45 protein-coding genes and 2 pseudogenes (1 of these 47 only partly in view) are annotated in these 56643 nt (G+C 69.7%); 17 read left to right on the forward strand and 30 right to left on the reverse strand.

Features of this window, described 5'->3' with window-relative positions; translation table 11 throughout:
- Positions 1–146: 146 nt before the first annotated feature.
- The 7 genes from G3A44_RS14690 to G3A44_RS14720 all read right to left on the reverse strand — a co-directional run bounded on the left by G3A44_RS14690 (position 147) and on the right by G3A44_RS14720 (position 8125).
- Positions 147–455 (reverse strand): hypothetical protein, encoded by a 309-nt coding sequence (locus G3A44_RS14690; protein WP_163458319.1) that lies wholly within the window; start codon positions 453–455, stop codon positions 147–149.
- Positions 456–564: 109 nt separating this feature from the next.
- On the reverse strand, positions 565–1602 hold the full coding sequence (locus tag G3A44_RS14695) for a Bug family tripartite tricarboxylate transporter substrate binding protein (protein ID WP_163458321.1): 1038 nt from the start codon (positions 1600–1602) through the stop codon (positions 565–567).
- Positions 1603–1624: 22 nt separating this feature from the next.
- Positions 1625–2794 (reverse strand): CobW family GTP-binding protein, encoded by a 1170-nt coding sequence (locus G3A44_RS14700; protein WP_163458323.1) that lies wholly within the window; start codon positions 2792–2794, stop codon positions 1625–1627.
- The gene (locus G3A44_RS14705) at positions 2787–3221 is read right to left on the reverse strand and encodes a hypothetical protein (RefSeq protein WP_163458325.1); all 435 of its coding nucleotides are present in this window, start codon (positions 3219–3221) and stop codon (positions 2787–2789) included. Before G3A44_RS14705 ends, G3A44_RS14700 begins: the two co-directional genes overlap by 8 nt.
- Before the next feature lie 13 nt (positions 3222–3234).
- Positions 3235–4998, reverse strand: a complete 1764-nt coding sequence (locus G3A44_RS14710) for a hydantoinase B/oxoprolinase family protein (RefSeq protein ID WP_310734387.1) — start codon at positions 4996–4998, stop codon at positions 3235–3237.
- Between the two features lie 53 nt (positions 4999–5051).
- Positions 5052–7145 (reverse strand): hydantoinase/oxoprolinase family protein, encoded by a 2094-nt coding sequence (locus G3A44_RS14715; RefSeq protein ID WP_163458327.1) that lies wholly within the window; start codon positions 7143–7145, stop codon positions 5052–5054.
- A 107-nt stretch (positions 7146–7252) separates the two neighbouring features.
- Positions 7253–8125: a fumarylacetoacetate hydrolase family protein gene (locus G3A44_RS14720; protein WP_163458328.1), complete on the reverse strand. Its 873-nt coding sequence runs from the start codon at positions 8123–8125 to the stop codon at positions 7253–7255.
- A gap of 136 nt (positions 8126–8261) precedes the next feature.
- Between G3A44_RS14720 and G3A44_RS14725 the strand changes: the two genes are divergently transcribed.
- Positions 8262–9173: a LysR family transcriptional regulator gene (locus G3A44_RS14725; RefSeq protein ID WP_163458329.1), complete on the forward strand. Its 912-nt coding sequence runs from the start codon at positions 8262–8264 to the stop codon at positions 9171–9173.
- A 61-nt stretch (positions 9174–9234) separates the two neighbouring features.
- On the opposite strand, the gene G3A44_RS14730 is transcribed toward G3A44_RS14725, so the two are convergent.
- From G3A44_RS14730 to G3A44_RS14745, 4 genes are all read right to left on the reverse strand, one after another.
- Complete coding sequence (locus tag G3A44_RS14730) at positions 9235–9741, reverse strand: metal-dependent hydrolase (RefSeq protein WP_163458331.1); 507 nt, start codon at positions 9739–9741, stop codon at positions 9235–9237.
- Between the two features lie 212 nt (positions 9742–9953).
- Complete coding sequence (locus G3A44_RS14735; RefSeq protein ID WP_163458333.1) at positions 9954–10598, reverse strand: competence protein CoiA; 645 nt, start codon at positions 10596–10598, stop codon at positions 9954–9956.
- 96 nt (positions 10599–10694) lie between these two features.
- Positions 10695–11201 carry a hypothetical protein gene (locus tag G3A44_RS14740; protein WP_163458334.1) on the reverse strand — a complete coding sequence of 169 codons (507 nt, stop codon included), beginning with the start codon at positions 11199–11201 and terminating at the stop codon, positions 10695–10697.
- 399 nt (positions 11202–11600) lie between these two features.
- The gene (locus G3A44_RS14745) at positions 11601–12278 is read right to left on the reverse strand and encodes an HD domain-containing protein (protein ID WP_310734385.1); all 678 of its coding nucleotides are present in this window, start codon (positions 12276–12278) and stop codon (positions 11601–11603) included.
- 142 nt (positions 12279–12420) lie between these two features.
- On the opposite strand from G3A44_RS14745, the gene G3A44_RS14750 reads away from it, so the two are divergent.
- Positions 12421–15333 (forward strand): ImpA family metalloprotease, encoded by a 2913-nt coding sequence (locus G3A44_RS14750; protein WP_163458336.1) that lies wholly within the window; start codon positions 12421–12423, stop codon positions 15331–15333.
- A gap of 276 nt (positions 15334–15609) precedes the next feature.
- Here G3A44_RS14750 and G3A44_RS14755 read toward each other — a convergent pair whose 3' ends face one another.
- The 5 genes and pseudogenes from G3A44_RS14755 to G3A44_RS14775 all read right to left on the reverse strand — a co-directional run.
- Positions 15610–16047, reverse strand: a complete 438-nt coding sequence (locus G3A44_RS14755) for a YfeK family protein (protein ID WP_163458338.1) — start codon at positions 16045–16047, stop codon at positions 15610–15612.
- Positions 16048–16220: 173 nt separating this feature from the next.
- A complete protein-coding gene (locus G3A44_RS14760; protein ID WP_163458340.1) occupies positions 16221–16655 on the reverse strand; it encodes a hypothetical protein in 435 nt (144 codons plus the stop codon).
- 180 nt (positions 16656–16835) lie between these two features.
- Positions 16836–17807 carry a LysR family transcriptional regulator gene (locus tag G3A44_RS14765; protein ID WP_163458342.1) on the reverse strand — a complete coding sequence of 324 codons (972 nt, stop codon included), beginning with the start codon at positions 17805–17807 and terminating at the stop codon, positions 16836–16838.
- 130 nt (positions 17808–17937) lie between these two features.
- Positions 17938–18057 (reverse strand): annotated as a pseudogene (locus G3A44_RS23600) (CoA transferase); the annotation flags it as partial.
- 135 nt (positions 18058–18192) lie between these two features.
- A pseudogene (locus tag G3A44_RS14775) lies at positions 18193–18673 on the reverse strand (IS5 family transposase); the annotation flags it as partial.
- A gap of 29 nt (positions 18674–18702) precedes the next feature.
- Between G3A44_RS14775 and G3A44_RS14780 the strand changes: the two are divergent.
- Positions 18703–18849, forward strand: coding sequence for a hypothetical protein (locus tag G3A44_RS14780; RefSeq protein WP_163458344.1), 147 nt, complete (start codon positions 18703–18705; stop codon positions 18847–18849).
- A gap of 134 nt (positions 18850–18983) precedes the next feature.
- Here the strand turns inward: G3A44_RS14780 and G3A44_RS14785 are convergent, their stop codons facing one another.
- On the reverse strand, positions 18984–19634 hold the full coding sequence (locus tag G3A44_RS14785) for a TetR/AcrR family transcriptional regulator (RefSeq protein ID WP_163458346.1): 651 nt from the start codon (positions 19632–19634) through the stop codon (positions 18984–18986).
- Positions 19635–19870: 236 nt separating this feature from the next.
- Between G3A44_RS14785 and G3A44_RS14790 the strand changes: the two genes are divergently transcribed.
- From G3A44_RS14790 to G3A44_RS14820, 7 genes are read left to right on the forward strand one after another with little or no spacing between them, the layout of a single operon-like run.
- Complete coding sequence (locus G3A44_RS14790) at positions 19871–20680, forward strand: oxidoreductase (RefSeq protein ID WP_163458348.1); 810 nt, start codon at positions 19871–19873, stop codon at positions 20678–20680.
- A 20-nt stretch (positions 20681–20700) separates the two neighbouring features.
- Complete coding sequence (locus G3A44_RS14795) at positions 20701–22194, forward strand: efflux transporter outer membrane subunit (protein ID WP_163458350.1); 1494 nt, start codon at positions 20701–20703, stop codon at positions 22192–22194.
- A complete protein-coding gene (locus tag G3A44_RS14800) occupies positions 22191–23327 on the forward strand; it encodes an efflux RND transporter periplasmic adaptor subunit (protein ID WP_163458352.1) in 1137 nt (378 codons plus the stop codon). Before G3A44_RS14795 ends, G3A44_RS14800 begins: the two co-directional genes overlap by 4 nt.
- Positions 23327–26413, forward strand: a complete 3087-nt coding sequence (locus G3A44_RS14805; protein WP_163458354.1) for an efflux RND transporter permease subunit — start codon at positions 23327–23329, stop codon at positions 26411–26413. Before G3A44_RS14800 ends, G3A44_RS14805 begins: the two co-directional genes overlap by 1 nt.
- Positions 26403–27089, forward strand: a complete 687-nt coding sequence (locus G3A44_RS14810; protein ID WP_163458356.1) for a Rossmann-fold NAD(P)-binding domain-containing protein — start codon at positions 26403–26405, stop codon at positions 27087–27089. The genes G3A44_RS14805 and G3A44_RS14810 overlap by 11 nt, the downstream gene beginning before the upstream one ends.
- On the forward strand, positions 27073–28479 hold the full coding sequence (locus G3A44_RS14815; protein ID WP_203561428.1) for an MFS transporter: 1407 nt from the start codon (positions 27073–27075) through the stop codon (positions 28477–28479). The genes G3A44_RS14810 and G3A44_RS14815 overlap by 17 nt, the downstream gene beginning before the upstream one ends.
- A 51-nt stretch (positions 28480–28530) precedes the next feature.
- The gene (locus G3A44_RS14820; protein ID WP_163458358.1) at positions 28531–29073 is read left to right on the forward strand and encodes a PaaI family thioesterase; all 543 of its coding nucleotides are present in this window, start codon (positions 28531–28533) and stop codon (positions 29071–29073) included.
- Positions 29074–29080: 7 nt separating this feature from the next.
- Here the strand turns inward: G3A44_RS14820 and G3A44_RS14825 are convergent, their stop codons facing one another.
- The 7 genes from G3A44_RS14825 to G3A44_RS14855 form a co-directional block, all read right to left on the reverse strand.
- The gene (locus G3A44_RS14825; protein ID WP_163458360.1) at positions 29081–30739 is read right to left on the reverse strand and encodes a diguanylate cyclase; all 1659 of its coding nucleotides are present in this window, start codon (positions 30737–30739) and stop codon (positions 29081–29083) included.
- Positions 30740–31113: 374 nt separating this feature from the next.
- On the reverse strand, positions 31114–32115 hold the full coding sequence (locus G3A44_RS14830; protein ID WP_163458362.1) for a Bug family tripartite tricarboxylate transporter substrate binding protein: 1002 nt from the start codon (positions 32113–32115) through the stop codon (positions 31114–31116).
- A gap of 106 nt (positions 32116–32221) precedes the next feature.
- The gene (locus G3A44_RS14835; protein WP_163458364.1) at positions 32222–33529 is read right to left on the reverse strand and encodes a CaiB/BaiF CoA transferase family protein; all 1308 of its coding nucleotides are present in this window, start codon (positions 33527–33529) and stop codon (positions 32222–32224) included.
- Between the two features lie 3 nt (positions 33530–33532).
- Positions 33533–34708 (reverse strand): acyl-CoA dehydrogenase family protein, encoded by a 1176-nt coding sequence (locus G3A44_RS14840; protein ID WP_163458366.1) that lies wholly within the window; start codon positions 34706–34708, stop codon positions 33533–33535.
- Between the two features lie 15 nt (positions 34709–34723).
- Positions 34724–35932, reverse strand: a complete 1209-nt coding sequence (locus G3A44_RS14845) for an acyl-CoA dehydrogenase family protein (protein ID WP_163458369.1) — start codon at positions 35930–35932, stop codon at positions 34724–34726.
- A 22-nt stretch (positions 35933–35954) separates the two neighbouring features.
- The gene (locus G3A44_RS14850; protein ID WP_163458370.1) at positions 35955–37151 is read right to left on the reverse strand and encodes an acetyl-CoA C-acyltransferase; all 1197 of its coding nucleotides are present in this window, start codon (positions 37149–37151) and stop codon (positions 35955–35957) included.
- Between the two features lie 103 nt (positions 37152–37254).
- Positions 37255–39387, reverse strand: coding sequence for a 3-hydroxyacyl-CoA dehydrogenase NAD-binding domain-containing protein (locus G3A44_RS14855; RefSeq protein ID WP_163458372.1), 2133 nt, complete (start codon positions 39385–39387; stop codon positions 37255–37257).
- A 130-nt stretch (positions 39388–39517) separates the two neighbouring features.
- On the opposite strand from G3A44_RS14855, the gene G3A44_RS14860 reads away from it, so the two are divergent.
- The 6 genes from G3A44_RS14860 to G3A44_RS14885 all read left to right on the forward strand — a co-directional run bounded on the left by G3A44_RS14860 (position 39518) and on the right by G3A44_RS14885 (position 46855).
- A complete protein-coding gene (locus G3A44_RS14860; RefSeq protein ID WP_163458374.1) occupies positions 39518–40408 on the forward strand; it encodes a LysR family transcriptional regulator in 891 nt (296 codons plus the stop codon).
- A gap of 243 nt (positions 40409–40651) precedes the next feature.
- Positions 40652–41710 carry a hypothetical protein gene (locus tag G3A44_RS14865; RefSeq protein WP_163458376.1) on the forward strand — a complete coding sequence of 353 codons (1059 nt, stop codon included), beginning with the start codon at positions 40652–40654 and terminating at the stop codon, positions 41708–41710.
- A 450-nt stretch (positions 41711–42160) separates the two neighbouring features.
- Complete coding sequence (locus G3A44_RS14870) at positions 42161–43150, forward strand: Bug family tripartite tricarboxylate transporter substrate binding protein (protein ID WP_163458377.1); 990 nt, start codon at positions 42161–42163, stop codon at positions 43148–43150.
- A gap of 11 nt (positions 43151–43161) precedes the next feature.
- Positions 43162–44214: a zinc-dependent alcohol dehydrogenase gene (locus tag G3A44_RS14875; RefSeq protein WP_163458379.1), complete on the forward strand. Its 1053-nt coding sequence runs from the start codon at positions 43162–43164 to the stop codon at positions 44212–44214.
- On the forward strand, positions 44207–44911 hold the full coding sequence (locus G3A44_RS14880; protein WP_163458381.1) for a hypothetical protein: 705 nt from the start codon (positions 44207–44209) through the stop codon (positions 44909–44911). Before G3A44_RS14875 ends, G3A44_RS14880 begins: the two co-directional genes overlap by 8 nt.
- A 273-nt stretch (positions 44912–45184) precedes the next feature.
- The gene (locus G3A44_RS14885) at positions 45185–46855 is read left to right on the forward strand and encodes a tannase/feruloyl esterase family alpha/beta hydrolase (protein WP_163458383.1); all 1671 of its coding nucleotides are present in this window, start codon (positions 45185–45187) and stop codon (positions 46853–46855) included.
- Between the two features lie 17 nt (positions 46856–46872).
- On the opposite strand, the gene G3A44_RS23605 is transcribed toward G3A44_RS14885, so the two are convergent.
- On the reverse strand, positions 46873–48543 hold the full coding sequence (locus tag G3A44_RS23605) for a subtype B tannase (RefSeq protein ID WP_239061894.1): 1671 nt from the start codon (positions 48541–48543) through the stop codon (positions 46873–46875).
- Positions 48544–48667: 124 nt separating this feature from the next.
- Entirely contained in the window at positions 48668–49594 is a 927-nt protein-coding gene (locus G3A44_RS14895; RefSeq protein WP_163458385.1) for a LysR family transcriptional regulator, read from the reverse strand.
- 107 nt (positions 49595–49701) lie between these two features.
- Here G3A44_RS14895 and G3A44_RS14900 point away from each other — a divergent pair, with 107 nt between their 5' ends.
- Complete coding sequence (locus tag G3A44_RS14900; protein WP_163458387.1) at positions 49702–50610, forward strand: MBL fold metallo-hydrolase; 909 nt, start codon at positions 49702–49704, stop codon at positions 50608–50610.
- Positions 50611–51006: 396 nt separating this feature from the next.
- Here G3A44_RS14900 and G3A44_RS14905 read toward each other — a convergent pair whose 3' ends face one another.
- The 4 genes from G3A44_RS14905 to G3A44_RS14920 form a co-directional block, all read right to left on the reverse strand.
- Positions 51007–52746 (reverse strand): tannase/feruloyl esterase family alpha/beta hydrolase, encoded by a 1740-nt coding sequence (locus G3A44_RS14905; protein ID WP_163458388.1) that lies wholly within the window; start codon positions 52744–52746, stop codon positions 51007–51009.
- Positions 52747–52979: 233 nt separating this feature from the next.
- A complete protein-coding gene (locus tag G3A44_RS14910) occupies positions 52980–54803 on the reverse strand; it encodes a tannase/feruloyl esterase family alpha/beta hydrolase (RefSeq protein ID WP_163458390.1) in 1824 nt (607 codons plus the stop codon).
- 108 nt (positions 54804–54911) lie between these two features.
- Positions 54912–55730: a 4-hydroxy-2-oxoheptanedioate aldolase gene (gene hpaI / locus G3A44_RS14915; RefSeq protein ID WP_310734386.1), complete on the reverse strand. Its 819-nt coding sequence runs from the start codon at positions 55728–55730 to the stop codon at positions 54912–54914.
- On the reverse strand, positions 55727–56643 hold the 3' portion of the coding sequence (locus G3A44_RS14920; RefSeq protein WP_203561434.1) for a 2-dehydropantoate 2-reductase. 85 nt of this gene lie beyond the right edge of the window; the window shows 917 of its 1002 coding nt (coding positions 86–1002); its start codon lies off the right edge, out of view; the stop codon is at positions 55727–55729. The genes hpaI and G3A44_RS14920 overlap by 4 nt, the downstream gene beginning before the upstream one ends.

The raw sequence follows: 56643 nt of genomic DNA on the forward strand, positions 1-56643 counted from the left end.
ACCTTCGGCCTGTTCGACATCAAGGGCGCCAGCATGACCCCCTCCTTCGGCACCCAGTCCACCGACGACGGCACCGCCAAGGTCACCAACTCCAAGTTCGCCCTGCGTGTGAACTACACCTTCTAAGGGGCCCGGGCCGCCCCGGCTTATCGCCGGGGCGGCGCATGGGGGTGGGCATGGGGGTGGGCATGGGGGTGGGCATGGGGGTGGGCATGGGGGTGGGCATGGGGCGGAGGCGCCGGCTCCAGCGGCGCCGAGCAGGACCCCACCAGACACCCGGACCACAACACCATCACCGTGGCGCCGGTATCCAGGCTGCGGCGCGCTGTGCGCCGCAGGTCGGCCAGGCCCGGCCACACCGCCATGAAGCCCAGCGCGCCGAGCAGCACGGCCAGGCCCAGGTGGCGGCGCCATCGGTAGGGTCGGTCGCCGGTCGAAGGCTTGGCATCCCTCACTTCACAGTCCTTGACGGGTGTTCACAGGCCGTGATGGTAGTGCGAACCGTTACATATGTGCAAGTGGCACATTTACAAGGAAGTCACACGGGCCGGCGGGGCCGGCGTCTCATTCCGGCTGGAAACCCGCTGCCTTGAGCAGGGCAGCGCCCTGCCCCACCTCGGCGGCGATGAAGCGGCGGAAGGCCTCGGGCGAGTCGATCACCGGGCTGATGCCCAGTTGGCTGAACTGGCCGCTGCGGGCCAGGTCGGCCACGCTGGCGTTGATGGCGTCGTTGAGCGCCTTGACCACCGGCGCTGGCGTGGCCTGCGGCGCCCACACGCCGTACCAACTCACGTACTCAAAGCCGGGCAGGCCGGCCTCGGCCACGGTGGGGATGTCGGGCGCCAGGCCGCTGCGCGCCTTGCTGGAGATGGCCACGGCCTTGACCTTGCCGGCCTTGGCCAGGGGCAGCAGCGAGATCATCGAGTCCATCAGCAGGTGCACATGGCCGCCGGCCACGTCCGTCAGCGCGGGCTGGGTGCCCTTGTAGGGCACGTAGCTGAGCTTGAGCCGGGCCTTTTGCTCCAGCAGCAGGGTGGCCAGGTGGCTGGGGGCGCCGGCGGCGGGGATGGCCGCCGTCCAGCGATCGGGCTCCTGGCGGATGCGGGGCAGCAGCTCGGTCAGTGTGGGGCGTTCGGTGTTGGGCGCCACCACCAGCAGCAGCGGCGCCTCGCCCACCCGGGCCACGGGCTGGAAGGCGGTTTGCGGGTCGTACGGCGGGTGCTTGAGCACGTTCTGCGCGTGCACATGGGTGGCAGCCGAGAACAGCAGGGTGTAGCCGTCGGCCGGCGCGGTTTGCACAAACTTGCCGCCCAGGGTGCCGCTGGCGCCGGCGCGGTTGTCCACCAGCACGTTCAGGCCCAGGCGCTTGCGCAGCTGGTCGGCCAGCAGGCGGGCGGCGTTGTCCACCCCGCCGCCGGCGGCAAAGGGCACGATGATCTGCAGGGTGCGGGCCTTGTCTGGAAAGGCCTGTGGCGCCGCGTGGGCGGCGGGAGCCAGCACGGTGGCACCGGCGGCCGCAGCGGTGGCGGCCACCGTGGCGGCCAGGGCCTGGCGCCGGTTCAGGCCACGGGTGCCCAGCGGATCAAGGCGGCGGGAGGTCATGGGGTGTCTCCTTCTTTGGGGGTCATGATGCCTGCGGCCCGGTGGGCCCAGGCTCGGAAGAATCGGAAATGGCAAGTCGTTCCGCCGGCGCGGCGGAACGGGCACGGTGGCGGGTGAGCAGGCGCAGCGTGAATTCCACGTCTTCACGCGCCACGCCGCGGGTGATGAAGACCAGCCGGGTACGGTGGTCGGCCCCCGGCCAGGCGGGCAGCGTGTGGGGCGGGTGGATGAGGTGCTGCACGCCGTGCACCACCACCGGGCCGGGTTGACCCTGCACCGCCACCAGGCCCTTGAAGCGCAGCAGGTCGGGCCCGCGCAGGCGCTGCAGCAAGTCCAGCCAGGACTGAAAACGGTCCCACGGCAGGGGCTCGTCCAGGGTCAGCGAGAAGGACTGGATGCCGCTGTCGTGGACGGCGTGGTCATGGTCGTGTGCGGCGTCATCCTCGCCGGGGCCATGGGTGCAGACGGCGTGGGCGCCCCCCCTGCCCGGCTCGCCTTGCGCCTCAAGGGCATCACCAGCGGCGCAGGCCGCACAGGGGGTGTTCAAACGCGGCTGCCAGGGCCCGTCGCCCAGCAGCAGCTCGGCCGCCAGCGCCCCATGGCGGGCCACGCGCAGCGGCGCGCGGGGGTTGAGCTGGCGCAGCGTGGCACGCAGCGCGGCCTGGGTGGGCGCGTCGGCCAGGTCGGTTTTGGTCAGCACCAGGCGGTCGGCCAGGGCCACCTGCTCCAGGGCCACCGGGTGCGCGGCCAGGGTGGCGGCGCCGTTGACCGCGTCCACCGTGGTGATGAGGCGCTCCAGGTGGAAGTGGGCGCGCAAGCCCTCGTCGGCCATCAGCGTGTGCAGGATGGGTGCGGGGTTGGCCAGGCCGGTGGTTTCAATCAGCACGCGGTCCACGCCCCAGGCGGGGTCTTGGGCACGGCGCGCCTGCAGGCGCTGCAAGGTGGCCTGCAGGTCACCCCGCACGGTGCAGCACACGCAGCCGTTGGACAGCAGCACCAGCTCGTCCTGGCTGTGGTCCAGCAGTTCGTGGTCCAGGCCCACGGCGCCAAACTCGTTGATGACCACCGCCGTGCGCGCCAGCGCGGGTTGGCGCAGCAACTGCGCCAGCAGCGTGGTCTTGCCACTGCCCAAAAAGCCGGTGAGCACGGTGACAGGGCAGGTGTCAGCCGGCGGGGAGGTGAACTCAGCCATGCAGCCTCGCGAACGAGCGCAGGGTCTGGCCCAGGCGGGCCAGGGTGAAGGGCAGCAGGTCGGCGGGGGCGCCCTCACCGGCCAGCGCCCGGCCCTGCTGCAGCACGCGATCCAGGGCCTCCAGCAACGCACTCACCCGCCACGCGCCGTCCTCGCGGGCGCCCTCGCGGCCGTGGCGCTGCAGCCAGGCGGCCAGGTCATCACGCCGCGCCTGCTCGGCCTGGCCGATGGCGTAGTCGATGATGTCCTGCTCAAAGTCGGCCAGCTGCAAGGTGACGCCGCCCACGCTGCAGGCGCAGGCGCTGCCCAGCGAGACATGCTGGCCGGCCAGGCGGCTCCACAGCTCTGCCAGCTCGTTCAGGTCAGCCTGCCAGGCCTCGGCCTGGGCAGCGGTCGTCACCACGGGGGCGGGGGCGTGCGGCGCCATGCTGCGGTGCCCCTCAGGCGGCGACGTGCCGCAGGGTGGCGGTGCGGTCGGCGTCCACCTGGCCGCCGGCGGTGAGCGCCACGCGGTAGACCTGCTCGGCCTGCTCGGCGCTCACATAGCCCTCGCGCACATCGGCGGCCACGCGGGCGGGGTCGCGCTCCTCAGGCCGGCCAAAACCGCCGCCGCCGCCGCTGAGCATCTTGTAGGCGTCGCCGCGCTCCAGGCGCACGTTGAACACCTTGGCGTTGGGCAGGCTCTCGTCCCACACGCCGCGCTTGCGGATGGCCATGCCGTTGCCGGCGGCGTCGTGCCCGCCGTGGATGCCCCAGGGCTTGCAGTGCACCCGGTCAATGCGGGTGGTGACCGAGAAGGGCGAGAGCGCCTGCACCACCATCTCGGCGCCCAGGCCGCCGCGCTGGCGGCCGGCGCCGCCGCTGTCGGTGCGCAGGCGGTAGCTTTCCACCAGGATGGGGTACTTGGCCTCCAGCTGCTCTGACGGGCTGTTGTGGGTGTCGCCGTCGTTGATGCAGACGGTGGCCGACACGCCATCCTCGTTGTGCTTGGCACCCCAGCCGCCGCCCAGCGGGCCAATGCCCACGATGAACAGCTTGCCGTCGGCCGGCGAAATGCCGTGGATGTTGGGGAACACCAGGTCGGCATGGTGGCCGGCAATGGCGCGCTGCGGGATGGCCGGCGCCAGCGCCTTGAAGATGGTGTCGATCACCGTCATCGGGAAGGTCATCCACACCCGCATCGGGAAGGGCCGCTCGGCGCTCACCACCGTGCCCATGGGCATGATGACCTTGAGCGGGCGGAAGCTCCCGTCATTGACCGGGTAGTCGGTGGGCGTGGTCAGGCACTTGTAGGCCACCTGGGCGCAGGCAATGCCGGTGGTGAAGCCCGAGTTGTAAAAGCCCCGCACCTGGCGGCTGACGTCAGAGAGGTCAATCTCCATCTCGTCGCCCGTGACCGTGACCTTCACGCGGATGGGCACGCGCTTGCCCACCTCCAGGCCGTCGTCGTCCATGAAGGATTCGGCCTCGTACACGCCGTCGGGAATGGTGACGGTATTGGCCCGGGCCAGCGCCTCGGAGTGGTCCATGATCTGGGCGATGGCGCCTTGCACCGCCGGCCAGCCATAGCGCTGCACCAGCTCCAGGTAGCGGCGCTCACCGGTGGTGATGGCGGTGATCTGGGCGCGCAGGTCGCCCAGCGCCCGCTCAGGCAGGCGCACGTTCATGGCAATGATGTCCACCAGGTCCTGGTTCACCACCTCCCCGCGCCGGTACTTGACGATGGGGATCTGGATGCCCTCGGAGTAGATGTCGGTGGTGATCTGGCCCAGCGTGCCGCCCACGTCCAGCCAGTGCGCCATGCAGCAGGTGAAGCCGATCAGCTGCCCCTCATGGAACACCGGCTGGGTGAAGGTGAAGTGGTTGAGGTGGCTGCCGGTGGTGTAGGCGTCGTTGGTGACCAGGATGTCGCCGGGGTGGATGTTGTCCAGCCCGAAGTGGCGAATCTTGGCCTTGACCGTCTCGCTCATGCCGCGGATGAACATGGGCAGGCCCAGGCCGATGGAGATGGTGTCGCCCTCGGCGGTGAACAGGCCCACGGTGAAGTCCAGCGCCTCATAGATGATGAGGTTGTAGGCCGTGCGCATGAGGTTGGTCTTCATCTCCTCGGTGACGGCGATCAGGCCGTTGCGCACGATCTCCACGGTCACGGCGTCCACGCCGTAGGCATGGGCCGGCGCGGGGGCGGTGACGGTGCGGTACACCGCGGTTGAAGCCGAGGTGGCGGAAGTGGCGGAAGGGGGGTTGGTGGCGTGGCTCACAGCTCGCTCCCGATGTCGATTTGCAGGTTGCCGCAGGCGTCCACGGTGGCCGTGTCGCCGGGTTGGATGACGGTGGTGGAGGCGTGCTCCTCCACCAGCGCGGGGCCGCTGATGACGTTGCCGGCCTGCAGCAGGGCGCGGCGCCACACCGGGGTGGGCACGTAATCGCCCGCGCTGCGGAAGTACACCGGCTTGGTGGCGCGCAGGGCATCGGCCGGCGGGGTGGCGCCGCCGGCGGGCACGCTGTGGCGCGGGGGCTTGCGCATCAGGCCGCGCACGGTCACGCGCAGGCTCACCAAGTCAGCCGGTTCACCCGGGGCTGCCGTGCCGTAGCGCACCTGGTGCACCGCGTCAAAACGCTGCTTGATGCCGGCGCGGTCTTGCCGCTCAAAGAAGCCGGCGCCCAGCGACACACCTACGGCATGCTCCTGGCCCACATAGCGCATGTCGGCGCCCCGCTCAATGACCACCGACTCGGGCACGATGGCCGACTGGGCCAGCGCGGCGCGGCCTTCAGCCTCCATCGCCGCGTAAAGGGCCTCGATCTCGTCAAAAGACAGCTCATCGAGCTTGCGGAACACCGAGCGCACATAGTCGTAGCGCAGGTCGCCAAACAGCATGCCGTAGGCCGAGAAGTAACCCGGCGCATACGGAATGAGCACCTTGCGGATGCCCAGCTCGCGGGCAATGGCCGAGGCGTGCAGCGGCCCGGCGCCGCCGTACACCACCATGGTGAAGGCGCCGGCGTCCAGGCCGCGTTCGGTGGTCACGGCCTTGACGGCGTGCGACATGCTGGTGACGGCGATGCGCAAGATGCCGTCGGCCGCCTGCACCGGGCTCAGGCCCAGCGGCGCGGCAATGCGCTCATTCATGGCGGCCTGGGTGCCGGCCAGGTCCAGCGCCATCTCACCACCCAAAAAGTGCTCGGCATCCAGCCGGCCCAGCAGCAGGTTGGCGTCGGTCACGGTGGGTTCGGTGCCGCCACGGCCGTAGGCCACCGGGCCGGGCATCGATCCCGCGCTCTGCGGGCCCACCCGCAGCGCGTTGCCCACGGCCAAGCGGGCAATGGAGCCGCCGCCGGTGCCCACCTCGAAGATGTCGATCATCGGGATCTGGATGGGCAGGGCCTTCTCGTAGCCACCAATCAGCGCGCTGCTGCTGGTGATGGGCTGGCCCTCGCTGATGAGGCCGGCCTTGGCGGTGGTGCCGCCCATGTCAAAGGCGATGGCATCGCCCAGGCCCAGCTGGGCGCAAATGGCCTGCGCGCCAATCACGCCCGAGGCCGGGCCGCTCTCCAGCATGCGCACACATTCCCGCCGGGCATGGGCCACCGGGAAGAGGCCGCCGGTGCTTTGCACAGCGTAGAAGTCGCCCTTGAAACCCTTGTCGCCCAGGTGGGTGACCAGCTCGCCCAGGTACTCCGACACCCGGGGACCCACATAGGCATTGGCCGCGGCGGTGGAGACCCGTTCAAACTCGCGGTACTCCTGCGACAGCTCATGCGAGGCGGTGACGAACACGCCGGGCATCTCCTCCCGCACGATGTCACGCACCCGCACCTCGTGCGCGGCGTTGCGGTAGGCGTGCAGCAGCAGAATCGCCACCGCCTCCACGCCCTGGGCCTTCAGGCTGCGGGCCAGCTCGCGCACCCGGGCTTCATCCAGCTCGCGGTGCACGCTGCCGTCGGCGCGCAGGCGCTCGGGCACTTCAAAGCGCAGCGAGCGCGGGATCAGCGGCTCATGCTTGGAGAAGAACAGGTTATAGGCGTCAGGCCGGTTGACGCGGCCAATCTCGTAAATGTCGCGAAAGCCCTCGGTGATCAGCAGCGCGGTCTTGGCGCCGTTGCGCTCCAGCAGGGTGTTGATGGCGATGGTGGAGCCGTGCAGGAAGAGGTAGCCCTCATCCACCGGGGCGCCAGCGCCGTCCAGCGTGGCCTGGATGCCATCGACCAAATGGCCGTGGGTGGACAAGGCCTTGCCAAAGCTCAGCTCGCCGCTGCGCTCGTCAAAGATGGCCAGGTCGGTGAAGGTGCCGCCAATGTCCACGGCAATGCGCAGATGCCCGGCGGAGGGTTGTGATGGGTGTGACACGGAGGAGGTCCTGGGTCAGGGAAAGACAAAAGGGGCGTTGCGCCGGCCGTTCAGCCGGCCGTTCAGCCGGCCGTTCAACCGGTGAGCAGCCGGTGCGCCGCTGGGGTTCAGGCGCGTGGGCCCACCACGTTGTGCAGCGTGCCCACGCGGGTGATGGACACCTCCACCACGTCACCGGGCTGCATGTAGAGCGGGGGTTCCCGCTTGTCGCCCACACCGCCCGGCGTGCCGGTGGCGATCACGTCGCCCGGCGAGAGCGGCGTGAACTGCGACAGGTAGGCCACGATGAAGGGCAGCGGGAAGATCAGGTCGGCCAGGCTGGCCTGCTGCATCACCGCGCCATTGAGGCGGGTGGTCAGCGTCAGGCTGTTCACGTCGCCCACCTCGTCGGCCGTCACCAGCGCGGGCCCAAAGGCGCCGGTGCCGGGGAAGTTCTTGCCCGGCGTCCACTGGTGGGTGTGGCGCTGGTAGTCACGCGCCGTGCCGTCGTTGAAGCAGGCGTAGCCGGCGATGTGGTCCCAGGCATCGGCCTCGGCAATGTCGCGCCCGCCCCGGCCGATCACCACCGCCAGCTCGCCCTCAAAGTCAAAACGCTCCGAGCGGCCCGGGTAGGCCAGCGGCGCGCCGTGGGCACCCAGCGAATCGGCAAAGCGCGCAAAGATGGCCGGGCGGTCGGCATCGGGGCGCTTCATCTCGGCCACATGGCTCTTGTAGTTCAGGCCCACGCAGAAGATCTTGCCCGGCCGGGGCAGCACCGGCAGCAGGCTCAAACCCGCCAGGGGCAAGCTGCCGGCGCGGCCGGCCACATCCGCCGCCAGGGCCGGCAGCGCCTGGCCGGCCAGCACCGCGCCCAGGTCAGGAAAGCGCGCCGCAAAGCCCGGGCTGGGCAGGGTGAGGCAGGCGCCGGCATCGGCCACCTCGCCGTTCAGCAGCACGCCGTAGCCGGCTTGGCCCTGATGCACAAACGACAGCAGTTTCATGGTTCTCGGTCTCCAAGGGGGTTCTCTGATCTGGCCGGTGGCCCAGCGATGAACCGCATTCTGGAAATCGCAGCCCCATGCGAGAAGAGCCATATCCAACATTTCAGGCATGCCTGAATGCACATACCATGGCGCCATGGACACCGCCGCCTGGAAACTCTTTCTGGACGCTGCCGACCTGGGCAGCCTGAGCAAAACCGCCACCGCCTACCGCACCACCCAGCCCCACATCAGCCGGCAAATTGGCGCCCTGGAGGCCGCCTGCGGTGGCCGCCTGTTCCAGCGCACCGGCCGGGGCGTGGCGCTGACCGAGCTGGGCCAGCGCGTGGCCCCGCAGGTGCGCGCCTGGCTGGCCAGCACCGAGCAGCTGATGGCCGACATCCGCCAAGCCTCGGGCGAGCCCATTGGCACCGTGCGCCTGGGCATGCTGCCCTCCACCGCCCATCTGGTGGCACAACTGGTGCAGGCCCTGCGCCAGCAGCATCCGCAGGTGCGCTTGGCGGTGCGTGAAGGCCAGGGCGCCCAGCTGGAAACCTGGCTGGAAGAAGGCAGCGTGGACCTGGCCCTGCTCTACCGTCAGCGCGCCAGCCAGGCCGAAGACGACGTGGTGCTGGTGGACACCGCCACCTGCCTGGTGGGCCCGGCGGGCGACCCACTCACCGCCGGCCCCACCGTGCCCTTTGACGCGCTGCGCGGCCTGCCCCTGGTGCACTTTTGCCGCCCCAACCGCTGGCGCGACCACCTGGACGACCTGGCCCGCGCCCACGGCTTTGCCCTGAACGTGGTGCTGGAGGCCGACTCCCTGGCGCTGCAAACCCGGCTGGTGGCCGCCGGCGGTCTGTGGGCCCTGCTCGGCCCCTACGCCGTGGCCACCGCCCGCGAGCCCGACCTGCAGGCCGCCCGCCTGGTGCAGCCCGAAGTGCCCCGCCCCATCGTGCTGGCCCTCTCACGCCACGGCGCCCACACCCTGGCCAGCAAGGCGGTGATGCGGCTGTTGCAGCAAACGGCGCGGGCGGGGGTGGGGGCAGCAGTACCACCAGGGCCTTGATGCCGCCCTGCCCGGCCTGAAACGCCCAGCGAGGGCGTCACGGCCCGTGTCAGCGGCGTTGTCAGCGTCGGCAAGCCCGTTGCTGTTGCCAGTGCCGCAGCCGCCGCCAGCCCACCACGGCAGCGCCTGCTACGCCCGCCACCACGCAGCCCAGGTGCAAAGCCCCCACCGGCACCGCCCCCAGCCACGGATTGGCGGTGCTGAACGGCGCCCAAGGCTGCATGTCGGCATGCATCACCGCGTCCAGTGCCACATGGCTCAGCACCCCAGCCAGCGCGCCCGCCACCACCGGCCCCAGCGTCAAAACCTTCCATCCCGCCACATCAGGCAAGCATCGGCGCCCGCGCCGCATCAAAGCCCACAGCGCCACCACCGCCGCCCCCGCCAACAACGCCCCCGGCACGGTGTGCCAGAAGCGGTGCAGCGGAAACTGCCCCGTCAGCAGGTAGTAGCCCGGCTCCACATCCACCAGCACATTGCCGGCGCAAAACGCCAAGAAGCTGAAGCGCTGTGGAGCCAGGGCATGGAGGGCGGCGCCTGGGCCGAAGTGGAAGGGGGTGAAGGGCATAGAAGCGCAGTCTGCGCCATCTGGGGGCCGACGGAAAGGCCGCTCGAAGTCAGGTCATGGATATTGAATCTGGGGGTCGTGAAACCGCCACCTTGCCAGCGGGGGTTGTGCTGTGGGGAGTCCCTTTAGTAATGTTAGGCCACGGATATTTGTTTTTGGTGTTGCACTTCATGTGTGAAGTCGTGACACGGCAGGAGGAAATGATGCTCAACTTATCCCGCACTGGCTACTCCTCCAAAGAATTGGATGAATTTACTCTTTTTGTAAGTTCTCAAGAATCCAATTTTGGTTGATGGATTGTACTCAATGAGATGCCAGAGAACATCATCTCCAAAATCGATGTACACCTTTTTCTTGCAATAAGCCCAGCGCTCGAACAGCTTGCTTCGTCCAAACCAGCTAATTTTATATAGAGATGGGTCGCTTGTTTGTGGTTTGTGTAGGCTCATGCCAAAGTATATTCGGTCGGATTCATTTTTATTACCATGAACAACCCAAACTAATTTCTTGTAGAATTTTTCCCTAGACAAAAGCTCGTCGGGCTTTAGCTGGTAGCTCTGGAACTCAATCGCTACGTCTTTTGACTCCGAATAGATGTCAGCGATGTGTTTCTCCTGCGTTTCCGGGTCTTTGAATAACCGCTCTTGCCAACTTTCAGGGAAGGCGGATTTCCATTTTCTATGCCACTCGGATTCATTCTCCCACCAGGGGTCGCATGCACTTTTTTCCTTGTGAGCCCAGTGGTGCACCTTAAACCGGCCGCACTTTGGAATTACTTCACTTCCGCAGCATTGACAAATGCCTCGGATATTTTTTTTCGGCTCAGTGCGGATGCCGTTTACCAGCGCGAATCTCATGAGATGTCTACCTTTTGAGATTAGGGGTGTCGACCGAAGGTGGCGTACCCAAAAGCGCAGCTTTTTGGCGCCTCCTGAATTGAATTGTTATTGCGATCAAGCGTCACGAATTTCACCGATTTTAAATATAGTATTTTTGAGAAATACGGATATATTCATAAGGTCAGAAATCCAGCCGCCTTTGAAACCTCCCTTTTCGTAAGGGTAGCGAGCCTCAACAAATGAATTTGAAAATTTATTTAAAGCATCCTCGAAGGCTGGAAACTTTTGTTTCAGAAGGCTGCCTCGAAACTCAGATTCAATCTTGCTTTTGATGTGGGCTGGAATTTTTGCATACAGTTTGTCGAACCTGTGATCATGCGCTATACATTTTGTAAATCTCTGGTATGTCGTGCTGCCGTCCTCATGAACCAAGAACGGAATCAAATCTTCTTCAGCAAGATAGGACTTCAAGTAAAGCTCAATGGAAAGTGCAACATTGACAACAAATGGATAGAGCCAATCAGTTCCTTCTGGGCGTTCTTCAAGTAAAAGCTCACCTGTCTTTGCAAATGCATTTGCTGTTGTTACGACATGCATTTGGGGCAACGAGTTGCGCGCCATATTTAGCCCTAATCTAGATAGGAGAAATCCTCGCGGATTCCCCCTCTCACACCACCGGACGTACGGGTCAGGTATCCGGCGGTTCGGGTTGTTGAATGCGGTCTGCCCATGTGCTTCATGCCATTTTCAGGGGCACCAAGCTGGGCAGACCAAGACTTTGAAAGTATTCGCAGGCAGGGCCAGCAACAGTGCCGGGGACATCGAGTGGCGATACGGGACTTGCACGCTCTTGCTCACGTTCCAGGCCACTCGCCCTGACACGCTGCGTTGATGCAGTTCCCATTCGCCGACTGATCCCCATGGCTTCCACGAATCGCAGCGTAACCGGCGCCGCACGCACTTGTCCACGTGGCGCAATGCGCCCGGCACCCCGGTGATGCCGAAACACCTTGGTGCGCCTCACGCCAGCGCCGCCTGAAGATTGCTTCGCGCCGCCACCTCGAGCCGCCCATGGAAATGGTCGGTGGCGTAAAGCCGGGGCCGGGCCAGAAAGCCCGCAAGCACCTGGCGCCGCTTGTGGCGATAGAGCGGCGCCGGCACCCAGCGGTACTCGGCCCGCACTTGACGGTTGTACTCGGCGAAGCGTTCGGGATGAGCGCCCAGGATGGCCAGGTCGATGTCCAGCAGCCAGTCCTGGTCGGGGTGGACGGCCCGAGTGGGCGCACCTTCAGTGGCGGGTGCCACATGGGCCGTGGCCAGGATGAGGTGCTGGACGCGGTGGCAGACCTGCGGGTCAGCGCCGGCGGCGGTCAGCACGCGCACCGCCCAGTCTGCACTGCGGGCCTCGTTGTCATGGGCCCGGGGGGAGTACACCGCGTCGTGAAACCACAGCGCCAGCAGCAGTTCGCCGGGCCGCTCTGGCGTGGTCGGCAGGCCCTGCGCCAGCGCCAGGCATTCATCCAGGTGCTGCAGCGTGTGGTAGTGGCGCTGCGGCTCTTGCCAGGCCTGCAGCAGCGGGGCCAGCATGTCTGGCGGTGGCCGCAGACCCATGGCCGCCCAACTGGCTTGCCACAGGTCCGGCCAGTGGGTGCCGGTCACGTCGGGCCAAGGGGTGCGTGCACGGGTCAAGGGGTTCATGGGGGCTCCGATCCAAGCGGCACCACGATGCGCAGCGGGTATGGCCATCGACTGTAAGGGCCCGTCGCCGCGCGGCCATGGCAGCCAGGGCCCATGGGGCGGGGTACAAAGCATGCTGCCTTCCCCCTGATCCGCCTGCCCCATGAACGTCCCCCTACCCACCATCCGACGGTCCTGTCTGCGCCGCCCTTCTTGGGCCCTGATGCTGAGCCTGCCGCTGATCTTGGCGGCCTGCGGCGGGGGAGGCGGTGGGGGGGGCTCTTCGGGCGACCCGCCGCCGCCAGCAGCCGCGTGGACGACGGCCCTGGCCACGGGCGACGCCAGCGCGGTGGACAGCGCCACCGCCCTGAGCCAGACCCAGGCCTTGCTGCAGGCCCAGCAAGCCATGGTGGAGACCACCCGGCAGGCCGTGTTGGGCACGGGCAGCGCTGGCGGTACCGAGGCCGTCGCCCCGGCCAGTTGGAACCCCACGCACGACTCGGTCTACTTCACCCTGCTGGACCCAGGCCGCCATGCCGTGCTGCTGACGGGCAATTGGCGCTACAAGGGCAGCGAGGCCGCCGCCGGCCGTGTTTTGGCCGTGGCCGGTGCCGACCCGAGCACTGGCGCCCGCTACGCGGCCTTGGGTGGCAACCCGCTGGCCGTGCGCGGCAATGCCGCCATGGACACGATGCTGCGCAACACCATGCGCTGGCTCACGGGCCGCAGCACGCTCAATGGCCTGCGGGTGGTCACGGCGCACCTGCCCAGCACCGCCACCTATTGGTTCCAACATGAGGCCCCCACGCGCGCCTGGCTCACCGCCCAGGTGCCGGCGGTGCGCATCAACGGCGTGGAAGGCAGCCTGGCCGTGGACGACAGCTGTGACGGCAGCGCGCTGGCCGGCTGCCTGCAAAACGCCGATCTGCTGATCCTCGGCCGCCAGCAGGGGCCCAACCAGGGCAACAGCAGCACACCTGACACCTACCCGGCCGGCTACGACACCACCACCGTGATGGCCGCGCTGCGGGCCGCGCAGGCCCGTGGTGTGCCCGTGCTCTATCTGCACCATGGCCGGGATGACAACACCCTGTCCAGCGCGCTGATGCAGCACTTCGGCCTGGCCGTGAACAACAACTACTGGGCGCAGGAAGGGTTGAAGGACTGGTCGCCCACCTCGCTGGCCGCCAGCGACAGCGCCCCCACCACCCTGGCACTGCTGGATCGCCTGCGCAGCGGCCACTTCAGCACCACCTTCAGCGGCTGCAGCACGGTGGTGGGCAAGGTGCAGTGCGAGGCCGACACCGCGTTGCAAACCGAGTTCAACACGCCCGCCGGGGCGATCCGCTCCCGGCTGCGCGCGCTGGATGCCCAGGGCCTGGCCCTGTTTGAGCAACCCGGCTACGCGCTGGAGAAACACCTGGTGCTGCTGGGCGATACCTGGCGCCGGGCTGTGGCCTACCCCATGGACAAAGGGGGCGACAAAGGCCTGTTCTTCCGCGCGCTGTTCTCTGACATGACGGCCTACCTGCACCGCCGCCACAACGCCACCGCCGCCCACCAAGGCAGTTTTGCCAGTGCCATTCCGGCCGCCACGCCGGCCTTGGTGCGCACGGTCACCGGCACCGCGCCAGCCACCGGCACAGGCGAGCTGATGACCGGTCTGTATGTGATGCCCGGCCGCAGCATCACCCTCACCCGTGAAGATGCTGCTTCGGCCACCGTCACCGTGGGCATCAACCTGCTGCGCGACACCACGCGCATCTACAACCCCCAGGGTTATGACCGCCCCACCCAACTGGCCAGCCCGCGCATGCCGCTGATCCAAGGCCAGCCCGTCACCCTCACCAGCCCGTTTGGCGGCCCTCTGTATCTCTTCCTGGGGGCCGCCAGTGACACCCCCGCCATCCGCGTGACAGTGGAGGGGGTGACCACCCATCCCGCGCTACGCGACATGAACGATGCCGCCCAGGTGGCCGCCTTCAAGGCCGAGATGGACGGCACACCCACCCAATGGGTGGGCATCACCACCGACGCGCTGACCGTGCATTCCACGCTGGCCCACATGCGCACCACCCTGGCCGCGCACGGCGGTGACATGGCCCTGCTGGCCCAGCGCCTGAACACCTACATGGTGGAGGACACCTACGCGCTGGCCGGGTTTCACAGCGCCAGCAGTGGCCTGCGCCTGCCGGCCAGCGTCAGCGCCTTCTGCGACAACGCGGGTTGGGACTGCACCGGCCCCCAGCACCGGCGGGACGTGATGCAGCATGTCATCGTGGACACCGTGGCCCTGTGCGGCGCCGGCTGTTCAGGCAACCCCTACGACCAGAACTGGGCGCTGGACCCGCTGGGCTGGGGCGAAACCCACGAGATCGGGCACAACCTGCAGCGCAGCCGCTTGAACATCTACGGCAGCCGCTCCACCGAGGTGTCCAACAACATCTTCCCCATGCACAAGCAAATGGCCTTTGCCCGTGCCAACCCAGGGAGCACGGCGCTGGTGCGGGGCGACGGCGACACCCGAAAGGTGTTCGGCTGGCTGAAGGACGCCCTGCAGCCCGGCGCCAGCGCCGACGCCATGCGCCAAGCCCTGTGGACGGCCACCGGCACCTATGACAACGCCGCCGAACGCCTGGTGTTCTACCGCCAGCTGGTGGAGTACGCCCGCCACTACCGCCCCGAATTCACCGACGGTTGGGCGCTCTACACCCTGATGTACTTGCTGGAGCGCAACCTCACGGCCACCATCGCCAGCACCACCACCACCAGCGCCGACTGGTTGGCGCAGCGCAGCGCCTTGGGCTTGGGCACCTACGCCAGCCCGCCAACCGCCATGGACGGCAACGACTTCATGCTGATCGCCGCCTCACGCATCATCGGCCGCGACCTGCGTGCGGTGTGGAGCCTGTGGGGCATCACCTTCAGTGACGCCGCTGCGGCGCAGGTGGCGGCCTATGGCCTGCCAGCCGCCGAACTGCTGCTGTTCCCCATGAAGCAACTCAACGCCTTCGGCAACGGCGTGGGTGCACCATTGCCCCTGTCGGCCACGGCCAGCTACCCGGCGGGCTACTGACCTGAAACCGCGCCGGGCAGCGCAGACAGCTTGTCCTGTGGAGGCTGGGAGCGCCAAGGAGAACGGCCCCGCTGCGCCCGGCGAGACAGGTCAAACCGGCAGCAGGACAACTCGATGACCCTTCTGCCACCCCAGGGTCACGCCGAGCGCATGGCGCCCGGCGCATCGGCTCGCCGGTTCACAAAATCAGAATTCCGCTTCGGAAGGAGAAGCAGCCAGGTGGTGCTTGACTCCAGGGGAGGTCTTACGTGTTGGGTCCCATGCGTAGCTGACGGTTCAAGGACGGTTCCGGGTTTCGCCCCGCAGCGCGGCCAGCTCGCGGCTCAACCAGGGCTGGCTGTTCTGCGCTGGGGTGGTGCCGCAGCGCACCTGGTAGGCCTGACCGGAGAGGCTACTGCGGCTGGCGGCCAGTTCAATGAACTGCTCGGTGCTGCGCACGGTGGTGCGCTCCTCCACCGCAGCCAGCTTGCGCAGGAGGTGCTCACGCGCCTGCGGGGCCTCGTGCCAGGTGCCGTTGCGCTGGAACTGGCAGCCGGAGGACTGCAGCCGGGCCAGCAGGGCCTCGATCTCGGCACGCACCGGGGCGGCGGAGGGGGCAGCCCCAGCGGGGCCAGCACTGCACAGGGCCGCCAGGGCGGCCAGGGCCAGGGCGGGCAGGCCGCGCCAGGCGGAGGACAAACAGGGGAGCAGGCGGCGGTGGCGGTACGGGGTCATGGGCTGAATCTAACTTGCCCGGCGCGGGGCGGCACGTCCCGGCGGGCTCAGTCGCTCAGGCGCCCGCGCCGGCCCACTGCAGCACGGCGGTGTGCATAGGCCGCAGGCAGGCCTTTTGGCCATGGCCCACAAAGCCGGGGTGGTGCGGTCCGAGAGGGCCTCAAGCATGCCCTTCAGGTCTTCAGGCCCTCGGCAAACAGCGCCGCCTGCAGGCCGGTGACAAAGCGCTCGTGGCTGCGCGTGACCACGGGGCCCACCTGAAAGACCTTGCTGCGGATGCCCACCTCCACCCGGCACAGGCCGCCGGGCAGGCCGGCCACGCGCACGGGCAGAAAGAAACCCCAACTCACCCAGTTCAACGGTTCGTCCAGCACCAGCAGACCTTCATCTTCCTGCAGAGCCACCACTTTGTAGCCTGCGGCTTGGGCATAGCGGATGATTTGCTGCAGGGCCTGGCGTGCCGGGGCGGCCACCTCCAGGGTGCGCTGGCGCCGGGTGCGCCGCCCCAGGTACGAGGCGCCCGACCGGGTGGCCGACCACAGGGCGAAGCCGAAGATGGCGACGACACTGAAGAAGGACAGCCAGAAGAACCAGGGCAGGCGAAGCATGGGCAGAAGTCCTCGGGTGATAGGGCCTGGAAGAATGCCCCGCAATCTACCCGTCCACTCCTGCCCTGCCCCGGGCGCCGGCACCTCTCAGGCGCTGAGACGCGCCACTGGAACAGCCCTGCAGCCCCGCCCCGGCGAAGCTTGGTGCTGCGGGTGAGCAGCAGGGCTTGGGGCGTCGATTCAGTCGCTGCCCAGATCGGGATGCCCGCGCAGGCGCTCGGCCAGTTGGTCCAGGGCAGCCTGCACCAAGGCCTGCAGGCGCGGCAATGCCGGGTGGCCGTGCCCAGGGCGTGCAATCAGGCACAGCCGGTCGGGCTGGGGCGGAACCGGCAGGGGCAAGAGGCGCAGGCCGGTCCCGGTCAGCAGTGCCGCCGAGCGAGGCACCAGGGCCACGCCCAAGCCGGCGCGGACCAGGTCCAGCACCCCCTGCACCGTGCCGGCCTCGTGGGCAATGCGCGGGCTGAAACCCGCCTCAAGACAGCAGCGGATGGATTGGTCGAAGGTGGCGGGCCCCCGGTGGCGGGTGAAGGCGATGAAGGGCTCGGCCGCCCAGTCGGCCAGCTGCTGCACCGGCGGGCGCCGGCCCACCGTGGCGGTGCCCGCCCAGGCGGCGGGCACCGCCAGCACGAAGGGATCTTCCAGCGCGCACAGCACCTGCACGCCGTGCCGGGCGCTGGGGCTGCGCGAGAGGCCCGCGTCCAGGGTTCCGGCGTGCAAGGCCTGCACCTGGGTGTCGGTGATCAGCTCCTGCAGGTGCAGGTCCAGCGCCTGGCCGGCCGGCGCCGCGCCCCGGCGGGTCCCGCCCCCCAGGCCCTGCAGCACGGCGGGCAGCACGGTGCTGCTGGCCGAGGGCACGTAACCCAGCGCCAGGCGGGGCGCCGCCTCGGGCGCGTCCAGCGCCTCAGGCAGGGCCGCCACGGCGGCCAGCACTGCGCGGGCGCGGGGCAGCAGAGCCTCCCCGGCGGGGGTCAGGTGCGCCCCGCGGGCATGGCGGGTGAACAGGGTCTGGCCCAACAGGCCTTCTAGCTGACGCACCTGGGCTGAGAGCGGGGGCTGGGCGATGAACAGTTTCTCGGCCGCGCGGCTGAAACTGCCGGTATCGGCCACAGCAAGAAAGTAGCGCAGGTGGCGCAGTTCCAGTTGGCGGTCCATGGGCGGCAAGGGTGGGAGCAGGCGCGCACCCTACACGATGGCGCCACCGCGCTCAATCCAGCTTGGCGCCAGAGACCTTGACCACCCGCTCCCACACGGCGGCGTCCTGCTTGAACTGGGCGGCAAAACGCTCGGGGCTTTGCAGGTCCAACGTGAGGGACCGCTTGTTGCGGTTCATCGCACTGAAGTAGGTGGTCTCGGTCTGGCCGATGCGCTGGCCCCAGTCGCGGGTGTCGTCGCCCCGTCCGGGGTCAACCGCCACCTTGCGGCCATGGCGCAGTGGCTGGGCGCGCGGCTGTTGCACTGCACCACGCGCCGCATCAGCCTCACGTAGGCGGTGCAGGCCGCCCTGGCCTCGTGCCAGCACTTGCTGGACTTAGAGCCGCTAACAAAACCTCAGAAGAGATCGAAGGCAGATGGCGCAGCAGGTCAGGCTGAGTAAGGCGACATGCGTCTGGGCCTGACTTTCGAAGCGGATGCCCAGCTTTCCAAATGCCGCCAGCCACGCATTGGTACGCTCGACCACCCAGCGGTGACGCCCCAGTCGCTCCCGGCTCTCGACACCTCGGCGCGCGATGCGCACCTTGATGCCCCTGGCCCGCAGATGGCTGCGGCAACGCTACGAAGTCGTAGCCCTTGTCGGCATGCAGCTTGTCGGGCCACCGCCGAGGACGCCCCCGCAGCCCCGCCACCGCCGGCAACGCATCGATCAGCTCCTCGAACACCACCGAGTCATGTCGATTCGCCCCCGTCACGCAGAACATCAGCGGCAGGCGTTGCCTGTCGGTGACGAGGTGGCGCTTGCTGCCGAGCTTGCCCCGGTCCGTCGGGTTCGGCCTCGTGAATTCGCCCCCCGGGCGCGCAGCTCCTGCTCCGCCATGACGGCGAATGGCGCTTGCTGCTCAAAGGCCTGGAGACGCCCTTGGTGGAGGGTAAACGCTTCACGCTGCGCTTGCGCTTCGAGCGTGCGGGGGAGCGGGAGGTGACGGTGTGGGTGCAACAACCGCGCGCGGCGGCTCATGCCCACACGCACGATCACTGACACGTCCAGCCCGACGCACTCACACGCGCTCACCGATGCGCTTGCGGTGGGCGGTCTTTACCTAGCGTTTCGAGTGGGCCGCTGAGATGGGCCAGCCAGATCACGGCGCTTAGACATGGATCTCGTCGGGCTCTTCACCCCTGCACACCATAGCCGGCCATGAAGACGCGTACGGCTTCGGTCAGTAGCGCCTTGTTTTGGCGTGCGCTGGGCCGTTTCAGCATCAGCAGCCCGCTCATGTGGTCGCTGCCCAGGAACATGGCGAGAAACAGGTCGGCCGCCAAACGGGGATCTTTCACCCTGAGGCTGCCAGCGTCATGGGCACGCTGCAGGTACAGGGCCAGCTCGGTGGTTAGTCGGGCGGGGCCTTGGCGGAAAAAGGCACGGCAGGCTTCGGGCTGCGCGCTGGCGGCACCGTAGAGCGAGCGGAACTTGCCCAGCGTGTGCTCCTCGCGAGTCAGGGCAAGAAACTGCTCGCCAATGGACAGCAGTGCTTGGCGCGGCTGCAAGGGATCGAGGGCTTCAGCGCCGGCCACACCGCCAATCACGCCATCGGTGCCGTCTTGGACCACCGCCTCGAACAGACCCTCTTTCGAGCCGAAGTTGCTGTAGACGGTCATCTTGGACACGCCCGCCTCAGCCGCGATGGCATCCACGCTGGCGCGCTCCAGCCCGTGGGCATAGAAGTGCTTGCGCGCCGCTTCCAGGATGCGCTGCGAACGTTCGGGATCGCGGGGGCGGCCGCGTCGCGGGGTGTCAACGGGGCTGTCGTCTTTTTGTGTCATTCAGCGTGCGGCCGGTTGGGGCCAGAGGTGTTTCGGTGCGCTTCAACGCTGCCAGACGAGACCCAGCAGGGGTCGCGTTTGGTCTGGCTCGGGGGTGATTGTCTTGCTCGGCGCGACGCTGGCGGGCTGTGTCTGTGTTGGTGAGGCATCGGGCGGCATTTAATGTACTTGACAGTATCGTTTATGTGTCTCACATTACGGTACCAGTGAGTACAGTAAATTGCAAAGGAAGCTCCATGTCCCTCACCTCTCCCATCGTCTTGGTCACCGGCGTGTCCTCGGGCATTGGCCGCGCCACGGCGCAGCGCCTGGCCCAGCGCGGCTGCACCGTGTTTGGCACCGTGCGCAACCTCAGCCAGTCGGAGCCGCTGGAGGGCGTCGAGCGGGTCGAGATGGATGTGCGCGATGACGCCTCGGTCCAGCGGGCGGTGCAGCGCATCACCGCCAAGACCGGCAGGATCGACGTGCTGGTGAACAACGCCGGCGGCACGATGCTCGGTGCGGTCGAAGAGACCTCCGTGGCCGAAGCGCAGGCGCTGTTCGACACCAATGTCTTTGGGGTGCTGCGCGTCTGTCAGGCGGTGTTGCCCGTGATGCGCCGGCAGCGCTCGGGGCGCATCGTCAACGTCAGCTCGGTGCTCGGCTTTCTGCCGGCGCCCTACATGGGTGTGTACTCGGCAACCAAGCACGCCATTGAGGGCCTGTCCGAGACCCTGGACCATGAAGTGCGGGGTTTTGGGGTGCGGGTGGTGGTGGTGGAGCCGAGCTACACCAAGACCAACCTGGACCTCAATGCGCCGCAAGCGGCCGCCCAGATCGCGGCCTACGACGCAGACCGCACGCGGGTGGCCCAGGCCATCGTGAACAGCGTGCAGAAGGCGCCTGGACCGGACGCCGTGGCCGCCACCCTCGTGGAGGCGGCGCTTGGCCCCTGGCAGATGCGCCGCACCCCCAAGGGCGAAGCCTCGCTGCTGCGCACCTTGCGCCGCTTCATGCCCGCTGGCCCGGTCGATGCCAGCCTGCGCAAGACCTTCGGCCTGGTTTGACGCTGCGCATTGGATCGCCCATGACCGCTTTGACGACAGGCCGGCGCCAGCGCGCCGCCCGTGTGCTCCGGCCGCTAGCCACCTTGACGGCGCTGGCGTGGCTGGCCGCCTGCGCCACCGCCCCACCTCAGGCCGAGGGCCCCGCCGCGCCTCCGGTGGCTTTGGCCCCCCGCTTTGCCCATGGCGGGCAGCCTGGGCTCGCCACCGCAGCCCTTGACGCCGATTGGTGGCGCGACCACGGCGATGCCACCCTGGCAGCGCTGGTGGACGAGGCCCTGCGCACCAACCAAGACATCGCCATGGCCCAGCAGCGCGTGGCCCAAGCCCGCGCCGGGCTGTCAGCACAGGCCTCACGGTTGTGGCCCACGGTGGGCGTGCAGGCGGCGGTGTCGCGCAGCGACAGCGGCTTGCCTGCCGCCGTCAAGCAAGGGGTGCCGGACACGCGGGCCGCCGTGGTCGGCGTGGACCTGGCCTGGGAGATTGACTTGGCCGGCGGCGTGCGTGCCGCGCGCGACGCGGCACAGGCCGATGCCTGGGCCGCAGCGGCCGGGGTGAACGGCGCACGCCTGCTGGTGGCCAGTGAAGTGGGGCGGCTGTACTTTGTGCTGCGCGGGGCGCAGGAGCAGCTGCGCATCGTCCAGGCGCTGGTCGACTCCCAGCACCAGACGGCGGACCGGGTGGCCACCCGCCAGCGCGAAGGCCTGGCCAGCGCCCTGGACCTGGACCGCGCCCTGGCCGAGGTGGATGCGCTGCGGGCCCAGTTGCCGCCCTTGCGCACCCTGGTGGGCGTGGCCCAGACCCAGCTGGCGGTGCTGCTGGGGCGCAGCCCGTCCACACCGGTGGTGGATGTCGAGACGGCGTTCGCCTGGCCGGCAGCACAGGACATCCCGCCCGGCCAACCGGGCGACCTGCTGCGGCGGCGCCCCGACCTGATCGCCGCCGAAGCCCGCGTCAGCGCTGAAGGCCTGCGCAGTGACGAGGCGCGGGCCCAGTGGTGGCCCAAGCTGTTCGTCAACGCGCTGCTGGGCCAGCAGGACCTGCGGCTCAATGCCCTGGACCTGTCGCCGGTGCGGTTTACAAATGTGGCGCTGGCCTTCTCCGCGCCGCTGTTCAACGCCGGCCGCATCGAAGCAGGTGTGCAAGCCCAGGCGGCACGCACTGACGAGGCCCTGCTGGCTTGGCAAAAGTCCATCCTCGTGGCGGTGCAGGAGGTGGAGAGCAGCTTGCTCGTTCGCCAGCAGCAGGCCGCCCGCGCGGTGGCGCTGGGGCAGAACGTGGCGCATCGCCGCCGCTCGCTGAAACGCGCCGAATCGCTGCAGCGCGAAGGTCAGATCGACGCCTTGACGCTGTTGGACGTGCAGCGCTCGGTGCTGGCCAGCGAACTCGCGTTGTCAGACAGCCGGCTGCAGCAGGCCCTGGCCGACGTTCAGCTCTACAAGGCGCTCGGGGGGGGCCTGCCGGCCGCGACCGCCGACGCTGCCCCTGTTTCTCTTGCCGCAAGGACGCCAAAGTGAACCGGACATCCCTCATCGTGTCGCTGGTGGGCGCTGCCGCCGCCAGCCTGCTCTCGGCCTGCAGTGAACCCGCCGCAACGGTGGCAGCCGTGCGGCCGGTCTTCGTCACCACGGTTTTGCCCGCTGCGGCGGCCCAGGCCCGCACCTTCAGCGCGGTGGTGCGACCGCGCGTGGAGAGTGAACTCGCCTTTCGCACCGGTGGCAAGGTGATCGAGCGGCTGGTCGACGTGGGCGACCTGGTGAAGGCCGGGCAGGTGCTGGCCCGGCTCGACCCAGCCGACTACCAACTGGCGGTGCAGGCCGCCGCAGACCAGCTACAGGCCGCCACCGTGGACGCCCAACAGGCGGCGGCTGACACGGCCCGCTTCGCCCGCCTGCTGCCCGACGGCTCGGTGGGTGCGGCGGACCATGAACGTCAAAAGGCCCGGGCGGACGCGGCGGCGGCACGCTTGGAGCAGGCCCGGCGCCAACTGGACCTGGCCCGCAACCGCGAGGGCTATGCCGCCCTGGTGGCACCCTACGCCGGCGTGGTGACGGCGACTCGGCTGGAGCGCGGCCAGGTGGTGCCCGAAGGGCAGCCGGTGCTGAGCCTGGCCCAAGCGGGCGAGCGCGAGGTGGTGGTGGACCTGCCCGAGGACTGGGTGGGGCGGGCCCGCAGCCTGGTGGCCACCGCTGCGCCCTGGGATTCGCCCCAAACCGAATGGCGCCTGACCCTGCGCGAGCTGGCCCCCCAGGCCAACGCACCGGGCCGCACCTACCGCGCTCGCTACGCGGCCACCGGGCCTTCTCGCGCAGCCCTCGCTGCCCTGCCCTTGGGCAGCACGGTGCAGTTGACCTTGTCGGCGCCCGCAGGCGGGCCGGCGCTTGTCACGCTACCGGTCAGCGCGCTCCTCAAGGGCAGTGGGCAGGAAGGCGTCTGGGTGCTGAACCCGCAGGGCGACGGCCTGGTGTTCAAGCCGGTGCAGGTCGTGGCGGTCGATGCGGCTTCGGTCCGGGTGACGGGCCTGGCCGAAGGCCAACGCGTCGTCAGCGTGGGCGCCCAGAAGCTGGACGCCGGTCTGATCGTGCGGCCCCTTGAGCGCGGCCCACAGGCCGGCATGGCCGCCACGACGACCGGGAAGGCAGGCTCCTGATGAAGCGCCTCAACCTTTCTGAATGGGCGGTCACGCACCAGCCGCTGGTGCTGTTCCTCATCATCGTGACGCTGGTGGTCGGGGTGTTCTCATTCAACCGCCTGGGCCGCCTGGAAGACCCCACCTTCGAGGTGCCGCAGATGACGGCCATCGTCGCCTGGCCCGGGGCCACCGCGCAGGAGGTGCAAGACCAGGTGCTCAACCGCATCGAGCGCAAGCTGCAGGAGCTGGACCAATTCGACTATGTGCGCAGCTTTGCCCGCCAAGGCTATGGCGGCATCACCCTGTGGATGAAGGGCGGCAGCACCAAGGCCCAGCTGGACGAAGCGTGGTACCAAGTGCGCAAGAAGATGGGCGACATCCGCCAGGAACTGCCCGAAGGTGTGCGCGGCCCCTTCTTCAACGACGAATACAGCGAGCGCTACAGCATGCTCTACGCCCTGAGCGCGCCTGAGCTCAGCATGGCCGAGTTGCTGGACGTGACCGAGGGTGTGAAACGCCAGCTGCAAAGCGTGCCCGGCGCCGGCAAGGTGGACGTGCTGGGCAAGCAGGCCGAGAAGGTCTATGTGGAGGTCTCCACCCGCCGGCTGGCGGCGCTGGGCCTGCCCCCGTCAGCCGTCATGGAGGCGCTGGCCCGCCAGAACCTGATGGCCCCAGCGGGCTCTGCCGATACACCACACGACCGTGTGCAGGTGCGGGTGGACGGCCGCCTGCACAGCCTGGCCGACGTGCAGAACGTGACGCTGGACGTGGGCGGGCACGTGCTGCGCCTGGCCGATGTGGCCAGCGTGCGCTCTGGGTATGAGGATCCCCCCAGCCTGACCATCCGCCACAACGGCGTGCCGGTGCTGGCCATCGGTGTGTCGATGAAGGGCAACGGCAACGTGACCGCCTTTGGCCAGGCGATGGAGGCGCGTCTGGCGCAGATTCGGCAGACGCTGCCGGCGGGGGTGGAGATCCAGCAGTACGCAGACCAGCCGCGTGTGGTGGCCGCCTCGATCTGGGAGTTTGAGCGTGCCTTTCTGGAGGCCCTGGCCATCGTGCTGGCCGTGTCCTTTGTCTTCCTGGGCTGGCGCACGGGCATTGTGGTGGCAGCCTCGGTGCCGCTGGTGCTGGGACTGGTCGCGGCCGTGATGCTGGCGGCGGGCTGGAGCCTGGACCGCATCTCGCTGGGCGCGCTCATCATCGCCCTGGGCCTGCTGGTGGACGACGCGATCATCGCGGTGGAAATGATGGTGGTGAAGCTGGAGCAAGGCGTGGGCCGCCTGCAGGCCGCCACCCACGCCTACACCACCACGGCGTTCCCGATGCTCACGGGTACGCTGGTCACGGCCGCCGGCTTCATGCCAGTGGGCTTTGCCAAGTCCATTGCCGGGCAGTACGCCGGGGGCATCTTCTGGGTGGTGGGCGTGGCGCTGATCCTGTCCTGGTTGGTAGCCGTGGTCTTCACACCCTACCTGGGGGTCAAGCTGCTGCCCAAGCACCTGGGCCACGGCCAGCACCATGACGTGTACGACCGGCCCATCTACCACCGGCTGCGCCGTGTGGTGGACTGGGCGGTGCAGCGCCGCTGGGTGGTGCTGGCCGCAACCGTGAGCCTGCTGGGCGCTGCCGGGGCCGGCATGACGTTGGTGCAGCAACAGTTCTTCCCCACGGCAGCCCGCCCGGAGCTGCTGGTGGAGTTGCGCCTGCGCGAAGGCGCCTCGTTTGCGGCCACCGAGCAGCAGGTCAAGAAGCTGGAGACCATCCTGAAGCAGGATGAAGAAGTTGAGTTCTTCACCGCCTACACCGGGGCCGGCACGCCCATCTTCTACCTGTCCATCCAGCCCGAGCTGCCCAACCCTGGCTTTGCGCAGGTGGTGGTCAAGACGGCCGGCATTGAGCAGCGTGAACGGGTGCGGGCCCGCCTGATGACTCTCTTCGCCCAGGACGAGGCCCTGCCTGATGTGCGGGCACGGGTGACCCGCCTGGAATTTGGGCCGCCGGTGGGCTTTCCGGTGCAGTTCCGCGTCACCGGGCCCGACCCGGCCGTGGTGCGCGACATCGCCTACCGCGTGCGTGACACCGTGCGCCAAAGCCCGCTGGTGCGCGACACGCAGCTCGACTGGAACGAGCAGGTGCGCTCGGTCAAGGTGCATCTTGACCAGGACAAGGCGCGTCAGCTGGGCCTGAGCAACGCCGACATCCAGGGCCTGGTGCAGACCACGCTGGACGGCGCGCCGGTGACGCAGATCCGCCGTGGCGAGGAACTGGTGGACGTGGTGGTGCGGGCCACGCCCGAGGAGCGCCGTGGCATCGGCCAACTCGGCGACCTGCAGGTCTTCACCCGCAGCGGCGTGACGGTGCCGCTGTCGCAGATCGCCCGCATCGAGCCCACTTTCGAGGAGCCGGTGCTGTGGCGCCGCAACCGCGACATGGTGCTGACCGTGCGCAGTGACCTGGCCGATGGCGTGCAAGGTCCCTACGCCACCGAGCAGATCCGCCCCGCGTTGCGCCCCATCGTGGACAGCCTGCCGGCCGGCTACCGCATCGAGGAAGGCGGCGCCATCGAGGAGAGCGACAAGGCCAATGTCGCGCTGTTCGCGGTTTTCCCAGCGATGTTTGCGGTGACGCTGACGCTGCTGATGATCCAGCTGCAGAGCTTCTCGCGCCTGTTCATGGTGTTCATGACCGGGCCGCTGGCCATCATCGGCGTGGTGCCGGCTTTGCTGGCCTTTCAAGCACCGTTCGGCTTCGTGGCGCTGCTCGGCGTGATCGCGCTGGGCGGGATGATCATGCGCAACTCGATCATCTTGGTGGACCAGATCGACCAAGACATTGCGCGCGGCGTGGCTGCCTGGACAGCCATTGTCGAGGCCACCGTCAGGCGCTCGCGCCCCGTGGTGCTGACGGCGGCGGCGGCCGTGCTGGCCATGATCCCGCTCACGCGCAGCGTGTTCTGGGGCCCCATGGCGATCGCCATCATGGGCGGCCTGGTGCTGGCCACGGCGCTCACGCTGGTGTTCGTGCCGGCGTTGTATGCGGCGTGGTTCCGGGTGCGGCGCGACCCTCTGGCGCCGGTGGCCGGAGGTTCGCATGGCACTTGAGGAGTCGGTGGCGCTGGTGATCGGTGCCGATGATGCGGTTGGCGCCGCGATCGCACGAGGCCTGCTCGCGCGCAAGGTGGCCAAGCTGTATGTGATGTCAGCCGATCCGGGCGGCCAACCCTGGCTCCCCGGCGCGGTGGAGATCGTGGGCACGCTGACAAGGCGCGGGGATGCCCAGCAGCTTGCCCGCCAGTTGACCGACGTGACGCTGCTCATCTGCTGCACCGTCGCCACCGGGCCCTCAAACGCTGGCCCCACGGCATCCGTGCCGCTGCCGTCGGTGCCTGCCTTTGAAGCGGATTTCGCACTCCCACTGATCGAGGCATTCGCCTCGGTGCTGGCGGCTCAGGGCGGCGGCACCGTGGTGAACGTGGTGTCCATGCCATGCGCGGATCGCCCGCTCTGGGTTGACCATCCACCCGATGGCCTGGAGGCCACGGCGTACGGCCGGCGGGCGGACTCCCTGCGGGCACGATTGGCCGCACAAGGGACGCAGCTGCTGACATGGCAAGCGCAGTTGGGGCTTGGCAGCAGGGAACAGCAGTTGATGGACCACAGCGCGCTGGCCCGGCACCTGGCGGCGAAGGTGCTCGCCCGGCTGGACGCCGACGCCCAGCCCACCGAACCACCCACCCCCACAGCAAACTGGAGAAATCGGATTGAACGCCGCAACTGAACTCGACCGGCAACGCCAGCCCGAAGCGACGGCCTCCGCTTGGCCCGTGTTTCTTGTCGCCAGCGTGGCGGTGTTTCTGGTCTCCCTCGACAGCACCGTGCTGTTCGCCGCGTTTGATGCGCTGCGCAGCGGGTTTGCGCACAGCAGCGCGGCGGACTTGTCCTGGGTGTTGAACGCCTACACCGTGGTGTATGCCGCCTTGCTGGTGCCGGCCGGCCGCTTGGCCGATGCCTGGGGGCGCAAGCGGGTCTTCCAGAGCGGTTTACTGTTGTTCTTGGCGGCTTCTGCAGCTTGCGGCGCTTCGCCCACGGTCGGGATGCTCGTGGGCGCCCGGGCGCTGCAGGCCGTGGGGGCGGCGCTGCTCACACCGGCTTCGCTGGCCTTGGTGCTGGGGGCGTTTCCGGCGGAGCGCCGGGCGGTGGTGGTCAGTCTGTGGGGTGCCGTGGGCGGATTGGCCGCCGCCCTGGGGCCCAGCCTGGGCTCGGCTGTCGTCGATGCCTGGGGCTGGCGCTGGGCCTTTTACCTGAACCTTCCTTTGGGGCTGCTGGCCTGGTGGCTGGGGCGTGCGCGCCTGACCGAATGGCGCCAGGGCCAGGGCCGCGTGTCGCTTGACGGCGTGGGCATCGGTTTGCTGATCACCGGCGTGGGCGGGTTGGCGTTCGGCATCGTCGAGGCGGACGCGCGGGGTTGGGCGTCGCAGCTGGTGTGGGGCACCCTGGTGGCTGGCCTGGCGCTGCTGGCGGTGTTTGTGGTCTGGGCACGCCGCACCCCCGAGCCCGCCGTGGACCTGTCGCTGTTTGCGGACCCGACCTACCGCTTCGTCAACCTGGCCACGTTGAGTTTTGGCATCGCGTTTTCGATGATGTTTTTCGCGATGTTCTTTTTTCTGATGAAGGTCTGGCACTACAGCCTGCCGCTGGCGGGCTTGGCGGTGTCACCCGGTCCGTTGCTGGTGGTGCCGGTGGCCATGGTGGCGGGTCGCCTCGCGGCGCGTGTAGGGCATCGCCCTTTGCTGGTCGGTGGCAGCCTGCTTTATGCCTGCGCCGGCCTGTGGCTGCACGGCCGGGTGAGCCCGGCGCCGGACTTTCTGGGGGTGTGGCTGCCCGGGCTGTGCATGACCGGCACGGCGGTGGGCCTGGTGCTGCCCGCATTGAGCGCAGCGGCCGTCGCCCGTTTGCCGCCTGCGCGGTTTGGCGTGGGCAGTGCGGTCAACCAAGCGGTACGCCAAATGGGCAGTGTGTTGGGCGTGGCGGCCACCGTCGCCTTGGTCGGCAGCACGACGCCGCAGATCGCGGACTTTCAATCGTTGTACCTGGCCCATGTGGGCCTGGCGCTGGTGACCGGCTTGTTGTGCTTGCGCGTGGACACCCGACCCCCGGGGCGCCGCTGACGGAATCCCTGACCGGGCTGCCGCTGCGGCCCATGAACCCAAGGAGACGACATGGACATGAACAACGTGGTGGCCGAGTGGCAAGCCCAGGAGCAGGCGGTACGCGCCCGCTTGCGACCAGCCGATGCGCCACCGCCCCGCCTGCCCCTGGCTCAGCTGTCAGGCCTGCAGGTGCTGCAAGCCATTTTTGACGGCGAGCTGCCGCCCCCGCCGATGGGCAACACGCTGGACTTTGTGCCCATCCGCATGGCGCCGGGGCAGGCCATCTTTCAGGGGCGGCCGGCACGCCAGCACTACAACCCCATGGGCACGGTGCATGGCGGCTGGTTCGCCACGCTGCTGGACTCTGCCGTGGGCTGCGCGGTGCACACCACCCTGCCCGCTGGCAAGGGCTACACGACGCTGGAACTCAAGGTGAACTACCTGCGGCCCTTGACGGCTGCAGTGCCGCTGGTGCGCGCCGAGGGCCACATCATCCATGCCGGGCGCCAGGTCAGCACGGCCGAGGGCCGCATCGTCGGCCCCGACGGCCAGCTGTATGCCCACGCCACCACCACTTGCCTGGTGTTTGAGCTGCCGCCTGGGGGGCGCTGAAGCGTATTCAGCCCGTCCTGGTGACCGTTGGCGCCGAGTCCGGTGAGCCAACGGGCGAGGTCTGGCCACGCCGAAGGGTGTGACGTCCTGCCTGCTTGCCGGCGTACATGGCCATGTCGGCAAGCTTCAGCAGTTCGTCGGCATCGTGGCCGTCATGGGGGGACAGGGAAAAGCCAATCGTCAGCCCCACCCTGCAGGACTGGCCCTTCACCGGGAACGGTTCCAGAAAGGCCTCCAACAGCTTGTGCCCGATGCCCTGGGCCTCGGTCTCGGCGTCGCCGCCCAGGCTGCCGGCCACGATGACGAACTCGTCGCCGCCCAGGCGGGCCACCACATCGGACTGGCGCACGGTGCGCTTCAGGCGCTCAGCCACCAGCGTCAGCAGTTCGTCGCCCGCCTCATGGCCCAGGCGGTCGTTCACGGGCTTGAAGCCATCCAGGTCCAGCAGGTAGACCGCCACCCCATGGGGCCGCTCGCGGTGGGAGAAGCCCTGGCACAGGGCCCGCGCCAACGCCTCGCTCAGGCCACGGCGGTTCAGCAAGCCCGTGAGGGCGTCGGTGTGGGCCAGCCTGTGCAAAGTCCGTCGTTCCACCTCCGCGCGCTCGGCGGTCCGGCGCAAGCTGTCGGCATTCAGGCTCAAGACCCTCAGCCATGCCAGCATCTCCAGCACCAACGCCACCTGGAACAGGTGCATCGTCCAGACGTTGGCCGGGATGAAGCCGCGCACCAGACCGGCGATGCTGCAGGCGCCAAGCAAATACGCGGTCCAAGCCACCATCATGGTTCGGCCGACGGTATCGCCGCGCCGGGCCGTCCCAAGGGCCACGGGCAGGGCCAGCAGCATCAGGGTGGGGCCCAGCACGGTTGGCGCGATCTGGGTACCACGGTAGCCCAGCACACCCGTCACCGAAGCCACCAGCACCACGACCGCAACACCCAGGATGGCGTTGATCGCTGCGTGCAGGCGCGGGCTGTGCCGGGCAGAGTCCATCGACAGTTGGATGAAGCGCCCACTCGCCACGATCCCCAGCAACACCACGAGCGGGGCGAGCTTCATGCCCAGGGCGCTGGCCAACTGGTCGTGCCAGAGGTGCTGTTGCAGCAGCCCCCAGAAGGCCAGAAAAAACGTGGTGGAACAGGCCAGCCGCAGTGCGAACAGCCCAAACAGGGGGCTGCGCCAGTTCACCAGGCTGTAGGCCATCAAGGCCAGGGACAAGCCTGTCAGCAGCCCTTGCACGACCTGCCTTTGAAATTCCGCCGCGTAGAACACGCCCGGCTTGACGAGGGCCATGGGCAACAACATGGATGTCTCGGTGCGCACACGCAGGTAAAGCACGTAGGGCTTGCCGGGCAGCAGGCTCAGCGGTATGGCATGACTGCGCACGGCCAGTGGCCGTTCGGTGAAGGACAGGGTGGCGCCCATCCTCCAAGTTTTTACCGCCTCGTCCTCTCCCACCAGGTACGCATCGATCTGATGGAGTGAAGGGTGGTCGATGTTCAGAATCCAGTGACCGTCGCCCGAGTGCACCTGCAAGGGGATGCGCACCCAAACCGCGTCGGGGCGCGTGCCCAGGTTGGACGCTGGTGTCGCGGGGGGCGTAAAGCGCCTTGACTCGCGCAGCACTTCGGCCAGCGTCATCGGCGGCCCCGGCTCGGGCAAGATCATGACGACGGGCCACGCCTGCTGCAGAGGCCGTTGATCTTCCAGGTGCAGTGTGCTCAGAGCCTCAGGCTCTACGGTGGCCAGGGCGCCAGTTGCGGCTGTGGCGGCTGTGGCGGCAGGGGACCAGACACCCATGCCACACAGCAGCAGGCCCCACAGGACTGGGCGCAGCCACCACGCGGTGGTTGCGCCCAGCCAGCGGCCGCTCACGACGATCGCGACGGCTCGAGCAAGCGCAGTGGGCATGGGGGCGTGGACGGGTGAGGAAGACACAGGCCGAAAGGCGGCGACAACCACCCAACCTGAGGTCTATCGGTTTCCGGCTCGTCCACTTGAGCACGGGCAGGCGCGGCCCTGGCCCCGGCCTCGTGCCTGCGTCAATCCAGCTTGGCGCCCGAGACCTTGACCACCCGCTCCCACACCCCGGCGTCTTGTTTGAACTGGGCGGCAAAGCGCTCAGGGCTGCTGCCCACGGTGATGAAGCCCATTTGTGCGATGCGCTCGCGCATGTCGGGCTGGGCCAAGATGGCTTGCATCTCGGTGGCCAAGCGGTTCACCACCTCGGGCGGGGTTTTGGCCGGGGCGCTCATGCCCAGCCAGCCAGTGACTTGGAAGACCTCGTCCTTGATGCCCTGCTCGGCCATGGTGCTGAGTTTGGGCAGCGCGTCCATGCGCTGGGTGCCGGTCACGGCCAGGGCTTTCAGGCGGCCCGATTCAATGAAGGGCCGGGCGGACTGCAGGCTGGCAAAGGCCATGTGCAGCTGGCCGCCCACCAAGTCTTGGAGCATGGGCGCTTCGCCCTTGTAGGGCACATGGCTCATGTCGGCCTTGAGCTTGTCTGAGAGCCAGGCGCCAGCCAGGTGGGCATACGAGCCCATGCCCCAAGAGCCATAGGTCACCTTGCCTTTGTTCTGCTCGATGTGGGCCAGCAGATCGGGCGCGTTGTTGAAGGGCATCTTGGGGTTCACCAAGAGCACCACCGGCGCCAGCGCGATCTGGGTGATCAGGGCTTGGTCCTTTTGCGGGTTGTAGGGCAGTTTTTCGTAGAGGAACTGGTTGATGAGCATGGTGGTGCCCAGGGAGACCAGCACGGTATAGCCATCGGCCGGGGACTTGAGCGCCTGGTCGGTGCCGGTGACGCCGCCGGCGCCGCCCCGGTTCTCTACCACCACCGGCTGGCCCAGCCGGGCGGAGAGCTTTTCGCCCAGGGTGCGGGCGGTGATGTCGGTGGCGCCGCCGGCGGCGTAGGGCACGATGAACTTGATGGGCTTGGCGGGCCAGGTTTGGGCCTGGGCGGTGCCGGTCAGGCCCAGGGTGGACAGGGCGGCCAGGCTGGCCAGGGCGCCAGCCACGGTGCGGCGTTGCAGGTTCAAGTTCATGGAAAGGTCTCCGGTGGTCGTGTCGTCTGGGGGGAAAACGGGAGCGGCAGGGGGGACGGGCAGGTCGGGCCGGGGCGTTCAGTCGGGCAAGCTCAATCAGGCAAGCTCACTCCGGCAGGGTCAGCACGCCCTGGGCGCGCAGCGCCTCCAGCTGCGCGTCGCTCAGGTCCAGCAGGCGGTGGAGCAGTTCGCGCGTGCCTTCGCCCAGCGTGGGCGGGGCGCTGCGGATGGGCAGGCGCTGGCCGTTCAGCCGGTAGGGCGGTGCAAACACATGCGTGTGGCCGGCCACCGGGTGCGGCAGTTGCTGCACCAGCTGGCTGCGCTGGGTGCGTTCGCTGGTCAGGGCCTCGTGCAGGCCCGCCACCTGGCCGCAGGGGATGCCCTGGGCGTCCAGGCGCTCCAGCAACAGGGCGCGCGGCAGGCTGCGGATGACCTCGGTCACCAGGGGCAGCAGGCTCAGGCGGTGGCGGGCGCGCTCCACATTGGTGGCGTAGCGCGGGTCTTCCACGATGTCGGGCCGCTGCACCACGTGGCGGCAAAACTTCTCGAACTGATGGTTGGTGCCCACGGCGATGATGAGCGGGCCGTCGGCCGCCTCGAACAGGCCGTAAGGCACGATGGACGGGTGGGCGTTGCCGTAGCGCTGCGGATCGCGGCCCAGCAGCAGCGCGTCCAGGCCGTAGTAGCCGGTGACCATCAGGCCGCAGTCGTACAGGGCCAGCTCGATGAGCTGGCCCTGGGTTTTGGCGGGGTGGGTGGGGTCGGCCGCGTCCGCCACCCGGTCGCGGCGGAACAGCGCGGCCAGCACGGCCTGGGCGGCGTACATGCCGGTCATCATGTCCACCACGGCCACGCCAAATTTCAGCGGCGGCATGTCGGCCGCGCCATTGAGCGCCATCAAGCCGGCTTCACCCTGGATCACCAGGTCGTAGCCCGGGCGGCTGGCCTCGGGGCCGCTGCTGTCGTAACCGGCGATGGCGCAATAGATCAGGTCGGGCTTGAGGGCCTGGAGCTGCGCAAAGCCCAGGCCCAGCTTCTCGGCGCCGCCGGTCTTGAAATTGTGGATCACCACGTCCACCTGCGGCAGCAGCTGCTGCACGATGCGCAGGCCCTCGGGGCTTTGCAGGTCCAGCGTGAGGGACCGCTTGTTGCGGTTCATCGCACTGAAGTAGGTGGTCTCGGTCTGGCCGATGCGCTGGCCCCAGTCGCGGGTGTCGTCGCCCCGGCCGGGGTGCTCCACCTTGATGACCTCGGCACCGAAGTCGGCCAGCACCTGGCCGCACAGCGGGCCGGCAAACACGCGGGAGAGGTCCAGCACGCGCACGCCTTGCAGCGGCAGCGTTGGGTGCGCGGTGGGGTGCGCGGTGGGGTGCGCGGTGGGGTGCGCGTGGGGGTGAGAAGGCGTGTCGTGCATGGTTCAGGCCTCAACTTCGGCCGACTCGTGGGCCGGGGTGTCGGCCTCGGCCTGCGACAGCGCGATGAAGCGCGCCAGGTGGTGGTCTTCATCGCCAAACTGGTGGTCGATCATCACCAGGCGCTTGGCGTAGTGCGAGAGTGGCAGCTCCCAGGTCATGCCGATGCCGCCATGCAGTTGGATGCTCTCTTCGGCCACCAAAGTGCCGATGCGGCCCACGCTGAACTTGGCGGCGCACAGCGCCTTTTCGCGGCGAGGGCTTTCGGGCTCGTCAATGGCGGCGGCCGCGTTGATGACGGCCGAGCGGGCCTGCTCCACTTCCAGCAGCAGGTCGGCCATGCGGTGTTGCAGAGCCTGGAAGCTGCCGATGGGCACGCCGAACTGCTTGCGGGTGCGCAGGTACTCCAGCGTCTGGTCCTTGGCCACATCCATGGCGCCCAGACTTTCAGACGCCAAGGCCAGCAGCGCGTAGCCGTTCAGGCGCTGCAGCAGCGTCCCGCCCTGCCCTGCGGTACCCAGCAGTGCGTCGGCCCCCAGCTGCACGGCGTTCAAGCTGAGCTGCGCGGCGCGGCCGCCGTCGATGCGGCCGTGGCCGCGCTTGTCCAGCCCCGCCGCCGTACCCGGCACCAGGAACAGGCTGATGCCCTCGGCGTCCAGCGGGCCGCCCGCCGTGCGGGCCGAGACCAGCAGCAGGTCGGCCGAGTCGCCCAGCGGCACCACGCTCTTGGCGCCCTGCAGCCGCCAGCCCTGGGCGTTGCGGGTGGCGGTGGTGGCCACGCGGTTCAACTCATGGTGGCTGCCGGGCTCGTCGTGCGCCAGGGCGGCGGTCAGCTCACCGCTGATGAGGCCGGCCAGCGCCGCTTGCTGCGCTTCGGTGCCCGCCTCAATCAAGCCGCGCCCCACCAGCAGCGCGCCCAGCAGGGGCTCCACCACCAGGTGCCGGCCCAGGCACTCGAACACCACGCTCACATCAAAGCCGGCGCCGCCAAAGCCGCCATGGCTTTCCGGGAACAGCGCGCCGAGGGCCCCCAGCTCGGCCAGGCCGGCGTAGAGCGCGGGGCTGTAGCCCTGGGGGCCCTCGGCATGGTGGTGGCGGGCTTCGATGCCGTTGTGGTCGGCCAAGAAGCGGTTGAGCGAGTCCGCCAGCATGCGGCGGTCGTCGGTGTGCTGGAAGTTCATGTCAGCGTCCCTGCCTCACAGGCCCAGGATCATCTTGGAGATGATGTTTTTCTGGATTTCGTTGGAGCCGCCGAAGATCGACAGCTTGCGGTAGTTGAAGTAGCTGGGCGCGGCCGTGGCGGCCACCGTGGCCAGTTCGGGGTCGCCCAGCAGGGGCTCGTCAAAGCCCTCGTACTGCGCGGCCTCGATGAAGGCCAGGGCCTGCGGCCCCATGGCGCGGCGGATCAGCGAGAGGATCTCCTGCCGGATCTCGGTGCCACGGATCTTGAGCATGGAGCTTTCCGCGCCCGGCACGCCGCCGCCGGCGACGGCGGCGATCACGCGCAGGTTGGTGGTCTTCATGTTCTCCAGGTCAATTTCCACCCGGGCCATGCGGGCGGCGAACAGCGGGTCCTGGTTCAGTGGCCGGCCGTTGCACTGCACGCGCGCCGCAATCACCTTGAGCTTGGCCATCGCCGCGATGCAGAAGCCCACGCCGGCGATCCCAGTGCGCTCGTAGGTGAGCAGGTACTTGGCGTAGGTCCAGCCGGCGTTCTCCTCGCCCACCAGGTTCTCGGCGGGCACCTTCACGTCGGTGAAGAAGACCTCGTTGACCTCGCGGTCGCCGTCCAGCGTGCGGATGGGGCGCAGCTCCACGCCGGGGCTGTTCATGTCCACCAGCAGGAAGCTGATGCCGGCCTGGGCCTTGGCGGCGCGGTCGGTGCGCACCAGGCAGAAGATCATGTTGGCGTGCTGGCCCTGGGTGGTCCAGGTCTTCTGGCCGTTGACGAGGTAGTGGTCGCCTTGCCTGACGGCGGTGGTCTTCACCGAGGCGAGATCCGAGCCCGCGCCGGGCTCTGAGTAGCCCTGGCACCACCAGTCCGCACCACTCAGGATGCGCGGCAGCCAGTGGGCCTTCTGCTGCGCGTTGCCGTACTTGATGAGCACCGGGCCCAGCATGCTGACGCCAAAGGGCACGATGCGCGGGCCGCCGGCCAGGGCGCATTCGGTGTCGAAGATGAACTTCTCGACCGCGCCCCAGCCCGGGCCGCCGTGGGCCTGGGGCCAGTGGTAGGCCAGCCAGCCCTGGGCCTGGAGGATGGCGTGCCACTGCTCCTGATCGGCCTTGGACAGGCGCTGCCCGGCCTTGACCTGCTGGGCGATGCGCGCCGGCAGCTTGTCCTTCAGGAAGGCGCGCACGGTGTCGCGGAAAGCCAGTTCCTGCGGGGTGAATTGGAGGTCCATGAGCGGGGTTCCTGCGCTGGGGTCAGAAGATTTCGAACAGGCCGGCGGCGCCCATGCCACCGGCAATGCACATGGTCACCACGCCCCACTTCACGCGCTGGCCCTGGGCCTTGCGGCGCCGGCCTTCCAGCAGGAGGTGGCCGGCCAGGCGGGCGCCGGTCATGCCAAAGGGATGGCCAATGGCGATGGCGCCGCCGTCCACGTTCAGGCGTTCATCGGGAATGCCCAGGGTTTGTTGGCAATAGATGGCCTGGGAGGCGAAGGCCTCGTTCAGCTCCCACAGGTCGATGTCCTGCACCGTCAGGCCGTGGCGCTGCAGCAGCTTGGGCACGGCGTAGACCGGGCCGATGCCCATTTCATCGGGTTCACAACCGGCCACCGCCATGCCCCGGAAGGCGCCCAGCGGCTGCAGGCCCAGGCGCTCGGCCTCGGTGGCCTCCATCAGCACGCAGGCGCTGGCGCCGTCGGAGAGTTGCGAGGCATTGCCGGCGGTGATGAACTGCGCCGGGCCCTTCACCGGGGCCAGCTTGGCGAGTGACTCGTAGGTGGTGCCCACGCGGTTGCAGGTGTCGCGGTCCACCGTGGCTTCTTGCTGGGTGACGGCGCCGGTGGCCTTGTCGGTCACGGCCATGGGGGTGGTGACGGACACGATCTCCTCGGCATAACGGCCGGCGGCTTGCGCCTCGGCCACCTTGCGCTGGCTCTCCACCGAGAAGCGGTCTTGTGCCTCGCGGGAGATGCCGTAGCGGCGGGCCACCACATCGGCGGTGTCGATCATCTCCATGTAGAGCGCGGGCTTGTGGGCCACGATCCAGGGGTCCAGGCCGCTGGCACCGTCCTGGCGCGAGCGGATGCCCGAGATGCTCTCCACGCCGCCGGCAATCATGGCCGGCGCGCCATCCACCACGATGCGCCCCGCCGCGATGGCGATGGCCTGCAAGCCCGAGGCGCAGAAGCGGTTGACGGTGGTGCCGCCGATGCTGAGTGGCAAGCCGGCACGCACCACCGTCTGGCGGGCCACGTTGCGGCCGGTGATGCCTTCGGGGTAGCCGCAGCCGAGCACGGCGTCTTCGATCAGCGCGGGGTCGATGCCGGCGCGCGCCACGGCGGCCTTCACGGCAAAGCTGGCCAGCGTGGGCCCGGGGGTGATGTTGAACTCGCCGCGGTGCGACTTGACGAGCGGCGTGCGGGCGGTGGAGACGATGACGGCTTGGCGCATGGGGTGGCTTCTTTGGCAGGGAATTGGGGTGGCAGGCGGACGCGGCCCGGCCGCGCGGCCACGTCAGGCGTGACCGCGCAGGGCGCGTCGAGCGAGGGCGGTGTCAGTCCGCGGGGCGGTTCAAGCTGTCGAAGTTGCGGCCCTCGGCCACCAGCTGTTCCAGCAGCGGCGCGGGCTGCCAGAACAGCGGGTCTTCTTCGGCAAAGCGGCGCAAATCCGCCAGGATCTGGGGCAGACCCACGGTGTCGGCGTACTTCATGGGGCCGCCGCGGTGGCGCGGAAAGCCGTAGCCGTGGACGAAGGTGACGTCGATGTCCAACGGGCGCAGCGCGATGCCGTCGGCCAGCACCTTGGCGCCTTCGTTGACCATGGCCGCCAGGTAGCGGCTGAGGATCTCCTCGGGCGTGAAGGCGCGGGGCGTGATGCCCTTGCGGGTGCGCTCGGCGTCCACGATGGCCAGCACCTCGGGGTCGGGTTGGCCGGTGCGGGCGCCCTGCGGGTAGAGGTAGAAGCCGCGGCCGGTCTTCTGGCCAAACCAGCCACGCTCGCACAGGCGGTCGGCGATCTCCACGTAACGCGCACGGGGGTCACGCGTGGCGGCGCGGCGCTTGCGCGTGGCCCAGCCGATGTCACCACCGGCCAGGTCGGTCACCTGGCAGGGGCCCATGGGGTAGCCGAAGCTGCGCACGGCGGCGTCAATCTCATACGGGCTGGCGCCGTCCTCCATCAGGTGGTCGGCGGCCTGCTTGTAGGTGGCCAGGATGCGGTTGCCAATGAAACCGTCGCACACCCCCGCGCGCACCGGCACCTTCTTCAGGCGCTTGGCCAGCTCGAAAGCGGTGACCACCACGTCGGCGCTCACCCGGGCCGGCACCACGATCTCCAGCAGCTTCATGATGTTCGCCGGGCTGAAGAAATGCAGGCCGATCACATCCTGCGGGCGGCCGGTGGCGGCGGCGATGGCGTCGATGTCCAGGTAGGAGGTGTTGGTGGCCAGCACGGCGCCAGGTTGGCACACGGCGTCCAGCTGGCGGAACACGGCCTTCTTGACCTCCAGGTCCTCGAACACCGCCTCGATCACCAGGTCCACGTCCGCCACGTCGGCGTAGCGGGTGGTGGGGGTGAAGCGGGCCAGGGTGGCGGCTCTTTGCGCCTCGCTCAGGCGGCCCTTGGCGACCAGACCGTCATAGACCTTGCTCACGTTGGCCACGCCGCGGGCGATGGCTTCGTCATCACGCTCCACCATCACCACCGGCAGGCCGGCGTCGAGTGCCGCCACGGCGATGCCGGCGCCCATGGTGCCGCCGCCGATGACGGCCACGCGCGCCACCGGGCGCGGGGTGGCGCCACGCGCCTCGGGCACCTTGGCCACCTCACGCTCGGCAAAAAAGGCGTGGATCAGGCCGGCGCGCTGCGGGCTGTCGATGCAGGCCAGGAACAGGCGGCGCTCCAGCGCCATGCCCTCGGCAAAGGGCAGCGCCACCGCGGCGCGCACCGCTTCGATGATCTTCTGCGGCGAGAACAGGCCGCGGGACTTCTTCGCGGTGTCTTCGGCCAGCGCGTCCAGCGTGGCCAGGGCGGCGGCGGGCTCGGCCACGGCCAGATCGCAAACCCGGCGCACCGGGGCGCCCTGGGCCAGCAGTGCCTGGGTGTAAGCCAGGCCGGCGGCCAGGGGGCTGAGGGTCTCGTCGCCCACCAGCTGGTCGATCAAGCCGGCTTTGACGCCGGCGGCGGCGCTGATGGGCTTGCCGCTGAGCATCAGCTCGGCGGCGGCCTTCACGCCCATCAGGCGCGGGGCGCGCTGGGTGCCGCCGGCGCCGGGCATCAGGCCCAGCGCCACCTCGGGCAGGCCCAGCTGGGCGGCGGCGAAGGCCAGGCGGTAGTGGGCGCCCAGCGCCACCTCCAGCCCACCGCCCAGCGCCGCGCCCTGCAGGCAGGCCACCACCGGCTTGGTGCACGACTCGATGCGCTGGCACACGTCCGGCAGCGCCGGGGGCACCGGGGGCTTGCCGAACTCGCGGATGTCGGCCCCGGCGATGAAGGTCTTGCCCTCGCTGACGATCAGCACCGCCTGCACCTCGGGCGCGGCGTCGGCCTGCTCGATGGCGTCGAACAGGCCACGGCGCACGGCGGCGCTCAGGGCGTTGACGGGCGGGTTGTGGATCGTGACCACCCGCACGGGGCCGTGCTGGGCCGTGCTGACCTCTGGGGCGGGGGCCTGGGTGTCCTGGGCCATGTGTCGTCTCCTGGCGGTTCTTGTGGCGGCATGAACAGGGCACCGCCTTGGGGCCCATTCTTCTCACGGCCTCGTCTTTTTACAATCTCAAAACTTTCTGACGAACTGTCAAACCCGTTTTGACACCACCATGGACATCCAAGCCCTGAACCTGCTGGTGGAAATCATTGATTGCGGCAACCTGAGCCAGGTGGCACGCAAGCTGAAGATGACCCGCGCCAACGTCAGCTACCACCTGGCGCAGCTGGAGAAGCAGACCGGCGTGCAGCTGGTGCGCCGCACCACGCGGCGGGTGGAGCCCACCGAGCTGGGGCTGCGCCTGTACGAACACGGCCGCAACATCCAAAACGAGATGCGCGCGGCGCAGGAGACCATCACCAGCCTGGGCCAGGGCCTGCAGGGCCGCGTGGGCATCAGCGTGCCCAGCGGCTACGGGCAGATGGTCATGTCGCACTGGCTGATCGACTTCAAGGCCCTCTACCCCGGCATCGTGCTGGACGTGGTGTTTGAAAACCGGGTGGACAACCTGCGCGACGACGTGGACATCGCCGTGCGCATCCTGCCCGAGCCGCCACAGCAACTGGTGGCGCGCGACATGGGCACGGTGCGCTACCTGGCCTGCGCCGCCAAAACGTACGCCGACGCCCACGGCCTGCCCACCCAGCTGGCCGAACTGGCCACCCTGCCGGTGGTGACAGCCACCGTGGTGGGCCGCCCACTTTCGCTGCGCGGCTACCGGGGTGAACAGCGCGAAGAGGTGCAGCTGACCCCTACCCTCATCTCCGACCACTACCCCTTTTTGCGCCAGTGCGTCCTGGCCGGCCTGGGCCTGGGCCTGCTGCCCGACTACGTGGTCGACGACGTGATCGCCAGCGGCGAGGTGGTGACCACGCTGGACGACTACCGCTTGAGCATCTTCGGCACCCGCATGGTCATGCTGACCCTGCCCAACCGCCACCCCACCCGGGCGGTGCGCACCTGCATCGACTACCTGTTGGCGCGGGCCCAGCGTCCGGCTTAGCGGCGGGATGACTGCCCGGCGTCACCTGGCCCGCTGCGCCAAGGCGACGCGGGCCTGGGTCCCCTGACGCAAGGGGCACCCGCTGAAGAGCGGCCCCACGCCCCCATGAACTAGGGCCCCCACGGATTCCCCCTCTCCACAGGCCTAAGATCCGCCGCCCCCCAAAGAATGGGGGGCGCATGAGGCCGGTACGCCCACCGCCCCCGCGCCTCGGCATCTACCCACATTGACCAGGGATCCATCATGAAGAACTTTGCGCGGACGCTGGCGTCCGCCGGCCTGCTGCTTTGCGCCCTCGGCGCCCAAGCCCACTTCGTCTCCGGCGCAAACGGCTTTTTCTGGGACATCGACAATGCCAACGGCGTCATCGGCGACGGCACGAACGATGCCTATGACGGCGCGTACAGACTCTCGGTCAATGGCCAAGAGGTCGTGGCCGCAGGCACCGTCTCAGCCGACGGACGCACCCTCTACCTGGCCACCGAAATGGCCGGCCTGCGGGTGACACGCACGGTCTACGTGCCGACGGGCCTGCGGGTGAGCGGGGCGGACTACCTGCGTTATGTGGACTGTGTGGAAAACACCGGCACCTCCACGGTGGCGGGGGTCACGCTGGCCCTGCAAACCAACCTGGGCTCTGACGGTGGCACCCTCACCTACCCACTGCCCGCCGGGCTGCGTGGCGCCCTGGGCACCGATGACGGCGACGGCTTTGGCGACCCCAGCCTGGTCCACCTGTACGGCACCCACACGCAGGACATGACGCTCTCAGAAGACGCCCTGAGCTGGTCGTTCTTGACGCCGGCCGTCAAGGCAGGCAAGAAGTACTGCTACCGCACCTACGCCATCCAGGCCACCACCCGGGCCCTGGCCAGCGAACTGGCCCAGTCCCTGAGCAGCAACCCGGACGTGGACGGCATGACCGCCGTCGAGCGCAAGTCGCTGCAGAACGCCAGCGATTTCAGTGCCCAGCTGGAGGTGTTCCCGCCCCGCGGTGCAGTGCTGCCCGCGGGCACCAGCTTTGACGTGGCCACCATCATCTCGGCCCCGGCCAGCGTGCTGTCGGCCTACACCCTGAGCGCCAAGCTCAACGGGGTGGACGTGAGCGCTGCCTGCCGCAGCACGCAGGCGCTGGTGGACGCCAGCGGTGCCATCACGGGCCACGCGGTGCGCTGCACCGGCCTGTCCAGCCAGCTGGTGACCGGCACCAATGACATGGTCTTCCAGGTGCGCGCCGGCAAGGAGAGCGCCAAGGCCCACGTCTTCTGGCAGGTCCTGCCCGTGCAAAGCGCGGCGCGCTGAGGCGCGCGCGCCTTCGGGGCGACGCAAGCAGCAGCAGGGGCCCGCCGCACGCGGGCCTTTTTTTTTGTGGCGGCGGGGTCGGCCACGGCCAGATCCCGCACCCGGCGCACTGGGGCGTCGGGAGCCCGCGGCGCGCGGGTGTCGGCCAGAGACCGGCGGCCAAGGGGCTGAGGGTCTTGTCTTCCACCAACCGTTCGAGACCCGGGTGGAGCCCCTGCGCGACGACGTCGACATCGCCGTGCGCATCCTGCCCGGGCCGCCACCTCACCCGGGCGGTGCGCACCTGCATTGACGACCTGATGGCGCGGACCAAGACCCAAAGCCATACGTTTAACGTATGGATGACATATTTCATCAATCTTTGAAGTTCTGCTCCAGCCTTCGAACAATCCAGCCCTGATGCCCTGCCGTCGCGGGACATCAGGACCGACCTGTACGAAGGAGACAAGCATGTACACCCGCCGCCGCCACGGCCTGACCCGCCTGTTGGCCACCGCCCTGACCCTGGCCTGCGCCGCCCTGGCCCCCAGCGCCCACGCCGCCTGGCCTGACAAGCCCGTCAAGGTTATCGTGCCCTGCCCCGCCGGCTGCTCGCTGGACGGCATCGTGCGCACCCTGGCCGAGCCGTTGCGCGCCCGTTGGGGCCAGCCCCTGGTGGTGGAGAACCGCGCCGGCGCCGGCGGCACGCTGGGCATGGACGCCGTGGCCAAGGCCCCGGCCGACGGCCACACCCTGGGCATTGGCTTCAACGGTCCCATCGCCTTCGCGCCCTTCCTCTATAAGCGCCTGCCCTACCAGCCCGAACGTGACCTGCTGCCGGTGGTGCTGACCACCTCACAACCCAATGTGCTGGCCGTGCGTGCCGACCACCCCGCCCGCAGCCTGCCCGAGTTCCTGGCCTGGGCGCGCAAGGAAGGCAGCCGCCTGAGTTATGCCTCCGTCGGCAACGGCAGTTCCTCGCACCTGGCGGCCGAGTTGATGCTCAGCCAAATCGGGGTGGATGCGGTGCATGTGCCCTACAGCGGCTCCCCGCCAGCCGTCACCTCCTTGGCCGCAGGCGAGACGCAGATGCTCATCACCGTGGAGCCGCCCCTGATGCCCTTGATCCAGGGCGGCCGGGTACGCCTGCTGGCCACCACCGGCGCCAAGCGCATGGAGAGCCTGCCCCAGTTGCCCACCCTGGCCGAGTCCGGTCTGCCCGGCTTTGAGGCCCTGGCCTGGAATGGCCTGTTCGTGCCCGCCGGCACCCCGGCTGCGGTAGTGGAGCGCGTGAACGCCGACGTCAACGCCGTGCTGCAACAGCCCGCCGTGCGCGAAGCCCTGGCCAAGCAGGGCCTGGTGGTGGGCGGCGGCACGCCGGCCGCTTTCCGCGGCTTCATCCAGGACGAGTCCCGCAAGTGGGGCGCCGTCATCCGCAAGGTGGGCATCACCATCGACTGAAGCCCCACCCCATGCTCGCCCTTCAAAAGACCTCCCCCGCCCCGGGCCTGACGCTGGCCGACGTGGCGCCCCCCGGCCCGCCGGGCCCGGGCCAAGCCTTGGTGCAGGTGCTGGCCACCGGCATCTGCGGCAGTGACCTGCATGTGGACGACTGGACCCCCAGCTACCACTTCATCGCGCCGCGCCTGCCGGTGACGCTGGGCCATGAGTTTGTGGGCCGCGTGCACGGCGGCCGGCTGGACGGGCAGCGTGTGGTGGTGCGCCCCTCGGTGGTGTGCGGCACCTGCGCGGCCTGCACCGCCGGCCAGCCTGATGCCTGCGAGACCCGCACCGGCCTGGGCATGACCCGCCCTGGCGCCTTTGCCCCCTGGGTGCTGGTGCCCGAACGCAACTGCGTGCCCGTGCCCCCTGGCCTGCCCGACGCCCTGGCCACCCTGGCCGAGCCCCTGTCCATCGCCTGGCAGGCGCTGCAGGTGGCCGGGCCCGTGGCCGGCCAGCGGGTGCTGGTGATGGGCCCCGGCACCATTGGCCAAGGCGTGGCCCTGCTGGCCCGGCGTGCGGGCGCCGCCCAGGTGGTGGTGAGCGGCTTTGACGACGGCCCGCGCCTGCAGGCCCTGCGCGACATGGGTTTTGACGCCCTGGTGGACGTGGCCCGCCAGCCCCTGGCCGAGGCGGTGCACCCGCACACCGGCGGCGCGCCCTTTGACCTGGTGGTGGAGGCCACCGGCGTGCCCGCCACCATCACCCAGGCCCTGCCCTTGCTGCGTCGGCGCGGCGCGTTGGTGGTCACGGGCATCCACGCCACACCGCTGCCGCTGGACCTGACCACCCTGGTGCGGCGCGAGCAGCAGCTGCGCGGTTCCTTCCGCCCCCAGGAGGCGGCCTGGCCCGAGGTGCTGGCGTGGCTGGCCACCGAGGCCGAGACGCTGGCACCCATGGTCAGCCACGTGCTGCCCCTGGCCCGTGGGCTGGAGGGCTTTGCCCTGGCCCATGGGAAGCAGGCCACCAAGGTGGTGCTGTGCCCACCAGCCCCCACGGCGCCCGCGGAGCCCGCCCATGGCTGACGCGCCCTGCGCCGCCCTGCCGCCCGGCTGGGCGCCCATTGGCGCCGTGCTGGCCCTGTGGAACGACGTGGACCCCACGCGCCTGGCCGACTATGAGCACTGGCACCGCCACGAGCACGTGCCCGAGCGCTGCACCGTCCCTGGCCTGCACTGGGGCCTGCGCTGGGCACGGGCCGACGCCGCACGCGGCCCGCGCTTTTTCACCCTCTACGGCTTGCGCGACGCCGCCGTGTTGGACGAGCCCGCCTACCAGCGCCTGCTGCGCGAGCCCACCCCCGCCAGCCGCGCCATGCGCCCAGCCCTGCGCCAAGTCACCCGCTGGGTGTGCGCCGTGCCGGCAGAGCCGGTGGCCTTTGCCATGGCACAGGCCCAATTGGCCCGGCTGATGACGGCCCCCACCGTGGTCACTTGCGCCGACGAACCACACCCCACCCAACGGGCCCCTGGCACCGGCCTGTGGCTGGCACGCTTGCCCCAGGCAGCCCCGCTGCCCTGGTTGTCGGCCACACAGCAAGACCGCACGGCTGGAGCAGAAGCGGGGGCGGCCCGCGACACGGCGACACCCGTGGCTTGGCTGGGCCTGCTGACCGCCCCCGAAACCGTACCCGGCGCCCTGCGCGGCACAGCACTCACGGCCCAATGGCGGGCCTTGCCTGTGGGCCAACACGCTCAGGAGCCGGCCCGGTCCGGGCGATGACGGCGCGGGACTCAGGAGGAACCGGTCGCCAGGCAAGGGACCTGGCCGCCGCACCTCAGCGCCCGAAGAAGAACCGTCGATGCGCCCGGTCTGCCCGCCACCCACCCTGCGGCCCACGACCCCAGGCCGCCGCTTTCTGCAGCTGGCGGCCTGGGGCGGCGGCGCCAGCCACCCCGTCCACAGCGCCCCTTGCCTGTCCTCCTGTGGGATGACAGGCCGGTGCGCCCCATGGCGGCACCATCGGCCCTCCTGAGAAGAACACGGAGACCACCGATGCCCCGCCCCACCACCGCCCGCCCCACCCTGCGCGCTGACGCGCCGGGCACGCCCCTGCGCTTGGCCACCGCCCTGGCGCTGCTGGGCACCGCCCTGGCCGGCCCGGCCGCCGCCGCGCCTGCCGTGCTGGACGCCAGCGCCTGCGCCGGCCTGGCCACGCGGCTGGCCCCCGCCCAGCCCGGCCTCACCCTGCAGGCCGAGTGGATCCCCGCGCAGGCCCAGCGCCCCCCTGGCCAGGCGGACGGGCCGCTGCTGGCGGCCCACTGCCGCCTGGCCGGCCGCATGGCCGAGCGCACCGGCATCGACGGCCAGCCCTACCACATTGGCTTTGAGCTGCGCCTGCCGGCCGACTGGAACGGCCGCCTGCTCTACCAAGGCGGCGGCGGCAACGACGGCGTCGTGCGCCCCGCCGTGGGCCACCAGGCCGCGCCGGGCTATGCCCTGAACCGGGGTTTTGCTGTGGTCAGCACCGATGCCGGCCACCAAAAGCCCACGGCCGACTTTGGCTTTGACCCCCAGGCCCGGGTGGACAACGCCTATGCGGCGCATGACCGGGTGGCCACCCTGGCCAAGGCCCTGGTGCAGGGCGCCTACGCCCAGCCGGCGGCGCGCAGCTACTTCATCGGCTGCTCGGGTGGCGGGCGCCAGGCGATGATGATGACGCAGCGCTTTCCACAGCACTTTGACGGCGTGCTGGCCATCGCCCCGGCCATGCGTGTGTCCAAGGGCGCCACCATCGCCGCAGCCTGGGACACCCAGGCCCTGCAGGCCATTGCCCCCAAGGGCGGGGACGGCCAGCCAGTGCTCAGCCAGGCCTTGAGTGATGCCGACCTGGCCCGGCTGCGGGACGGCATCCTGCAAGCCTGCGACGCGCAGGACGGCCTGGCCGACGGGCTGGTGTCTCACCCGGCAGCCTGCCGCTTTGACCCCGCCGCGCTGCAGTGCCGTGGCGCCAAGACCGAGCAGTGCCTGTCCGCCCCGCAGGTGGGCGCGCTGCAGCGCATCTTTGCCGGCGCCCGCGACAGCCAGGGCCGGGCGCTCTACTTCGGCTGGCCCTGGGATGCCGGCATCGGCCACCCGGCCAACGACTGGCGCGCCTGGAAGCTGGGCCGCTCACCCACCGCCCAAGCCGACTCACGCCATGTGTTCCTGATGCAGGATGCGCTGCAGGGCTACTTCGTCACCCCGCCCGACCGGGGCCTGAGCCTCTACCGCTTTGACTTTGACCGCGACCCGGCCCGCATGGACGCCCACGCCTGGATGTTCAACACCGCCGACGACGTGGCCCTGACCGGCTTCAAGGCCCGGGGCGGCAAGCTGCTGCTGGCCCACGGCATGGCCGACGCCATCTTCTCGGCCCATGAGACGGTGGACTACCACCAGCGCATGCGCGCGGTGCACGGCGCGGGCCTGGACGACTTCTCGCGCCTGTTCCTCGTCCCCGGCATGGGCCATTGCAGTGGCGGCGCGGCCACCGACAGCTTTGACGGCTTGCAGGCCCTGGTGGACTGGGTGGAGGACGGCCGGGCCCCGGCCCGCATCACCGCCCGGGGCACCCGCGTGTTCCCGGGCCGCAGCCGGCCGCTGTGCCCCTGGCCGCAGCATGCCCACTACAACGGGCAGGGCGACCCGGAAGACGAGCGCAGCTTCAGCTGCCGGGGCGACTGAGGGCCGCTGGCGGTGCCTCAGCGGGCGGCCGCCACGGTGCGGTCGATCCAGTCGAACAGCTCGGGCAGGTCGTAGTCACCACTGTGCGGCCGGTCCCAGGACAGGGCCAGGTCCACAGACAGGCCGCGGTGGCGGGCGGCGGCGGCCAGCAGCACGGGGACGGCCAGGGCGGTGTCCTTGTCCTGCGTGCCGTGGCGGATGCGCCAGTGCGGCGCCGGCACGCTGCCGGCGTCGGACCGCAGCAGCTGCACCACAGCGTCCATGCGGTCCACCGTGGCGGCGTCGGCCGCCGTGGCGCCGGGCACGGTACTGCGCGCCAGAGCCCAGGCGGTGAAGTGGCGCTTGTCGGTGCGCGCATCGCCAAAGAGCTGGTTCTCGCCACTGCCCAGGGCCACATCGTCAAAAGCCGGTGTCACCTTCAGGCGGCCCAGGGCGCGCCGGTAGGCCTCCCAGTCCAGGCCGGTGACACGCCCCCCCTCCACCGTGAGCCAAGTCCGCCCGGCCAGCGACTGCCCGGTGGCCAGCGCGCGCTGCGCCGAGGCCAGCACCTGGGCCACCACCGCGTCACGCAAGGGGCCGCTGCCATCGGCGGCCAAGGTAAGGGGGCGGCCCGCCTCGTCCTTCAGGCCCAGGCCGTTGACATGCGCCGGGAAGGCCGCCGCCAGCTCGGCCGAGAGGGCCTGCTGCGCCGGGCTGAGGGTGCCCGGCACCTCTCGGCGCTGCACCGCGTGGTCCAGCATGGTGATGTCGATGCGGCGGTAGTCGTGCACCCCTTGGAACTGCCACTCGTAGGCCTCGTCGGCATGGGCCAGGTGCGTGATGGGGCAATAGGCCGAGACGGCGAAGATGGGGTCTGGGGCGGGCGCGGCGCCCAAAGCCTGTAGTTCGGCCTGCACTGCGGCCTGCAGTTCGGCCTGCCTGGCCATGCTGCCACCACTGGCACCCAGCAAGGCGGAGAGCGCACCGCCCGCACTGGTGCCATTGGAGACGATGCGGTCGGCCCGGCCGCCGGGCAGGCGGCCTGCGTTGAAGTGCAGCCAGCGCACAGCGGCCTTCAGGTCCACCAGGGCCGCGGGGGCTTTGCCGGTCCAGGTGCCATCGGTCGCACGCAGGGTGCGCCCGCGCACGCCCGGTGAGGCCACCACATAACCGTGGGCCAGGGCCTGGGCGATGGTGCTGGGGCCGTTGCCGCCCGGGCCTGCTCCCGGCGGGCCGCCGGTGGGGGGGCCACCAGGCGCCGACGCGGCCCCGGGGGGCGGCCCGCTGCGCCCGGCCGGCGTGCCGGGCCGTGCCGGCAGGTAGCCCCCCACCGCATTGGGCAGAAAGATGGGCGCGGTCTGCGCCGTGTAGCGGCCCACCGCGCCGCCCTGGAAGTAGGCCTCGGGGATGTAGAGGTTCAAGACCTGGTAGGCCGGCTCCACCGGCCGGGTGACGGTGGGCAGGCCTTCATAGGCCCGCACCGCCAGCGCCAGCCCGTTGACCTGCACCGTCATGGGGGTGAAGCGGCTGGCGTCAAAGCGCAGTTGCAGCTCAGGCGCGCTCAGGTCAGGTGGGCGCGGGGCATGGGGGTCTAGCCGGGCGGCGGCGTCCGCGGCCGGGGTGGTGGACGGCGTGGCGCCGCAGGCGGCCAGCGCAGCGCTGGCCAGCAAGGCCAGGCCGTGGCGGCGGGAGAGAGGGGGCAGGGGCATGGCAGGCAATCCAAGGGCGTGCGGGCCAGCGGCTGCGCCGGACCCGCAGGGCCGCATCTTAGGCAGCGCCTGCTTCGGCCTTGTTTCCGGCCCCGGACTCGCGGTCCGCCCTGCCTCGCAAAGCTCAGGCCTCGGCGGGCCGATCCCAGGGGGCCACCGGCCCGCCAAAGCGCGCGGCCAGAAAGTCCACCAGCAGCCGCAGGGCCAGGGGCTGATGGCGGCGGCTGAGGTACACGGCGTACACGCCCAGGACCTCGGGCTCATGGTCGGGCAGCAGGCGCACCAGGGCCCCGCGGGCCAGGTCTTCGGCCACGTAGTAGGTGGGCAGCATGGCGATGCCCGCGCCCAGCAGCGCAGCCCGGCGCAGCACCGCGGTCTCGTTGGTGGCCAGCTCCCCCTGCACACCCACCGTGCTGACAGGGCCCTGCGCCGGCGGCACCGGCGCCAGGCGGTAGGTGGTGCCGCTGCCGTGTGCATGGGTCAGGTGCCGGTGGTCGGCCAGCTCTGCCGGGGTACGGGGCAGGCCGTGGCGGGTCACATAACCCGGCGCGGCACACAACACCGAGCGGCACACCGCCAGCGGCCGGCTCAGCAGCGCTGGGTCCAGCTGCCGGCTGATGCGCACGGCCAGGTCGATGCGGTCTTCCACCAGGTCCACCGCACGGTCGCTGGCCAGCAGCTCCACCTGCACCCGGGGGTGCAGGGCCCGAAAGTCCACCACCGCCGCGGTGAGCTGGGCGTCGGCAAACGAGGCCGAGGTGCTCACCCGCAGCCGGGCCTGGGGCTCGCGGCGGCCATCGCCGGCGCGCTGGCGCATGTCCTCGGCCAGTTCCAGCCAGGCCCGGGTGCTGGCCAGCGCGGTCTGCCCCGCCTCCGTCAGGCTGATGCGGCGGGTGGTGCGGTGCAGCAGGCGCGCCCCCAGCCAGTCCTCCGCCGCAGCCAGGTAGCGGCTGACCATGGCGGCCGACATGTCCAACCGTTCGGCGGCCCGGGTCAGGCTGCCGCTGTCGGCCACTTCCACAAACACCTGGGCAGCAGTCAGTCGGTCCATTTCAACGATTCATGCAATAGAAAATCCACCGACGCGCAGTTTATGGCCGCATCACGCATCAATACAGTGCCTGCACCGTGTTGAACCCCTGCTGAAAGGACCTGCCCATGACCTCCGCCCTGAACTGGATCCGCCGCGCCACCGCCGCCTTCACCCTGGGGGTGGTGGCCGCCGGGCCCGCCGCCGCACAGGCTCCTGCCGCCCCGGCCACGCCAGCCGCCCTGAGCCTGCGGGTGCACAACACCGAGGCGGGCAGCTTCCATGTGAATGCGGTGGTGCTGAGCGGCTCCACCGAGTCGCTGCTGATCGACACCGGGTTCAGCCGGGCCGACGCGCTGCGCATTGCCGCCCTGGTGCTGGAGTCCGGCAAGCCGCTCACCACCATCCTGGTGAGCCAGGCCGACCCAGACTTTTACTTCGGCACCGAAACGCTGCAGGCGCTGTTTCCGCAGGCGCGGGTGGTGAGCACACCGGCCGTGCGCGAGAAGATCCAGGCCAAGATGGTCGCCAAGCTGGCCTTCTGGGGCCCTAAGTTGGGCGCCAACGCCCCCCGGCAGCCGGTGCTGCCCGAGGCCTTGACCGGCACCACCCTGCTGGTGGACGGCCAGGCGGTGGAGCTGCGCGGCACCACGGGGCTGCTGGCCCACCGGCCCTATGTGTGGGTGCCCTCGCTGCGGGCGGTGGTGGGCGCGCTGGGGGTGTTTGGTCAACTGCACGTGTGGACGGCCGACACCCAAACCCTGGCCGAGCGCCAAGCCTGGACGGCCCAGTTGGACGAGATGCTGGCCCTGCGACCGGCGGTGGTGGTGCCGGGCCACATGGCCGCGGGCACCCCGCTGGACCTGACCTCCATCGCCCACACCCAGGCCTACCTGCGCCGCTTTGAGGCCGAGGCGGCCCGTGCCGCTGACGCCGCCGCCCTGAACGCCGCCATGCGCCAGGCCTATCCCGGCGCCGGGCTGACCTTGGCCCTGGACATTGGCGCCAAGGTGGCCAAGGGCGAGATGAAGTGGTGAGACAACGCCCACGGCGGCGAGACACGGTCGGCTTTCCGGTCCGTCCGCCACGGTGGCAACCGTTCTTCCGGTCTTGGCGGTGGCCTGCAGGCCACCGCCACGGGGCGGGCCCCTGGCGTAGCGCCTGGCACGACTCGTGCTGTAACGGCTCATCCTCCGGTGTCAGGCCAGAGGGGCGGCAGGTCAGCTGAGTGTCTAGGGGTGGATGCGTTGGGGCTGATCTGTCGGGTTCACCTGCACCCGGTGCGACTGGAACATGGCAAGCGAGCGACGTGCGCCCGGGTCTTTGCAGGGGCTGCCCTTCACGGGGCAGCCCCTTTTTCTTGTGCCCTGCCACCCCAAAGCCTGAAGCCCGGAGGGCCGGCGCCGGGCAGACCCGGCACCACGGGCCGGCCTTCAGCGACAGCTGAAGCTGGTGGCCAGGTCCAGGCTGCCGCTGCCGTTGTAGCGCGCCACCTTGGGGTGGGGGCACAGCGGGCGGCTGCGGTCGGCCGCCCAGTCGGCGGGCACGTCGGCGTTCACGCCACCCGCATTGCCGGTGCCACGGGCCTGGGCGATGACCTGGTCGGGCGCGTGGCCCTGCTCCACCCAGGCCACCAGGGCGCTGAGCATGTCGAACTGGTCGGTGGCATTGCCCCCCGAGCAGTGGCCCATGCCGGGCACCGGGTACAGGCGGGCGAAGTCATCGGCGCGGCCACCGTGGCGCGCCTGCACGCCTTCGTACCAGGTCACCGTGTCCTGGTACGAGAAGATGGCGTCGCTCACCCCGTGGTAGACCATGATCTTGGCGCCGCGGTTGCGCACCGCCTGCAGCTGGGTGGGGTTGGGCGGCGTCATGAAGCCCATGCCCGACTCGGTGTAAGTGGCGTTGGTGGCGTGGATCTGGGTCACCAGGGTGTCGATCGAGCTGTTGAGCGTGAAGGCGGTGCCGTCAAAGGTGGCCGCATCGGCCGGCGGGGTCTTGAAGACAAAGCCCACGGCGCCAGAGTCGCGCTGGATCGGCGCGGTGAACTCCCAGGTGGCGGTGTTGCCCACGCCCAGGCCGGCATCAAACGGGAAGCTGCTGTAGACCGCCGCGCCGGTGGAAGTGACCGCGCCGCTGAAGATCGGGCCGATGGCCGTCTTCTGCTCGGCGCTCAGGCAGGTGCCGTCGCGCTCACCGCTGCAGGTGGGCACGTCGCGCTCGAAGTTGAAGGCCTTCTGGCAGGCGGCCACGTCCTGGATCAGGCCGTCGGTGGCGCCGTCCAGGGCGTCGCACTTGGCCAGCACCTGGGCCGACACCATCTTGCGCTCGGCGGTGGTGAAGGCGGCGGAGAGGTCGGCGCTGGTGGTGCCGCTGACCTTCATGTACTGCTGGGCGCCAAAGATGTTGGCCACCGCCGCCTTGGGCAGGTTGTAGCCGGGGGCACCGGCCAGGTAGCCGTCGTACTGGTCGGGATAGCGGGCGGCGGCCACCAGGGTGTGGCGGCCGCCGTTGGAACAGCCACCAAAGTAGCTGCGGTCCGGCGCCTTGCCATACGCCGTCTGGATCAGGGACTTGGCCATGGGCGTGAGCTTGCCCACCGCCTGGTAGCCGTAGTCCAGCCGCGCCTGGGGGTCCAGGCCGAAGAAGGGGCCCATGCTGCCCGGGTGGCCGGCATCGGAGCTGAGCACCGCGAAGCCCTGGGCCAGGGCGTGCGTCACCGGCCCGCCACCGGTGGCGCCGGTGGCGGTCAGCACGCTGCCGTCCAGGCCGCCATTGGCCTGGTGGAAGAAACGGCCGTTCCAGGCCAGCGGCAGGCGCATCTCGAAGCCGATGGCGTAGGTCTTGCCGTCCACGGGGCTCACGCGCTCGTGCATCTTGCCCTTGACCAGGCAGTGCGCCGGCACCGCCTTGCCACCAACCGTGAGGGTGCCGGCGGCCACGGCCTCGGCGCTGGTGATGGCCGTGTGGGCCAGGCCGCTGAGGCGGGTGGCCAGGGCCGCGCAATCACCCGACAGGTTGGCGGGTTGGGCCGCGGCCAGCTGGGGCGGCGTGTCGTCGTCGTCACCCCCGCCACAGGCGGCCAGGGTGGCCACGGCCAGGGCCAGCGGCACGCCAGCCTTGGCCCAAGGGCGTGCCGCCGGGGCGGCGGCGGGGGAAGCAAATTTGCGCATGGGGATGTCTCCTGTGGAACCGATCGCGTCCGGAATCGTCAACGTTCTTGACTTTTGTACTGTCCGGTTCATTAATCTACTTAACTATTTAAACGACCAAAACCCACGAAAACCATCTTGACGATTAACTTGCTGAACGATATGCCCGAAAACACCCCTCCAGAAAGCACAACGCCCGCCCGTCGCAAAGCAACGGGCGGGCGCGGCAGGACGGGGACGACCGAGGGGGCGGATCAGCGGCAGGTGAAGCTGCCGGCCTCCTCCAGGCTGCCAGTGCCGCGGTAGCGGGCCACCTGCGGATGGGGACACAGCGGCCGGCTGCGGCTGGCGGCCCAGTCCGGCGGCAGGTCGGCATTGGCACCGCCGGGGTTGCCGGGGCCGCGGGCCTGCGCGGGCACGGCACCGGGCGCCTGGCCCTGCTCCACCCAGGCCACCAGGGCGCTGAGCAGGTCGAACTGGTCGGTCGACGGGCCGCCCGAGCAGTGGCCCATGCCCGGCACGGCATACAGGCGGGTGAACTGGGCCGACCGGCCGCCGGTGCGCTGGTCAGCCGCCTGCTGCCAGGCCACCGTGTCGTGCCAGGAGAAGATCGCGTCGCTCACCCCGTGGTAGAGCATGACCTTGCCGCCACGGGCGCGAATCTTTTCCAGGCCACCCAGGTCCGGTGGGGTCATGAAGCTCAGGCTGTCCTCGGGGTAGGTGGTGTTGCGGGCCTGGATGCCGGCGACCAGCGTGTCCACCGGCGTGTTCAGGCTGAAGGCCGGGCCGTTGAAGCCGGCAGGCTGCACCGGGGGCACCTGGAAAATGGCGCCCACCGCCCCGGAATCGAGGTGGAGCGAGGCATTGAACTCCCAGAAGGCCACGCCGGGCGCGCCCAGGCCGGCGTCCCAGGGGAAGGGCGCGTAGATGGCCTCACCCCGGGAGGTGACGGCGCCGCGGAAGATGGCCGCCACCGCCGCCTTCTGTCCGCGGGTCAGGCATTGGCCGGTGCGGTCGGCTGCGCCCTCACCCGCGCAGGTGGGCAGGTCGCGCTGCAGGTCAAAGGCCTGCTGGCAGGCGGCCACGTCCTGCACCAGGCCGTCGGTGGCGCCGTCCAGGGCGTCGCAGCGGGCCAGCACCGCCCGGGCAAGCGCCGTGCGCTCGGCCGGGTTGAAGGCGCTGCCCAGGTCCTTGGGGTCGGTGGCCACCTTGGCGTACTGCTGGGCGCCAAAGATGTTGGCCACGGCCGCGCGCGGCAGGCGGTAGCCCGGGGCCCCGGCCAGGTAGCCGTCGTACTGGTCGGCATAGCGCTCGGCGGCGACCAGGGTGTGGCGGCCACCGTTGGAGCAGCCGCCGATGTAGCTGCGGTCCGGCGCTTTGCCGTAGGCACGCTCGATCAGGCCCTTGGCCACCGGGGTCAGGCTGCCCACGGCCTGGTAGCCGTAATCGCGCCGGGCCTGCGGGTCCAGGCCGAAGAAGGGGCCGTAGGCGATGGGGTGGCCCGCGTCGCTGCTGAGCACCGCGAAGCCCTGGGCCAGGGCCGGCGCCAGCGGACCGCCACCCAGGCCGCCCAAGGCGGGCACCACCACGCCGTCGATGCCGCCGTTGACCTGGTGGTAGAAGCGGCCGTTCCAGTTCAAGGGCAGGCGCAGCTCGAAGGCGATGGCGTAAGGCTTGCCATCCACCGGGCTGACCCGCTCATGCAGCCGGCCCTGCACCTGGCAATGCGCCGGCACCGCCACCGAGAGGGTGTTGGGGCCGGTCTTGACCGGGCCGGCGGCCACGGCCTGCACCCCGGTGACCTTGAGGCCGGGCAGGCCGCCGGGGGCATCCCCCAGACGCGCGGCCAGGGCCGCGCAGTCACCGGACAGGGCGGCGGGCTGGGCGGCCGTCAGCCGTGCCGGCGCCCCCACCGCCTCGCCCCCATGACCGCCCGCCCCGCCGGCGCCCAGGCCGGCGCAGGCCGACAGCAGCAGGACCGTGGCGCCCCCGCTGCAACACGCCAGGGCGCGGTGGCTCGGCTCAGGGGTCCGCGCGCGGCGGGGCGGCGCCGGCAACGGCGGCAGGGACAGGGGCATGTCAGGACTCCGGCTCGGGCAGCTGCACACTTTGAACCGCCCATTTAATTAATTTACTGAACCAAATGCCCGTTCAGCATCCGGAGTAACCCCGCCTGACCACAGGCTTCAGTAGCCGCCGGACGCCGGGACGGCCAGCGGCGGCGGTCCCCCTTCAGGTTTGAACTGCCGCGCCAGCGCGCTGGCCGCCTTGACCAACAGCGTGGTGTCCACCGCCACGGCCACAAACAGCGCGCCGGCGGCCAGGTACTGCTGCGCCAGCACCGGGTCTGTGGCCAGGATGCCGGGCGCCTTGCCGGCGGCACGCACCGTGGCCATGCCTTGCAGGATGGCGGCCTGCACCTGCGGGTGCGCCGGCTGGCCGGGGTGGCCCATGCTGGCCGACAGGTCGGCCGGGCCGAAGAACACGCCGTCCACACCGTCCACCGCGGCGATGGCCGGCAGGTTCTGCAGCGCCTCGACCGTCTCGGCCTGCACCAGCAGGCACATCTCGTCGTTGGCGCGCTGCACGTACTGCTCGACCTGGTTCCAGCGCGAGGCCCGGGCCAGCGCGGCGCCCATGCCGCGGATGCCCTGCGGCGGGTAGCGCATGGCGCGCACCATCTGCGCCGCCTGCTCGGCCGTGTCGACCATCGGCACCAGCAGGGTCTGCGCGCCCACGTCCAGGTACTGCTTGACCAGGGCCACGTCGCCGATCACCGGGCGCACCACACCATGCACCGGGTACGGCGCGATCGCGCGCAGCTGCGCCAGCACGCTGCGCGGGTCGTTGGGGGCGTGCTCGCCGTCCAGCAGCAGCCAGTCGTAGCCGCAGGTGGCCAGCAGCTCGGCGGCGTTGGCCTCGGCCAGGCCGACCCAGCAGCCGATCTGCGGCCGGCCGGCGCGCAGCGCGTTGCGGAAGGTGTTGGCGGGGATCTGCATCGTCATGCCTTGGGGTAGAGGCCGCGCTCGCGGGCCATCAGCCGGGTCAGGCCCAGCAGCGCGTCGATGTTGGGCGTGGCCAGGCCCAGGTGCTGGCCGATCTCGCGCACGCTGGCCACCAGCGCGTCGAGCTCGACCGGCCTACCCGCCTCGACGTCCTGCAGCATCGAGGTCTTGAACGAGCCCAGGCTGCGGGTGATCGCATGGCGGTCCTCAGGCTGCTGGTCGATGCCGCAGCCGATGCGCCGGCCGATCGCCTGCGCCTCCCCCATGACGGCGCTGCAGAAGCCGCGCACCAGCGGGTCGTCGAGGATGCGGTCGCAGGGCGCACCGGTGATCGCCGAGACCGGGTTCATGGTCATGTTGCCCCAGAGCTTGAACCAGATCTCCTGCTGGATGCAGGCGGCCTGCTTGACCGCGAAGCCGGCGCCCTCGAGCAGCGCGGCCACGGCCTGCAGGCGCGGGCTGTCGCCGCCGGCGGGCTCGCCGATGATCAGGGCGTTGTGCTTGATGCGCTCGATGCGGCCCGGCCGCGGCGACGCCGCGCTGACGTGCACCACGCCCCCCAACACATGCCGGGTCGGCAGCGCGGCGGCGGTGGCGCCCTCGGGGTCGACCGCCCGGAGCTGCAGCCCGGCGCATTCGCCGCCCAGGCCGTCGAAGAACCACCAGGGCACCCCGTTCATCGCCACCAGCACCACGGTGTGGGGCCCCAGCAGCGGGCGGATCTGGGCGGCCACGGCCGGCATCGCCGGGCCCTTGACCGAGACGATCACCAGGTCCTGCGGGCCCAGCGCGGTGGCGTCATCGGTGGCGGCCAGCGGCTGGCGGTGCTCGGTGCCGTTGGCGTCCACCCAGCTCAGGCCCTCGGCCTGCAGGGTGCGCAGCGTCTGGCCACGGGCCAGGGCGCTGAGCGCGA

Origin of the sequence: Ideonella livida (assembly GCF_010499455.1) — a bacterium.
Lineage (GTDB): Bacteria > Pseudomonadota > Gammaproteobacteria > Burkholderiales > Burkholderiaceae_C > Ideonella > Ideonella livida.

What these genes read in the sequence shown, in the direction of transcription:
- G3A44_RS14695 (WP_163458321.1), bottom strand. Translation starts at nt 1,602, where the DNA reads ATGACCTCCCGCCGCCTTGATCCGCTGGGCACCCGTGGCCTGAACCGG.
- G3A44_RS14700 (WP_163458323.1), bottom strand. Translation starts at nt 2,794, where the DNA reads ATGGCTGAGTTCACCTCCCCGCCGGCTGACACCTGCCCTGTCACCGTG.
- G3A44_RS14705 (WP_163458325.1), bottom strand. Translation starts at nt 3,221, where the DNA reads ATGGCGCCGCACGCCCCCGCCCCCGTGGTGACGACCGCTGCCCAGGCC.
- G3A44_RS14720 (WP_163458328.1), bottom strand. Translation starts at nt 8,125, where the DNA reads ATGAAACTGCTGTCGTTTGTGCATCAGGGCCAAGCCGGCTACGGCGTG.
- G3A44_RS14725 (WP_163458329.1), top strand. Translation starts at nt 8,262, where the DNA reads ATGGACACCGCCGCCTGGAAACTCTTTCTGGACGCTGCCGACCTGGGC.
- G3A44_RS14730 (WP_163458331.1), bottom strand. Translation starts at nt 9,741, where the DNA reads ATGCCCTTCACCCCCTTCCACTTCGGCCCAGGCGCCGCCCTCCATGCC.
- G3A44_RS14735 (WP_163458333.1), bottom strand. Translation starts at nt 10,598, where the DNA reads ATGAGATTCGCGCTGGTAAACGGCATCCGCACTGAGCCGAAAAAAAAT.
- G3A44_RS14740 (WP_163458334.1), bottom strand. Translation starts at nt 11,201, where the DNA reads ATGGCGCGCAACTCGTTGCCCCAAATGCATGTCGTAACAACAGCAAAT.
- G3A44_RS14745 (WP_310734385.1), bottom strand. Translation starts at nt 12,278, where the DNA reads ATGAACCCCTTGACCCGTGCACGCACCCCTTGGCCCGACGTGACCGGC.
- G3A44_RS14750 (WP_163458336.1), top strand. Translation starts at nt 12,421, where the DNA reads ATGAACGTCCCCCTACCCACCATCCGACGGTCCTGTCTGCGCCGCCCT.
- G3A44_RS14755 (WP_163458338.1), bottom strand. Translation starts at nt 16,047, where the DNA reads ATGACCCCGTACCGCCACCGCCGCCTGCTCCCCTGTTTGTCCTCCGCC.
- G3A44_RS14760 (WP_163458340.1), bottom strand. Translation starts at nt 16,655, where the DNA reads ATGCTTCGCCTGCCCTGGTTCTTCTGGCTGTCCTTCTTCAGTGTCGTC.
- G3A44_RS14765 (WP_163458342.1), bottom strand. Translation starts at nt 17,807, where the DNA reads ATGGACCGCCAACTGGAACTGCGCCACCTGCGCTACTTTCTTGCTGTG.
- G3A44_RS14785 (WP_163458346.1), bottom strand. Translation starts at nt 19,634, where the DNA reads ATGACACAAAAAGACGACAGCCCCGTTGACACCCCGCGACGCGGCCGC.
- G3A44_RS14790 (WP_163458348.1), top strand. Translation starts at nt 19,871, where the DNA reads ATGTCCCTCACCTCTCCCATCGTCTTGGTCACCGGCGTGTCCTCGGGC.
- G3A44_RS14795 (WP_163458350.1), top strand. Translation starts at nt 20,701, where the DNA reads ATGACCGCTTTGACGACAGGCCGGCGCCAGCGCGCCGCCCGTGTGCTC.
- G3A44_RS14805 (WP_163458354.1), top strand. Translation starts at nt 23,327, where the DNA reads ATGAAGCGCCTCAACCTTTCTGAATGGGCGGTCACGCACCAGCCGCTG.
- G3A44_RS14810 (WP_163458356.1), top strand. Translation starts at nt 26,403, where the DNA reads ATGGCACTTGAGGAGTCGGTGGCGCTGGTGATCGGTGCCGATGATGCG.
- G3A44_RS14820 (WP_163458358.1), top strand. Translation starts at nt 28,531, where the DNA reads ATGGACATGAACAACGTGGTGGCCGAGTGGCAAGCCCAGGAGCAGGCG.
- G3A44_RS14825 (WP_163458360.1), bottom strand. Translation starts at nt 30,739, where the DNA reads ATGATCTTGCCCGAGCCGGGGCCGCCGATGACGCTGGCCGAAGTGCTG.
- G3A44_RS14830 (WP_163458362.1), bottom strand. Translation starts at nt 32,115, where the DNA reads ATGAACTTGAACCTGCAACGCCGCACCGTGGCTGGCGCCCTGGCCAGC.
- G3A44_RS14835 (WP_163458364.1), bottom strand. Translation starts at nt 33,529, where the DNA reads ATGCACGACACGCCTTCTCACCCCCACGCGCACCCCACCGCGCACCCC.
- G3A44_RS14840 (WP_163458366.1), bottom strand. Translation starts at nt 34,708, where the DNA reads ATGAACTTCCAGCACACCGACGACCGCCGCATGCTGGCGGACTCGCTC.
- G3A44_RS14845 (WP_163458369.1), bottom strand. Translation starts at nt 35,932, where the DNA reads ATGGACCTCCAATTCACCCCGCAGGAACTGGCTTTCCGCGACACCGTG.
- G3A44_RS14850 (WP_163458370.1), bottom strand. Translation starts at nt 37,151, where the DNA reads ATGCGCCAAGCCGTCATCGTCTCCACCGCCCGCACGCCGCTCGTCAAG.
- G3A44_RS14855 (WP_163458372.1), bottom strand. Translation starts at nt 39,387, where the DNA reads ATGGCCCAGGACACCCAGGCCCCCGCCCCAGAGGTCAGCACGGCCCAG.
- G3A44_RS14860 (WP_163458374.1), top strand. Translation starts at nt 39,518, where the DNA reads ATGGACATCCAAGCCCTGAACCTGCTGGTGGAAATCATTGATTGCGGC.
- G3A44_RS14865 (WP_163458376.1), top strand. Translation starts at nt 40,652, where the DNA reads ATGAAGAACTTTGCGCGGACGCTGGCGTCCGCCGGCCTGCTGCTTTGC.
- G3A44_RS14870 (WP_163458377.1), top strand. Translation starts at nt 42,161, where the DNA reads ATGTACACCCGCCGCCGCCACGGCCTGACCCGCCTGTTGGCCACCGCC.
- G3A44_RS14875 (WP_163458379.1), top strand. Translation starts at nt 43,162, where the DNA reads ATGCTCGCCCTTCAAAAGACCTCCCCCGCCCCGGGCCTGACGCTGGCC.
- G3A44_RS14880 (WP_163458381.1), top strand. Translation starts at nt 44,207, where the DNA reads ATGGCTGACGCGCCCTGCGCCGCCCTGCCGCCCGGCTGGGCGCCCATT.
- G3A44_RS14885 (WP_163458383.1), top strand. Translation starts at nt 45,185, where the DNA reads ATGCCCCGCCCCACCACCGCCCGCCCCACCCTGCGCGCTGACGCGCCG.
- G3A44_RS23605 (WP_239061894.1), bottom strand. Translation starts at nt 48,543, where the DNA reads ATGCCCCTGCCCCCTCTCTCCCGCCGCCACGGCCTGGCCTTGCTGGCC.
- G3A44_RS14895 (WP_163458385.1), bottom strand. Translation starts at nt 49,594, where the DNA reads ATGGACCGACTGACTGCTGCCCAGGTGTTTGTGGAAGTGGCCGACAGC.
- G3A44_RS14900 (WP_163458387.1), top strand. Translation starts at nt 49,702, where the DNA reads ATGACCTCCGCCCTGAACTGGATCCGCCGCGCCACCGCCGCCTTCACC.
- G3A44_RS14905 (WP_163458388.1), bottom strand. Translation starts at nt 52,746, where the DNA reads ATGCGCAAATTTGCTTCCCCCGCCGCCGCCCCGGCGGCACGCCCTTGG.
- G3A44_RS14910 (WP_163458390.1), bottom strand. Translation starts at nt 54,803, where the DNA reads ATGCCCCTGTCCCTGCCGCCGTTGCCGGCGCCGCCCCGCCGCGCGCGG.
- hpaI (WP_310734386.1), bottom strand. Translation starts at nt 55,730, where the DNA reads ATGACGATGCAGATCCCCGCCAACACCTTCCGCAACGCGCTGCGCGCC.